This is a genomic window from Kitasatospora sp. NPDC048715, from assembly GCF_043198905.1.
Classification (GTDB): domain Bacteria; phylum Actinomycetota; class Actinomycetes; order Streptomycetales; family Streptomycetaceae; genus Kitasatospora; species Kitasatospora lactacystinica.
The window spans coordinates 169,432-227,102 of the sequence record NZ_JBICVH010000011.1 but is presented as its reverse complement, the minus strand read 5'-3'; the positions used below and the strand labels follow the sequence as shown (position 1 = coordinate 227,102).

Sequence of the window (57,671 nt, the reverse complement as noted above, 5' to 3'; positions counted from 1 at the left end):
GATCCTGCTGCTGTCGACGTCCGACACCGACCTGCTCAGCGCCCGCGCTTCCGAGGGCCCGGTGCGCTACCGGCTCGGCAACCCGGCCCGACTCACCCCCGAGGACCTGCCCGCGCTGCTGGAGGGCACCGAGCTCGTCGTGGTCCGCCTGCTCGGCGGGCGCCGCGCCTGGCAGGAGGGCCTGGACACGCTGCTGGCCGGCCCCCGCCCGGTCATCGTCCTGACGGGTGAGCAGGCCCCCGACGCCCAGCTGATGGAGCTGTCCACCGTCCCGGCCGGCATCGCCGCCGAGGCGCACGCCTACCTGGCCCACGGCGGCGCGGCCAACCTCGCCGAGCTGGGCGCCTTCCTCTCCGACACCGTGCTGCTGACCGGCCACGGCTTCGCCCCGCCCGCCTCCGCCCCGGCCTGGGGCCCGCTGGAGCGCGAAGCCCGTACGACCGAGGGCCCGACCGTCGCGGTGCTCTACTACCGCGCCCACCACATGAGCGGCAACACCGCCTTCGTGGAGACGCTCTGCCGGGCCGTCGAGGACCAGGGAGCCCGGGCCAAGGCCTACTACTGCGCCTCGCTGCGCGGCGCCGAGCCGGAGCTGCTGGCCGCGCTCGGCGAGGCCGACGCGATCGTCACCACCGTGCTCGCCGCCGGCGGCACCCGCCCGGCCGACGCCCAGGCCGGCGGGGACGAGGAGGCCTGGGACGCGGGCGCGCTGGCCGCCCTCGACCGCCCGATCCTCCAGGCGCTCTGCCTCACCTGGTCGCGCGCCCAGTGGGAGGCCAGCGACGACGGCCTGTCCCCGCTGGACACCGCCACCCAGATCGCCGTGCCGGAGTTCGACGGCCGCCTGATCAGCGTCCCGTTCTCCTTCAAGGAGCTGGACGAGGACGGCCTCACCGTCTACGCCGCCGACCCGGAGCGCGCCGCCCGGGTCGCCGGCACCGCCGTCAAGCACGCCCGGCTTCGGCACGTTCCGGCCGCCGAGCGCCGCCTCGCCCTGGTGCTGTCCGCGTACCCGACCAAGCACGCCCGGGTCGGCAACGCCGTCGGCCTGGACACCCCGGCCAGTGCGGTGCGGCTGCTGGAGCGGCTGCGCGCGGAGGGCATGGACCTCGGGAACGACCTCCCCTCGTTCGACGACGGCGAGGGCGGCCACGAGGGCGACGCGCTGATCCACGCCCTGATCGCGGCCGGCGGCTACGACCAGGACTGGCTCACCGAGGACCAGCTGGCCCGCAACCCGGTGCGCATCCCCGCGGCCGACTACCGCCGCTGGTACGCCACCCTCCCGCAGGGCCTGCGCGAGCAGGTCGAGGAGCACTGGGGCCCGGCCCCCGGCGAGCTGTACGTCGACCGCTCGCAGAACCCGGACGGCGACATCGTGCTGGCCGCGATCCGCTCCGGGAACCTGCTCGTGCTGATCCAGCCGCCGCGCGGCTTCGGCGAGAACCCGGTCGCCATCTACCACGACCCCGACCTGCCGCCGAGCCACCACTACCTGGCCGCCTACCGCTGGATCGAGGCCGCCCAGGAGGACGGCGGCTTCGGCGCCCACGCGGTGATCCACCTCGGCAAGCACGGCAACCTGGAGTGGCTGCCCGGCAAGACCGCCGCGCTGTCCGCCGAGTGCGGCCCGGACGCCGTCCTCGGCGACCTGCCGCTGGTCTACCCCTTCCTGGTCAACGACCCGGGCGAGGGCACCCAGGCCAAGCGCCGCGCCCACGCCACGCTCGTCGACCACCTCGTCCCGCCGATGGCCCGCGCCGACTCCTACGGCGACATCGCGCGCCTGGAGCAGCTGCTGGACGAGCACTCCAACATCGCCGCGATGGACCCGGCCAAGCTGCCGGCGATCCGCGCCCAGATCTGGACCCTGATCCAGGCCGCCAAGCTCGACCACGACCTCGGCCTGGACGAGCGCCCGGAGGACGACGGCTTCGACGACTTCCTGCTGCACGTCGACGGCTGGCTCTGCGAGGTCAAGGACGCCCAGATCCGCGACGGTCTGCACGTCCTCGGCCAGGCTCCGGCCGGCACCGACCGGGTCAACATCGTGCTCGCCATCCTGCGCGCCCGGCAGATCTGGGGCGGCGTCAGCGCCCTGCCCGGTCTGCGCGAGGCGCTCGGCCTGGACGAGGCGGCGCTCACCCTCGGTGCCACCGACGCGGCCGAGGCCAAGGCGCGCGCCCTGGTCGAGGCCATGGAGGCGGAGGACTGGGCGCCCGAGGCGGTCGAGAAGGTCACCGCCGAGCTGCCGGAGACCGTCCAGGAGGCCGTCCGCCAGGTGCTGGACTTCGCCGCCACCCAGGTGGTGCCGCGGCTGTCCGCCACCACCGACGAGCTGGACGCCGTGCTGCACGCGCTCCAGGGCGGCTTCGTCCCGGCCGGCCCGTCCGGCTCGCCGCTGCGCGGCCTGGTCAACGTGCTGCCGACCGGCCGCAACTTCTACTCCGTCGACCCGAAGGCCGTCCCCAGCAAGCTCGCCTGGGAGACCGGCCAGGCCCTCGCCACCTCGCTGGTCGAGCGGTACACCGCCGACAACGACGGCGCCTACCCGCCCTCGGTCGGGCTCTCGCTCTGGGGCACCAGCGCGATGCGCACGGCCGGCGACGACATCGCCGAGGCCTTCGCCCTGCTCGGCGTGCGCCCGGTCTGGGACGACGCCTCGCGCCGGGTCACCGGCCTGGAGCCGATCCCGCTGGAGGAGCTGGGCCGTCCGCGCATCGACGTCACGCTGCGCATCTCCGGCTTCTTCCGGGACGCCTTCCCGCACGTCGTCGCCCTGCTGGACGACGCGGTGCGCCTGGCCGCCGCCCAGGAGGAGTCCCCCGAGTCGAACTACGTGCGCGCCCACGTCCAGGCCGACCTCGCCGTCCACGGCGACGAGCGCAAGGCCACCGTCCGGGTCTTCGGCTCCCGCCCGGGCACGTACGGGGCGGGCCTGCTGCAGCTGATCGACAGCCGGGACTGGCGCACCGACGCCGACCTGGCCGAGGTGTACACGGTCTGGGGCGGCTACGCGTACGGCCGCGGGCTGGACGGGCGCCCGGCGCGCGAGGAGATGGAGACCGCGTACAAGCGGATCACCGTCGCCGCGAAGAACACCGACACCCGCGAGCACGACATCGCCGACTCGGACGACTACTTCCAGTACCACGGCGGCATGGTGGCCACCGTGCGCACCCTCACCGGCAAGGCGCCGACCGCCTACATCGGCGACTCGACCCGCCCGGAGACGGTCCGCACCCGCACCCTGACCGAGGAGGCCGCCCGCGTCTTCCGCGCCCGGGTGGTCAACCCGCGCTGGATCGAGGCGATGCGCCGCCACGGCTACAAGGGCGCCTTCGAGATGGCCGCGACGGTGGACTACCTGTTCGGCTACGACGCCACCACGGGCGTGGTCGCGGACTGGATGTACGAGAAGCTGACCCAGGAGTACGTCCTCGACCCGGTCAACCGGGAGTTCCTCGCGGGCGCCAACCCGTGGGCGCTGCACGGGATCAGCGAGCGGCTGCTGGAGGCGGCGAGCCGCGGGCTGTGGGAGCAGCCGGACCCGCAGCTGATCGAGCAGCTGCAGGCCGCGTTCCTGGAGACCGAGGGTGACCTGGAGGGCGGCGAGGACTGACGCCCCGCTGAGCGGAGGCCGCCGGTGTCAGGACCGGCGGCCTTCGCGTTCCCACCACTGCGCTTCGAGGCGGGCCCGCCAGCGGTCGGCCTCCTCGGCCCGGCCGGCCGCGATCAGGACGTCCAGGTAGGTGGCCTGGAAGGCGAGACCGACGTGGTCGTCGTCGACGCGTCGTTCCACCAGCTTCAGCGCGTCGTCGTACCTCTCGGCGGTCAGCAGAATCCGGACCAGGATCTGCGCGATGTACGCCCGGTCCGTCAACGGGCGCAGCTCCTGCTCCGCCTCGTCGAACTTCCCTTGGAGTGCCAGGGCCTGGGCAAGCCACTCCTTGACCTCGATGTCGTCGCTGCCCGACGACCGGGCGACCCGCTCGGCCTCGGCGAACCGGCCGGCCTTGACCAACGCCCTGGCACAGCCGGCCACGCAGAGGTTGTCGGTCGGGAATAGCTCGGCGCCCCGCCGGTAGTACGGCAGAGCCTCCTCGGGACGGTTCAGGTAGTCGAGATAGCCCGCCACGGACCAGGCGTACAGCCCGTTGCCGGGGTCGAGCCGAAGGGCGTTCAGCATGTGTCCGAGCGACGCCTCGACGTCCCCGAGGTGGTCCTCCAGGTAATCGGCGACCGCTTCGGCCGCGTCCGCCGACTCCATGTCCACGCCCCGGAGCGTCTTCAGAACAGCTGTGATCCCGCTGTCATTCGACTTGGCCAGAGCGCGCAGGTACAACACCGTCAACGGGCTCCGAGGGTTTCCTTCGAATTCCTTCTTCAGGAATTTCGCAGCTTCTTGAGGATTTTCGGAGTCGAGCATCCTCTCGGCGATGCGGTACGCAATGCGCTGCCTCCCCAGACCCGTTTCCGTCCCTTCCGACAGCCGATAGCGGCGACTGTCCGCGGGCATCGCCCGGTCGGCGGGTTCCTCCGGGCTGTCCTCCTGGAGCCGAGCGGACTTCCAGGCGGCGCGGAACTCCTCCGGATCTCCCCCGAGCGCCTCCACGATCAGCTCCAGCGCGCCCCACCTGGGCAGGCGCTTGCCGGTCAGCGCCTGGTGGACGGTGCTGTGGCTCACCGCGCCGGCGGTCCCGGCGGCGATCCGCCGGGTGCTGGGCTCGCCGGCGTTGAGGTGCAGCTCGCGAAGCCGCATGGTCAGGTCGGCGAGCGCTCCACCATTTTGCACGTATTGCCCCCTTTTTCCGTAATCCCTCGTAAAACGTTACACCACTCCCGTCCCGCCGGGTCCCGCCACGTATCACTCGGTAACGCTTTGCCCGGCCCCGTATTCGACACGTCCCGGTACACCAGATTTGAAGCATGACGACGAACACCGAAACCAGCACGGCCGGGAACGGGAAACTCCACGAGCGCATCAAAGTCGCGGTCAACCTCCTTTCCGTGGCCAATCTCCTCACCCAGGTGATTTCGGGGGTGATCCAGTTGTTCCGATGATTCGCCGACCCGCCGATCCGCGTCGGCCTCGCGTGCGGCCATCTGGCACCGAGGGCGGTCCGAGCGGACAATACGGGGCATGTCGCGCCGCACCGCTCCCACCGGCCCTGCTCCGACCACGACGACCACGACCCCCACCGAGGGGCGGGAGCCGCACGCGCCGCACCGGTACCGGGGGCGGGTCGGTGCGCTGGCGGCCGGAGCGGTTCCGGTGCTCGCCCTCCCCGAACCCGGGCAGGCGTGGCTGGCGTGGATCGCGCTGGTGCCCGGGCTGCTGCTGATGCAGCGGGCGCCGTCGGGCCGGGAGGCGGCGGTGCGCGGCTGGTGGTTCGGGGCGGGGTTCATCCTCGCCGCGATGTCCTGGCTGGTCCCGTCCATCGGGCCGGGGCTGCCGGTGCTCGCGGTGCTGCTCGGGGCGCTCCAGAGCGGCGTCGGGTACACCGTGCACCGGCTGCTGCACCCCCGGCTCTCCGCCCGGCGGGCGCTCCTGGCGCTCCTGGTCGTCCCGGCGGTCTGGGTGACCGCCGAGTACGCGCGGTCCTGGCCCGCGCTCGGCGGCCCGTGGGCGCTGCTCGGCGCCACCCAGTGGCGGCACCCGGCGATCCTCGCCCTGGCCTCGGCCGGCGGGATCTGGCTGGTCAGTGCGGCGGTGGCGGCGGTGAACACCGGGGTGCTGATCGCGCTGACCGCGGTGCACCGGCGACCGCGGGCCGTCGCCGCCGGCTCCGTCGTGCTGGTGCTGGCCTCCGGCCCGCTGCTGTTCGCCCTGCGCGAGGCGCCCGCCAGGGACGGGGCCGCGACCGTGGCACTGGTCCAGCCCGGCATCGTGGAGGACCCCAGGGCCCGGTTCGAGGCGAGCGCGCGGATCACGGCCGGACTCGTCGGACAGCCGGTGGACCTGGTCGTGTGGGGCGAGAGCAGCACCACCGCCGACCTGGACCGCGACCCGGCCGCACTGGACACGCTGCGCGGGCTCGCCGCGACCACCGGCGCCGAGGTCGTGGCCGGGGAGGACGCGCGCAAGGCGGACGGGCGGATCTCCAAGGACGCTGTACTGGTCTCCCCCGCCGGCGTGGTGGACCGCTACCGCAAGATCCGGCTGGTGCCGTTCGGCGAGTACATCCCGCTGCGGCCGGCGCTCGGCTGGATCGCCGGGGTCAGCCGGGCGGCGGGCGAGAACCGGGCGCCCGGCACGTCCTTCCACCTCCTGCCCGCCACCGACCGGGCCGGCGCGCCGCTGCCCGTCGGGGCACTGATCTGCTTCGAGTCGGCCTTCCCCGACATGGCCCGCACCGCCGCCCGGGACGGCGCCCGGGTGCTGGTCTACCAGTCCTCGACCTCGACCTTCCAGCGCACCTGGGCGCCCGAGCAGCACGTCTCACTGGCGGCGATCCGGGCCGCCGAGACCGGGCGGCCGGCCGTGCAGGGTTCGCTGACCGGGGTCTCGGCCGCCTTCGACGCCCAGGGCCGGGAGCTCGCCCGGCTCGGTACCGGCAGCACCGGCGCGCTGACCGTCCGACTGCCGCTCACCGCGCCCGGGACGCTGACCTGGTACGACCGGATCGGCGACGTGGTGCCGCTCGGGGCGCTGCTGGTCACGGCGGGGGCGGCGCTGGTGGCCGTGGCCGGGTGGCGGCGCTCGCGCGTCGCCCGGCGGGCCGGTCAGCCCTCGGCGCCGGCGGTGTAGACCCCGAACGCGGCGCCCTGGGGGTCGCGGAGCACGGCGATCCGTCGTCCCCCCGGCAGTCCGGTGGCGGGCATCAGGACGTCCCCGCCGAGCGCCGTCGCCCGACCGACGGTGTTGTCGACGTCGGCGACCGCGAAGTACGGCAGCCAGTGCGGCGGCACCTGGGGCGGGAAGCGGTCGTCCATCGTCAGCATGCCGCCGAAGTCCCGTCCGTCCAGGCCCCATTGGGGGTAGTGCTCGGACGGGGCGACGGACCAGCCGAAGACCTCCGGGTAGAAGGCGAGCGCGCCGGCCGGGTCACGGGTGAGCAGTTCCACCCAGCCGAGCGAGCCGGGCTCGTTGAACACCCCGGCGCCCCGGAAGGCGCGGGCCTGCCAGACGATGAGCACCGCGCCGGAGGGGTCGGCGGCCACCGAGAAGCGGCCGAAGTCGGAGACGTCGGTGGGGTCCTTCAGGACCCGGCCGCCGGACTCCTTGACCCTCGCGGCGGTGGCGTCGGCATCGGCGACCGCGATGCAGACCGTCCAGGCGATCGGCTGCTGCGGGGCGTAGCGCGGGGTGATGGCGGCGGCCGGGGCTCCCCCGACCAGCATCTGGGCGTAGTCGCCGTGCCCGGGGCGGGCCGTGTCGTCCACCTGCCAGCCGAAGAGCTCGGTGTAGAAGGCCAGGGCGGCGGGCGGGTCGGAGGTGCCCAGCTCCGTCCAGCAGGGGGCGTTGGTGGTCACGGAGGTCTGCTTCATGGCGTCTGTCCTCGCAGCTTGCTCGGGAACTCCCGGGTTTTTCGGCGCCTCGGCCCCCGCACCTCCCGCCCCAGCATGCGGGGCGGGGGCGGAGCTTGGCGGGCGATGGTGGGCCGAACGGGGTGGACGAACAGATGACAGCTGACAGATTTCGAAATCTGTCAGCTGTCATCTGTTATTCGTCATCGGTTATCTGTCGGCTGTTGTCCGGCGGCGGGCGTCCGGCGACAGGCGCCTGACGGCTGGTGCCCGCCGGCTGCCGCCCGCCATCCGTCAGCTGCGCACGGCCCGTGCCACCGGGATCCACAGCTCCGCCTCGGCGTCGCCCGTCCCCGGCACGGGGCGGACCCGGAGGATCTCCGGACCCGGCCGGGCCTCGTACGGGTTGGACGGGAACCACTGGCTCGCCACGTCCCCCCACATCTCCTGCAGGGCCTGCGGGAACGGCCCGGTGTTGGTGAACACCGCCCAGGTGCCGGCCGGGACGTCGAGCACGTCCAGATCCGCCGGGACGGCGACGCCCTCGCGCGCCACCACCGCGTGCCAGTAGTCGAGTTCGGACCCCTCCTCGCGGTTCGGCGCGAAGTCGTCGCTCACCGAAAGGATCCCGGCCGGGTCGTCCCCGGACAGGGCCGCGATCCGAGCGACCGTGTCCTTGTCGAGCCCCTTGACGAACTCGGCGATCCCCGGGTTGATCCCCACGTAGATCAGGGTGACCCGGGCCTTCTTGCCGACGATCCGGAAGTCCGGCTTCTCCACGATCCGGTATTCCATGCTGCTGCTCCCCTCCACGACGAGTCGGAAGGACATCCGGGGCTGGGAGACGAGCACCGCACCGTCGCGCCGGACCTCGCCCGGCCCGACTCCGTGCATGGCCCGGAACGCCCGGGCGAACGCCTCCCCCGAGGAGTACCCGTACCGGACCGCGATGTCGAGCAACGTCCGCTCGCCGTCGAGGACTTCGGCCCCGGCGACGGTGAGCCGCCGACGCCGGACGTACTCCGACAGCGGCATCCCGGCGAGCATCGAGAACAGCCGCCGGAAGTGGTACTCCGACGTCATCGCGATCCGCGCCAGCTCGGCCACGTCGACCTCGCGGTCCAGGTCTCGTTCGATCCGGTCCATCGCCCGGTTCAGGTGCTCCAGCACGCCAACCCCGTCCTTCCCTTGTGACACTCACCGTAGGAAGGACACACCCTGCCGCACCCGACAATCGGTGCCCGCTCCGGTCGGGTACCGATCACCGGGTACCGATCACCGGGTACCGATCATCGGGCGACGGCCGTCGGGTGACGGCCGTCGGCGGCTCGGATGCGGCGGTGCTGCCTCGGCGGCGCCGAGGCAGCTGCCTTGCGTCAGCGGGCCTCACGTCAGCGGCTCAGATCAGGCCCTGGGCCAGCATCGCGTCGGCGACCAGCTCGAAGCCGGCGATGTTCGCACCGACCACGTAGTTGCCCGGGTGGCCGTAGCGCTCGGCGGTGGTGAAGCAGGAGTCGTGGACGTGCTTCATGATCCCGGCCAGCCGCTCCTCGGTGTGCTCGAAGGTCCAGGAGTCGCGCGAGGCGTTCTGCTGCATCTCCAGGGCGCTGGTCGCGACGCCGCCGGCGTTCGCCGCCTTGCCCGGACCGAAGGCCACCCCGGCTTCCTGGAACACCCGCACCGCCTCCGGGGTGGTGGGCATGTTGGCGCCCTCGGCGACGGCCAGCACCCCGTTGCGCACCAGGGCCAGCGCGTCGGCCTCCGCCAGCTCGTTCTGGGTGGCGCAGGGCAGCGCGACGTCACAGGGAACGCTCCACACGCCCGGGCCCTCGACGAACCGGACGTGGCCACCGCGCAGTCGGGCGTAGTCGGAGACCCGGCCGCGCCGGACCTCCTTGACCTCCTTGAGCAGGTCGAGGTCGATGCCCTTCTCGTCCACCACGTAACCGGAGGAGTCGGAGCAGGTGAGCACGGTCGCGCCGAGCTGCTGGGCCTTCTCGATCGCGTAGACCGCGACGTTGCCGGCCCCGGAGACGACCACCCGGCGCCCGTCCAGGCTCTCGCCGCGGCTGTGCAGCATCTCGGAGGTGAACATGACGCAGCCGTAGCCGGTGGCTTCGGTACGGACCTGCGCGCCGCCCCAGCCCAGGCCCTTTCCGGTGAGCACGCCGCTCTCGTACCGGTTGGTGATCCGCTTGTACTGGCCGAAGAGGTAGCCGATCTCCCGGCCGCCGACGCCGATGTCCCCGGCCGGCACGTCGGTGTACTCGCCGAGGTGGCGGTAGAGCTCGGTCATGAAGGACTGGCAGAACCGCATGATCTCGGCATCCGACCGGCCCTTGGGGTCGAAGTCGGAGCCGCCCTTGCCCCCGCCGATGGGCAGACCGGTGAGCGCGTTCTTGAAGATCTGCTCGAAGCCCAGGAACTTGACGATCCCGAGGTTCACCGAGGGGTGGAAGCGCAGCCCGCCCTTGTACGGCCCGAGGGCGCTGCTGAACTCCACCCGGAAGCCGCGGTTGACGTGGATGTCACCGGAGTCGTCCGTCCACGGCACCCGGAACATCAGCTGCCGCTCGGGCTCGCAGATCCGCTCGATGATCCGGGCGTCGAGGAGCTCGGGGCGGTGGGCGAGCACCGGCGCGAGGGTCTCCAGCACCTCGTGGACGGCCTGGTGGAACTCGTCCTCGCCCCGGTTGCGGCGGACCACGTCCGCGTAGAGCGCCTCTATCGCGCGCCGCTCGGCGTCGAAGGAGGAGTCGAGGGAGGAGTGGGGGGTGGCGGGGGTCAGCGGCATCTGGTCAGGACCCTTCCGTGGTCGTCGATGGGCGTGCGCGGTGTCCCGGCGGGCCTGAGGGACGTGCCCAGGAAACGCGGCAAGTCTCGCAGTGTCCACACCGCGGGTCCCGCACCATCCACATGCTGGAAGGCCTGGTGGGAACAGTCGGGACCGGTGGGGTGGTGTGCGCCTCCGCGGTCGAGCCCCGTCCCATCGGCCCGCTAGTTGTTCAAATTGGAACTACCTAGTACGGTCGACCTCCGATCCACCGCGATCCGTCCGGACCGGTCGAACCCACCCGGTTCGTCCCGGTCCACCCCTGATTCGTCCCGGCCCATCCCCGATCCACGGAGGCCCACCCATGCCGCAGCCCGGCTCCGCCACGGTGCGCTCGCGTGTGCGCATCCCGCTGACCTTCCCCGACGGCTACCGCGCCGAGGCGGAGACCTTCACCTTCCACGGCCTCGCCGACGGCGCCGAGCACCTGGCGCTCGCGCTCGGCACGGTCCCCGAGGGCGGGACGCCGCTCGTGCGGCTGCACTCCGAGTGCCTGACCGGCGACGTCTTCGGCTCCGACCGCTGCGACTGCGGGCCGCAGCTGCGCGAGTCGGTGGAGCGGATCAGCGAGGCCGGCGGATACCTGCTCTACCTGCGGCAGGAGGGCCGCGGCATCGGGCTCTACAACAAGCTGGACGCGTACGCCCTCCAGGACTCCGGCCTGGACACGTACGACGCCAACACCGCCCTCGGCCTGCCCGAGGACGGCCGGGACTACACCGCGGCCGCCCAGATGCTCGCCGCGCTCGGCGCCACGGACATCGACCTGCTGAGCAACAACCCGGACAAGGCGGCGCAGCTGGCCGAGCTGGGGATCGTCGTGCGGCACCGGGTGCCGACGGGCGTGCACCTGTCGGCGAGCAACGTCCGCTACCTGCGGGCGAAGGTGGAGCGGACGGGACACTCGATCGAGCTCTCCCGACTGGTCGGCTGAGCGCCGGCAGAGAACGGGCCGCAGCGAACAGAGAACAGATGACGGATGACAGCTGACAGATTTCGAAATCTGTCAGCTGTCATCCGTCAGTCGTCATCCGTCCGCTGCCAGGTGCCAGCTGCCAGCTGCCAAGTGCCAGCTGTCACTCGTCGCCCCTCAGCCGCGCCCCGCCCGTCCCCGGACCGTCCGCAGCCCCCCGTACGCCGCCAGTGGCAGCATCACCAGCAGGGCGGCCCAGAAGGCCCCGTGCCCCCACAGCCCGGCGATCGACCTGAACGGCCCCTCGAACACCGGTATCCGCAGTGCCTCGACCGGTCCCAGCGGCCCGGGCCAGGCCCCCAGGAACAGGGTGGCCGGGACCCAGAGCGCGAACAGCCCCCGGGCGGTGGCCGGAGTCCCGAGGGCGCTCACCAGCGACACCACCGCCAGCAGCAGGACGAACCCGGCCTGGTAGGCCGCGCCGCTCTGTCCCGTCCCCCAGGAGCCGGGCGTCCGGTGCACCCCGGTGGCCGCGAGCCTGACCTCGACCGCCGCCCACAGCAGCAGCACCAGCACCGCCGTCGTCCCGAGCGCGAACCGCACCCGGTCGCGGGTCCCCGCGCCGCCCGTCCGCCACCGCCCGGACGGCGCGCTCCACACCCGTTCGCCGCCGGTGGCCCCGGGCGATTGCTCAGCGCTCCGCTCGTCCAGCCGCCGCCAGGCCGCCCGGACCTGGGTGCGCGCCTCCTGGGCGGGCTTCAGCAGCCGGTTGGAGGCCCGTTCCACCAGGACGAGCGAGACCACGATCGCCACCACCGCCGCGATGCCGGCCCAGCTCCCCATCCCGCCCTCGAACACGACCACCCGGTCGGCCACCGACTGCGGCGTGGCCGGCGCGGTCATCGGCGGCCCGAGCCGCAGGTAGCCGATGGCGAGGGCCCCGGCCCCGGTCAGCAGTGCCGTGCCGATGCCCACCCGGGCGGGGAAGAAGGCGATCACGGCGGCCGCCACGAGCCCCGCACCGAGCTGTCCGACCACTTGCCGGGCCGCGTGGTCGCCGGCGTTGCGCAGGTGTCCGCCGAAGGCGCCGGCGGGCGAGAGGTCGAGCTTGTCGCCCGCCTCGACCGGGTAGCGGAGCACCGCTCCCGCCCACAGCAGCAGTCCGAAGGCGAGGAGCAGCAGCAGGACCGCCCCGGCCCGGCGCGGCAGTGCGGTGCGGGCGTAGGGCCACCAGGCCGCCAGTCGGGCCCGCCGGTCCACCGGGGGCCGCCGGCGCCGGTTGTGCCACAGCCGGGCCACCCGCCCTTCCTGTCGTACCCCCGCCTCCGGCTCGGGCCGCTCGGGCTGCTCGGACCGTCCCCGGCCGCGCCGCCGCAGTGCCTCCGCCGCGATCAGGGCCGCCCGCCCGCCCGGCTGCGCCGGGTCGGCGCCCACCGCCCGGCGCCGCAGCGCGGACCAGCGGCGCCGCACCACGTCCCGGGCGGTGGCCGCCGCCGGGTCCGGCGCCGGCCTGCGGGCCGCCGCCCGTACGACGGTGCGGGCGCCCGCGTCCACCGCCAGCGCGCCGTCCACCACCGTGGCGGCCACCACGGCCGCGAGCTCGGACACCCGCTCGGGCAGCGGCAGCCGGTGCAGGGCGGCGGGCAGCGGCGAGAGCCGGCCGAGCAGCCGTGCGCGCTCCTCGGGCCGGATGCTCAGCCAGACCGCCTGCCGGTGCGCCTCCTCGCGTTCCTCGGGGCTGAGCCCGTCGCCGCCGCGCCGGCCGCCGCCGACGGTGCGTGCCAGCCGGTCCACCTCGGCCAGCGCCTCCGGCAGTCCGGCCAGCGCGAGCAGCCGCGAGCAGTGCTCGCCCGCGCACTCGGGGTGGAAGCAGTCGTAGCGGGCGACCACGGTCGGCGCCCCGCCCCGGACCAGTTCGTCGATGAACTCGGCGCCGTCCGGTTCGGTGACGACGCGTTCCAGGCCGGTGGTGTCGATCCGGCGGTCGCGGTAGTGCGGGACGGCGCCCGGGGCGAAGGCGGCGCCCAGGGCGAGCACCGCGACCGCCGCCACGGACTCGCGCCGGGAGCCGGGCGCCCGGGCCACGTCGGAGAGGTGGTGCAGGTCGAAGACGGTGTCCTCGACCTCGTCCCGCAGCCAGTCGCGCACCCGTTCCGCTCCCCCCGTGGAGAGCCAGCGGGCCGCCGCGCCGGAGTTCTTGAGCAGCGCCTCGGTGAGCCGGACCGGGTCGGTGAACGGGTTGCCGAGGAAGGTGACCGGCCGGTGCGCCCGGGCCTGCGCCTGCGGCCGGCGGCGGATCACCTCGGGGGTGCCGCCGGCCAGCCAGCCGCGGACCTGCGGCGCGGTCCAGCGGTCCTCCGGCTTCTTGGTGAACAGCCCTTGGAGGAGCAGCAGTTGGCGCGGGTCACGGACGGCTGCGAGGTCCACCTCCTCGCCCATGACCAGTTCCAGTTCCAGCTCCTGGTCGGCCGGGCGCTCGCCGTCCGCGCCGATGAAGCGCGGGCGGCCGACGAACAGCTCGTACAGCACGTTGCCGAGACCCCACCAGGGCCCGGCCTGGTGGTTCTTGCCGGCCAGCTGCTCGGGGGCCATGTAGGCGACGGTGACCATCATCGCGGAGGTGAACCGGCGGCTGTCGGTGAGCCGGTCGACGCCGCCGAAGTCGGCGATCACGAACTCCCCGGACCCGCTGCCGGGGCGCACCAGGATGTTGGCGGGCTTGAAGTCCAGCGGGTTGCGCTTGATCCGCTGCTGCCAGAAGTCGAGCAGGGCGACGAGCTCGTGGACGATCTGCTCGGTGGTCCGCCGGTCGCCGTGACCGCCCTCCCGCCACAGTCCGGCGACGTGCGCGGCGAGGGTGACCGGCAGGTACTCCATGGCCACCCAGTCCACCTGGGCGCCGTGGTGGCCGACCCGGCCGAAGTCGATCAGGTGCGGGACGTGCCGGCGGAAGCCGTCGTTGCGCAGGTGGGCGAGCAGGTCGTGGTCCATCGGGTGCCCGGCGACGGCCACCTTGACGGCCGCGTCACCGCCTCCGTCGGTGCGCCGGACGTACCAGACGGTGCCCTCGGAACCGGCCCCGGCCCGGCCCAGCGGGATGAAGCGGCCGCGCAGGGCGTCCGGGAAGGCGCCCTCGAACGGGCCGTCGGAGCCCGGGCGTCCGCCGGGGCCTCCGGCCGGAGCGGGACCGCCGGGCCCGATGCCGTCCTGCCAGGAGGGCGAGCCGCCTCCGCCTCCCGCCCCGGACCTGGGCCGGACGACCTCGGTGACCGCCTCCGGGTCGGCGCCGCCCGAACGTCCCGGGTGCGTCGGACGCCCCGGCCGGCCCGGACTCCCCGGCCTCCCCGGCCGGACCTCCGTCAGCGCGTCCTGGTCGGACCCCCGCCCGGCATCCGGCCTGCGGCGGGTGGCCGCCTCCGGGTCGAACCGCGGCTCGGCGCGGGACGTCCGACGCGTCGCCGCCTCCGGGTCGAAGCGCGGCGGGACGGCGGGCGCCCGACGGGTCGCGGCGCGCGGGTCCACCCGGGTCGGCGGATCCACCCCGGGCGGCACCGACCCTGAAGGCACCGACCCGGGCGGGACCGACCCGAGCCGGGAGGGCCGGTCGGAGGCGGCTTCGGAGCCGCGCCAACGCCCCCGCGACCACCGCTCCACCCTGCTCCCCGGCGGATTCCCCGGCTCGGCTCCGGCGGCCGACCGGGGCCTCGGCCCGCGCCGTTCGCCCTCGGCCGGAACCGCGTCCTCCGTCGTGCCCATGCGACGTTTCCCTCCCCCGCAGCCCGGACCGGCGCGGGGTCGTGACCGCGGGCGCACCGGTGCCGGGGTGGATTGTGACGCGTCATCATCCCGCACGGCGGGCGCGGGTGTCGGGCGCTTTTCCGGATCAGGACCGACCCGTCGCAGGACCGGTACGCAAGCGCCTCCCGCGGCGCGGAACCGGGCGCCGTCGGCCCTCAGTGCTCCCCGACCGGGCGCCCCGCCGGCTCCTCCACGATCCGCCGGGCGATCTCGTCGGGCCGCACCGGGCGCCCGAAGTGCCAGCCCTGCGCCCAGTCGCAGCCCATGGTCCGCAGCCGCTCCGCGTCCCGGTGGGTCTCCACGCCCTCGGCGGTGACGTTCAGCCCGAGCGCGTGCGCCATCGACACCAGTCCGCTGACGATCCGCCACCCGGTGGACTCGTCCTTCCCCGGTTCGTGCAGGTCGCCGACGAAGGAACCGGCGATCTTCAGCCCGGAGACCGGCAGGTCGCGCAGGTAGGCGAGGTTGGACCAGCCGGTGCCGAAGTCGTCCACGGCCAGCGACACCCCGAGGTCGACCAGCCCGTGCAGGGTGCGCAGCGCCTCGTCCTCGGGCCCGACCACGGTCGACTCGGTGATCTCCAGCTGCAGCCGGGCCGGGTCCAGTCCGGTGCCGTCGAGGATCCGGCCGAGGTCGGTGACCAGGGCGGCGCTGCGGGCCTGCCGGACCGCCAGGTTGACGTTCAGCTGCGGGGCGGCGTCGCCGTACCGCTTGATCCAGTCCGCGGCCTGGCCGCAGGCCTGCTCCAGCACCCAGCGGCCGAGCGGCATGATCAGCCCGGTCTCCTCGGCGGTGGTGACGAACTCGTCCGGGCCGAGCACGCCGAGCTGCGGGTGGCGCCAGCGCACCAGCGCCTCCACGGCGGCCAGCCGGCCGTCCGCGAGGCGGTAGAGCGGCTGATAGTCGATGAAGAACTCGCCGCGGTCGAGGGCCGCCGGCATCCGCACCGACACCGCGTAGCGGCTGACCGCGCGGGCGTTCTCCTTGGGGTCGAACAGCGTCCAGCGGCCGCGGCCGGCCTCCTTGGCGCGGTACAGCGTGAGGTCGGCGGCGCGGACGGCCGCGCCCGGGGTGGTGGTGGACACCCGCCGCTCCAGCACGCCGACGCTGGCACCGACGGCGAGCTTGTGGTCGCCGATCAGCACCGGCCCGGCGAGCGCCTTGAGCACGGTCTTCGCGGCGGCCACCGCCTCCTGCTCGCCGCGGCAGCGCTCCAGCAGGACGACGAACTCGTCGCCGCCGAGCCGGGCGACCAGGTGGCCCAGCGGGCTGAGGGCGGCCTTCAGCCGGGCGCCGACGGCGGCCAGCAGCTGGTCGCCCATGTCGTGGCCGAGGCTGTCGTTGACCACCTTGAAGCCGTCGAGGTCGACGTAGCAGAGGCCGAAGCGGGCACCCGGCTCGGGCTCCTCGAACAGCTTCTCCAGCCGCTCGAAGAAGGCCGCGCGGTTGGGCAGCCCGGTCAGCGGGTCGTGGGTGGCCTGGTGGCGCAGCCGCTCCTGGAGCCGGTAGCGGTCGGTGACGTCCTCCAGCATCGCGACCTGGTACTGCGGGATGCCGTCGTCGTCGCGGATCAGCGAGACGGTCAGGTGGGTCCAGATCACCTCGCCGTCCTGGCGGTAGTACGGCTTGTCGAACTGGAAGTAGTCCCGCTTGCCGCTGATCAGCTCCTCGTACGCCTCCCACACGCCCGGAGTGTCCTCGGGGTGCACGAGGTCGCCGACCCGGCGCCCGATCATGTCCTCCGGGCCCGCGCCGAACAGCTCCTGGAGGGCCTTGTTGACCGCCATGATGTTGCCGTCGGTGTCGCCGATGCCGATGCCGATCGCGGCGCTCTCGAACAGCGCCCGGAACCGGGCCTCGGACGCGCGCAGCGCCCGCTCGGCCTCCTTGCGGGCGGCGTCGGCGGCGGTGCGGATCGCCTCCTGCTCGATCAGCGTGCGCTCGCGCAGGGCGCCCGCCCAGCCGGCCGCGAAGGCGCCGGTCAGGGCCGGGCCGCGGTCGTCGTGGACGGGCTGCGCCTGGAGCAGCTCGACCGCCCGGGCCAGCAGCACCGGGTCGGTGAAGTGCGCGTCGACCAGTTCGGCGCCGGCCTGCGCGGCCAGCCGCGGCTCGAACGGGTCGTCCTCCTGGGCGCGGTGCAGCAGCGCGGCGGTGCGCGCGACCAGCCGGCCGAGCAGGCCGGGGTGGACGGCGATGCCGTGGTCGGCGGAGAGCAGTCGGGCCCAGTCCTCGTGGAACCGCTCCGCGTTGCCGCGCACCGGGGTGGTACTCATCTGCTGAACCTGGTTCCTCTGCTGTGCGCGCCGGTTGCGGCGGGCCCGGCGACGGCCGCTCGGCCGCTCCGGTTGCCCCGGGTCGTGCTGCCGCCCGGGCCCGGCACCGCGCTTCCGGCGGCCGCCGCGCGGGGCGCACGGCCGTCGGTGCCTCGTCCGTCGCGTCCGATCAAGGGCGGAACCCCACGCCCGCCACCCCGGTCATCCGCTCGGGGTGCTCACCGACCGTACCGGGCTGGTCCGGGCGCCACTGCGGCAGGTAGACCACGCCCGGCTCGACCAGCTCGAAACCGGAGAACATCGCGGTGATCTGCTCGTGGGTGCGCATGGTCAGCGGGGTCGGCGTCATCCGGTACAGCTTCTGGTGGTCCTCCGCCTGGTCCGGGCGGCCCTCCAGGGAGGCGTGCGAGAGCACCAGCGCGCTGCCGGGCGGGAGGGCGTCGCGGATCACGCCGATCAGCTTCCACGGGTCCTCCTCGTCGCTGACGAAGTGGGCGACGGCGACCAGCAGCACGGCCACCGGCTCGCCGGCCGCCAGCAGCTCGGCGACCTCGGGGCGGGCCAGCAGGTCGGCCACGTCGCGCAGGTCGGCCTGGACGACGGCGCTGTCCCGGTCGTCCTCCAGCAGCAGACGGCTGTGCGCGACGGCGACCGGGTCGCGGTCCACGTAGACGACCTTCGCCCCGGGGCGGATCTCGCGGGCGATCTCGTGCACCGCGCTGAAGGTCGGGATGCCGGAGCCGATGTCCAGGAAGCGGCTGACGCCCTGCTCGGCGAGGAAGGTCACGGCGCGGCGCAGGAAGGCGCGGTTGGAGCGCATGATCTGCGGCAGCTCCGGCCACAGGGCCATCGCCTTGCGGGCCATCTCCCGGTCGACCTCGAAGTTGTGGGAGCCCCCCAGGTAGTAGTCGTAGACCCGCGCGGCGTTCGGTTTGTCCAGGTCCGTACCCTCCGGTACCCAGCTCGGTCGCCGCATGCCTGTGACTCCTTCACTCCGGTTCTGGGGTGGCAGCACCCTGGGGATGCCGCTGTGACTGTTGAGACTACAAGCACACAAGATCCTCCCCCGCACCCCGAACGGGTGCAAGCGGAATGCGCCCTTCCCGAAGCGCGGACGCCTCCGGAGCGCCCGTCCTCCGGCGCGGGTCCGCACCGGGGACCAACTCGACAACGGTCCACCGTCGTTCGCCCCTCGGGCCGGCCTGGCCGCACTAGGGTGGGGCGGTGGACCCCAACCACTACCGATTCCGGGGCGTCTGGCGGCTCGCGGCTCCGGCGCCCGCCGTGTACGCGGCTCTGGAGGACGTACGGAGCTACCCGCTGTGGTGGCCGGAGATCCGCGAGGTCCGGCAGACCGGCGAGGACCGCGGGGACGTGGTGGTGCGCGCGCTGCTGCCGTACCGGCTGGTGATCGGCCTGGTGGCGAGTCGGCGCGACCCGGACGCCGGGGTACTGGAGGTGACCATGCGGGGCGACCTGACCGGGTGGACGCGGTTCACGGTGACGCCGGACGCCACCGGCGGCTCGGTCGGCGCGGGCAGCGCGGGCAGCGCGGGCAGCGCGGGCAGCGCGGGCAGCGCGGGCAGCGCGGGCAGCGCGGGCAGCGCGGGCAGCCGGGTGCTGTTCGAGGAGGACACCCGGCCCGGCAAGCCCTTGCTGCGCCGGCTCGCCCTGCCGCTGCACCCGCTGTTCCGGGCCAACCACGCGGTGATGATGCGCCGGGGGCGGCGGGGGCTCGCCGCCCACCTGGCGGGCGGCGGACGACGGACGACGAGCGGCGGGTGACGGCGAACAGATGACGGACGACAGCTTTCAGCGAACAGATGACAGATTTCGAAATCTGTCATCTGTTCGCGGCGCCCCCGCCTCCGGCCCCGATACCGACTCCGGCCCCGGTCCCGGCCCCGCACCCCACCCCGTCCCCGCCCCCGACTTCGGGTTCGACGCCCCCTTCGACCGGACCGGCACCGGCAGCAGCAAGTGGGCCCGCGCGGACGCCCCCGGGGTGATCCCGATGAGCCTCGCCGACATGGACCTGCCCGGCCCGCCCGCCGTCGCCGAGGCACTGGAGCGGCGCGCCCGTCACCGCGCGTACGGCTACACGGTGTGCGACCCGGCCGGCCGCACCCTGGTGGCCGACTGGTACCGCGCCCGGCACGGCGCCGCGGTGGACCCGGACTGGGTCCTGCTGCTGCCCTGCGGCCCGCGCACCGCGCTGCGCATCCTGCTGGAGACCGTACGGCCGCAGGCCCCCGTCCTCTTCCCCACCCCCGAGTGGGGCGGTTTCGCCCAGCTCTGCCGCGCGGCCGGCCTCCCCCACCACGCGCTGCCGCTGCACCTGGGCCCGGACGGCTACCGGCTCCCGCACGGCCCGCTCCCCCGCCCCGCCGGCGCCGTGCTGCTGAGCAACCCGCACAACCCCTCCGGCACCGTGTGGCCCCTCGACGCGGTGCGCGGTCTCGCCGCGCGGGCGGCCGAGAGCGGCGCGCTGCTGGTCTCGGACGAGGTGCACGGCGACCTCACCCACCCCGGCCGCGCCCACCCCGTCGCCGTCGCCACCGCGGACCCGGCGCACCTGCGCCACGTCGTCACCCTCAACTCCGTCGGCAAGACCTTCAACTGCTCCGGCATCCCCAGCGGCTTCGCCCTCGTCCCCGATGCCGGGCTGCGCGCCCGGTTCGCCGAGGCGCTGGCCGGCTACGGCCTCTGGGAGGGCGGCCTGCTGGAGCAGACCGTGCAGCAGGCGGCACTGCGCGAGGGCGGCCCCTGGCTGGACGCGCTGCTCGCCCACCTGGCCGCCGCCCGCACCCGGCTGACCGACCGGCTCGGACCGGCCGTCCGCTCCGCCCCGCACGCCTCCTACCTGCTCTGGCTGGACGCCGCCGCGCTCGGCCTGCCGCCCGCCGACGCCCGCCGGGCCCTGCTGGAGCGCTGCGGCCTGGAGGCCTCCGACGGAGCCGAGTTCGGCTCCGTCGGCCGGGGTTCGCTGCGCCTGAACTACGCCCTGCCGGGGCCGGTCCTGATGACCGTCCTGGAGCGGCTGGAGCGCCTGTGACCCCGGCACATGCCCCGGCCGGATCGGGCCCGGGCCGCGCCCGCCGGTCGGCCGGAAAATCCCGCCCTCACCCGTTCGCCACGTCCCTGACCTGCGAAAACGAACGTTCACGCGAATTTTGCAGGGCGCCCCCGCATGCTCCGTAGCAGACTGGGCAGGGTAGACCGGGCCGCAATCGTGATCCCGAGGATGGTGAGTCCGGTGATACCGGTATCCCGCACCACTCCGCCCGAACGGCAGAGCACGCCACTACCCCCGTCGGGGGTGACCCCGTTGACCGAATCGGGGGCGCGCAGCCACGTGTCGGGCGTCTGCTTCAAGATCGGACCGCCCCGCCTGGTGGGGGTGGAGGTCGAGTGGTTCGTCCATGACGATCAATGTCCCACCCGGCCCGTACGGCCGGAACTGCTCCACGCCGCACTGGATTCGCTGCCCCTCGGCGGCCCGGACGGCGACTCCCTCCCCTCCGGTTCGCGCCTCACGCTCGAACCCGGCGGACAGGTCGAGCTCAGCTCCCCGCCCGCCACCGGCCTCCTGGCCTGCGTCGAGGACACCCGACGTGATCTGACCGCCCTGCGGGCCGCCTTCGCGGCGCAGGGCCTTCGACTCACCGGCACCGGAACGGACCCGCTGCCCCGTCCCCGACCGATGGTGCTGGACCACCCCCGCTACCTCGCGATGGAGCGCTTCTTCGACTCCGCGGGGCCCTGGGGCCGGATCATGATGACCGGTACCGCGTCGGTGCAGGTGTGCCTGGACGCCGGCGACACGGACGGTCCGCACGCGGTGGAGCGCCGCTGGCGACTGGCCCATCTGCTGGGCCCGGTGCTGGTCGCCGCCTTCGCCAACTCGCCTATCCTGGACGGCAGTCCGACCGGTCACCGGTCCACCCGGCAGACCGTCTGGTCCCGGATGGACCCGACCCGCACGCTGGCCCCCGAGCCGGACCACGGCGATCCGCGCGAGGCGTGGGCGCAGTACGTGCTGGACGCCCGGGTGCTGTGCGTGCGACGGCCCGAGGGCCTGCCCTGGACGGCCCCGGCCGGTCTGACGTTCCGCGACTGGATCCGCGGCGCGGGCGAACGCCCGCCCACCCTCGACGACTTGGACTACCACCGCACCACCCTCTTCCCGCCGGTGCGCCCGCGCGGCCACCTGGAGCTGCGGATGATCGACGCCCAGCCCGGGGACGGCTGGGTGGTGGTCACCGCGCTGGTCACCGCACTGCTGGAGGACGCGCTGGCCGCCGACGCCGCACTGGCCGCGCTGGAGCCGCTGGACGCCATCGACCGGCGGGAGGGGGCGGACGGTCCGCGACCGCCGCGCAGCGGGGTCTGGCGCCGCGCCGCCACCCTGGCGACGGCCGACCCCGAGCTGCGCCGCGCCGCCCTCGCCTGCTTCGCCGCCGCCGACGCCGCACTGGGCCGCCTGCCCGGTGCCGGGCGGCTGCGCACCACCGTCGCCGAGTTCGCCGAGCGCTACCCCGCGCGCGGCCGCTGCCCGGCCGACGACCAGCTGGACGCCCTGCGCTCCGGCACCCGACGCACTCCCCCGGAGGAGGCCGCATCATGACCGACGTCCGACCCCACGGGGATGCCGGGGCAGGCAGCACGGACCGCACCGACGCCACGGGTGGAACCGGCCCCACCGGCGGTCTCGACGGCCTCGGCACCGCCGGCACCGCCGGCACCGCCGGCACCGAGGCACTGCGCGAGAGCATCGCCACCGAGCTGCTGGCAGCCCGCGCCCGCACCGCCGCCCTGACCGACTGCGTCGAGGACGGCGATCTCACCGCCCAGCACTCCCCGCTGATGTCCCCGCTGGTCTGGGACCTCGCGCACATCGGCAACCAGGAGGAGCTCTGGCTGCTGCGCAACGTCGGCGGCCGCGACCCGATGCACCCGGAGATCGATCCGCTCTACGACGCCTTCCAGCACCCCCGCGCCGAGCGCCCCGCCCTGCCGTTGCTGCCGCCGGCCGAGGCCCGCGCCTACGCCCACGAGGTGCGCGGCCGGGTGCTGGACCTGCTGGCCGCCAGCCCGCTGGAGGGCGCGCCGCTGCTGGAGGCCGGGTTCGCGTTCGGGATGATCGCCCAGCACGAGCAGCAGCACGACGAGACCATGCTGATCACCCACCAGCTGCGCACCGGCGAGCCGGCCCTGGCCGCTCCCCCACCGCCGCCCGCGCCCGCCGACGCGGCCACCCTGCCCGCCGAAGTCCTCATCCCCGCAGGGCCGTTCACCATGGGAACGGACACCGAGCCGTGGGCGCTGGACAACGAGCGCCCGGCGCACACCGTCGACCTGCCGGCCTTCCTGCTGGACACCGCCCCGGTCACCAACGCGGCCTACCAGCGGTTCATCGCGGACGGCGGCTACGACGACCCGCGCTGGTGGACGCCGGAGGGCTGGGAGCACCGCCGGCGCGCCGACCTGACCGCCCCGCTCTTCTGGCGTCACCTGGACGGCCAGTGGCTGCGCCGGCGCTTCGGCACGGTCGCGCCGGTCGAGCCGGACGAGCCGGTCCTGCACGTCAGTTGGTACGAGGCGGACGCGTACGCCCGGTGGGCCGGACGACGGCTGCCGACCGAGGCCGAGTGGGAGAAGGCGGCCCGGCACGATCCGGCCACCGGCCGCTCCCGCCGCTACCCCTGGGGCGACGGGCCGCCCGGCCCCGAGCACGCCAACCTCGGCCAGCGCCATCTGCGCCCGGCCGGTGCGGGCAGCTACCCGAAGGGGCAGTCACCGTACGGGGTACGCCAGTTGATCGGCGACGTGTGGGAGTGGACGGCCAGCGACTTCCGCTCCTACCCGGGGTTCCGGGCCTGGCCGTACCAGGAGTACTCGGAGGTGTTCTTCGGCCCCGAGTACAAGGTGCTACGCGGCGGCTGCTTCGCGGTGGCGCCGGTGGCCTGCCGGGGCACCTTCCGCAACTGGGACTACCCGATCCGGCGGCAGATCTTCGCCGGGTTCCGCACCGCGCGCGACCTGGAGTCGGCCTGATGTGCCGTCACATCGCCTACCTGGGCGAGCCGTTGACCCCCAGGGAACTTCTGGTGCACCCGCCGTACGGCCTGTACCGGCAGTCCTGGGCCCCCCGGGTCCAGCAGTACGGCACGGTCAACGCGGACGGCTTCGGCCTCGGCTGGTACGCGGACGGCGACGAAGTACCCGCCCGCTACCGCCGGACCGGTCCGATCTGGGCGGACGAGACCTTCGCCGACCTCGCCCGGGTGGTCCGCACCCGGGCGCTGCTGGCCGCCGTCCGCTCCGCCACCGAGGGCTGCGCGCCGGGCGAGGGCGCGGCCGCGCCGTTCGCCGCCGAGCGCTGGCTGTTCAGCCACAACGGCGCGGTGGCCGGCTGGCCCGGCAAGCTGGACGCCCTGGCCGCCCTGCTGCCCCCGGCCGAGCTGCTGGACCTGCAGGCGCGCACCGACTCGGCACTGTTGTGGGCACTCGCCCTGCACCGGCTGCGGGCCGGCGCGGGGCTCGGCGAGGCGCTGGCGGGCACCGTGGCGGACGTCGCCGCGCACACCACCGGCCGGCTCAACCTGCTGCTCACCGACGGCACCGCGATCGCCGCGACCACCTGGGGCGACACCCTGTACCACCGCACGCTGCCGGGCCTCGGCACGGTGGTGGCCTCCGAGCCGTACGACGACGCGCCCGGCTGGACGCCCGTCCCGGACGGTTCGCTGCTGCTGGTGGACGCGCGCGGCATCGCCGTGAACCGCCTCCCCGGCCGCGACTGATCCCCACTCTCCCTTCATCTTCTGAACAGAGGAACCACCCTGTCATGGACACCTTCGATCTCGTCCGACTGCTGCCCTCCGACCACTTCAGCACCGCGCTGCGCCATGACGTGCGGCACGGGCTGACCTCGCAGCCCAAGTGGCTGCCGCCGAAGTGGTTCTACGACGCGCGGGGCAGCGAGCTGTTCGAGGAGATCACCCGACTGCCCGAGTACTACCCGACCCGCGCGGAGCGGGCCATCCTGACCGCCCGGGCCGGCGAGATCGCGACCGCCACCGGGGCCCGCACCCTGGTCGAACTGGGCTCCGGCTCCTCCGAGAAGACCCGGCTGCTGCTGGACGCCCTGCGCGCGCTCGGCACGCTGGAGACGTACGTCCCGGTGGACGTCAGCGAGAGCGCCCTGACCGCGGCCGGCGCCGCGCTCGCCGCCGAGTACCCCGGACTCGCGGTGCACGGCGTGCTCGCCGACTTCACCACCCGGCTCGGACTGCCGCCGGAGGGCGGCCCGCGCCTGGTCGCCTTCCTCGGCGGCACCCTCGGCAACCTGCTGCCCCAGGAGCGCGCCGCCTTCCTGCGCGGCCTGCGCGCCGCCCTCGACCCGGGCGACTTCCTGCTGCTCGGCACCGACCTGGTCAAGGACCCGGCGGTGCTGGTCGCCGCCTACGACGACGCCGCCGGGGTGACGGCCGAGTTCAACCGGAACGTGCTGAACGTGCTCAACCGCGAGCTGGGCGCCGACTTCGACCCGGAGGCCTTCGAGCACGTCGCGCTCTGGGACGCCGAGCAGGAGTGGATCGAGATGCGGCTGCGCTCGCTGCGCTCGCAGACCGTGAAGATCCCGACCCTGGACCTGCCGGTGCACTTCGCCCGGGGCGAGGAGCTGCGCACCGAGGTCTCGGCCAAGTTCCGCCGGGAACGGGTGGCCCGGGAGCTGTCGGCGGCCGGGCTGCGACTGAGCCACTGGTGGACCGACCCCCGGGGCCGGTTCGGGCTCTCCCTCGCGTCGCCGGTCTGACCGGCGCACCCGGGCGGCCCAATTTGCTTGTTCACCTTACGAATTCTCAGAGCGAAACTTGAGGGTCCAGGTGTACAAGACTTAAACGAATAGGGGTTACGATCTCGGCTACCGAGCTCAGCGTTGAGTACCAGGAGTCAGATCGTGAGCGTCACCCAGAAGCCCTCCGGGGCGGTCGAGGCCCCCGCGCCCGGCCGCCTCGGCTTCGTCGTCTTCATCACCGCGGCAGCGGCCCTCGGCGGCTTCCTCTTCGGCTACGACAGCTCCGTGATCAACGGCGCCGTCTCCGGGATCCAGGAGAAGTTCGGCGTCGGCAGCGGCGTGACCGGCCTGATCGTCTCCTCCGCGCTGCTGGGCTCGGCGGTCGGCGCCGCGTTCGCCGGACGGTTCGCCGACCGGTACGGCCGCATCAAGGTCATGAAGGCGGGCGCGCTGCTCTTCGCGATCAGCGCGGTCGGCTCGATGCTGCCGTTCTCCGCCTGGGACCTCGCCCTCTGGCGCGTCCTCGGCGGCGCGGCCATCGGCATCGCCTCGGTGATCGCCCCGACCTACATCGCCGAGGTCGCGCCGACCAAGTACCGGGGCCGGCTGGCCTCCTTCCAGCAGGCCGCCATCGTGCTCGGCATCGCGATATCCCAGCTGGTCAACTGGGTGCTGGCGCAGGCGGCCGGCGGCGACACCCGCGGCCAGCTGCTCGGGCTGGAGGCCTGGCAGTGGATGCTCGGCATCTGCGTCGTCCCGGCCGCGGTCTACTTCGTGCTCTCCTCGGTCATCCCCGAGTCCCCGCGCTACCTGATCCAGGCCGAGCGCCTGGACGACGCCCGCAAGGTGCTCGCCGAGGTCGAGGGCGAGGGAACGGACACCGACGCCCGGATCGCCGAGATCCAGTCGCTGATCGCCTCCGACCACCGCCCGCGCTTCCGCGACCTGCTCGGCGGCCGGTTCGGCCTGCTCCCCGTCGTCTGGGTCGGCATCGGCCTGTCGGTCTTCCAGCAGCTGGTCGGCATCAACGTGATCTTCTACTACTCGTCGATCCTGTGGCAGTCGGTCGGCATCGACCAGAGCAACTCGCTGCTGATCAGCTTCGTCGGCTCGGTGATCAACATCCTCGGCACCGTGATCGCGATCGTGCTGGTCGACCGGATCGGCCGCAAGCCGCTCGCCCTGATCGGCTCGGTCGGCATGGCGGTCGCGCTCGGCACCGCCGGCTGGGCCTTCTCCTCGGCCACCGGCAGCGGGGACAACCTCACCCTGCCCGACCTCCAGGGCACCGTCGCGCTGGTCGCCGCCAACGCCTTCGTGCTGTTCTTCGCGATGTCCTGGGGCGTGGTCGTCTGGGTGATGCTCGGCGAGATGTTCCCGAACCGGATCCGCGCCGCCGCCCTCTCCGTCGCCGCCTCCGCGCAGTGGATCGCGAACTGGGTGATCACCGTCTCGTTCCCGTCCATGTCGCGCTGGAACCTGTCGGCGACCTACCTGGTCTACGCCGCCTTCGCGGCGCTGTCCGTCCTCTTCGTGGCGAAGTTCATGAAGGAGACCAAGGGTGTCCGGCTGGAGGACATGGGCTGATCCGCCGCCCCTCGGCCTCCCGGCCCCCGCACCCCGCGCGATCGGCGCGGAGGTGCGGGGGCCGCGTCGTTTCCGCGGGGCCGGGCCCGCACGGCGCAGCGGGCCGGCACGGCGAAGGGGGAAGTCCGGCAGGGCGTCGCGCGGCGGGGCGTCCCGACGGGTCAGGGCCGCTCGGCGAGCCTGGCGTAGCGCAGGGCGAGCCCGTCGAGCAGCGCCTCCAGCCCGGTCTCGAAGGCGCCCTCGTCCACCGTCCCGCGGTGCCCGGCCAGCCGGTGCGCCTCACCGAGGTGCGGGTAGTCGGCCGCGTCGTAGACCTCGGCGTCCGCAGGGAAGCCGGCCGCGAAGGAGGCGAGCGCCGAGCCCGTGACGAAGTAGCGCATCAGCGCGCCGATCCTGGTCGCCTGTCCGCGGGGCCACCCGGACTCGACCAGGTGGCCGAAGACCGCGTCGGCCAGCCGCAGCGCGTTCGGCCGGCGCCCGGGGCCCTGGGCCAGGACCGGGACGATGTTGGGGTGGGCGGCCAGCGCGGCGCGGTAGGAGCGCGCCCAGTCGCGCAGCGCCTGCGGCCAGGCGCTCCCGGTGCTCCCGGCACTCCCAGCAACTCCCGCGGCTCCCGCGGCCCCGGCGGCGGTCCCGAACATCGACAGGTCGACCTCGCCGATGACGCTGTCCACCACCGCGTCCAGCAGGTCGTCCTTGGTGGCGAAGTGGTTGTAGAGCGAGGGCCCGCTGACGGACAGCTCGGTGGCGAGTCGGCGGGTGGAGAGGGCGTCCAGCCCCTCGTCGTCGATCAGCCGCAGTGCGGCGGCGACGATGCGCTCGCGGCTGAGCAGCGGGGTGCGTGGACGGGCCATCGCGGCGGGTTCCTCCGGTTCCTCCGGTCGGGTGTGTCGGGGACCGATTCTGGCAGGCGCCCCTTCCCAGCGCGGGCCGGGCGGGGCTACAGTCGCCCTCATAAAACTTGCAGCGCTAGTTTAATCGGCCCGGACCCCGTACCGGGCCCGGGACACCGGATTCGGGAGCCGCCGTGAACCTGGAGCTGTCCGAGGAGCAGAGCGCCGTCCGTGACCTCGCCGCCTCCTTCACCGACCGCGAGATCGTCCCGTACGCCGCCGAGTGGGACCGCGCCGAGTCCGTCGACCGGGCGATCGTCGGCAAGCTGGCGAAGGTCGGCTTCCTCGGACTGACCATCCCGGAGGAGTACGGCGGCAGCGGCGGCGACCACCTCGCGTACTGCCTCGTACTGGAGGAGCTCGGGCGCGGCGACTCGGCCGTGCGCGGGATCGTCTCGGTCTCGCTCGGCCTGGTCGGCAAGTCCGTCAACACCTTCGGCACCGAGGAGCAGAAGCGGCACTGGCTGCCCCGGCTCACCTCCGGCGAGTCCCTCGCCTGCTTCGCGCTCACCGAGCCGGGCACCGGATCGGACGCCGCCAACCTCACCACCCGGGCCGTCCGGGACGGCGACCACTGGCTGATCAGCGGCGCCAAGACCTTCATCACCAACGGCACCTGGGCCGACGTCGCGCTGGTCTTCGCCCGCACCGGCGGCGACGGACCGCAGGAGCGCGGCCACCGGGGCATCACCGCCTTCCTGGTCCCCACCGACCTGCCCGGCTTCACCCGCACCGAGATCCACGGCAAGCTCGGCCTGCGCGGCCAGGCCACCGCCGGGCTCTCCTTCGAGGACGTCCGGGTGCCGGACACCGCCCGGCTCGGCGAGGTCGGCAAGGGCTTCACGGTGGCGATGGCCGCCCTGGCCAAGGGCCGGATGTCGGTGGCGGCCGGCTGCGTCGGCATCGCCCGGGCCTGCCTGGAGGCCGCCGTCCGCTACGCGGGCGAGCGCGAGCAGTTCGGCAAGCCGATCGCCGCGCACCAGCTCGTCCAGGAACTGCTGGCCGGCATCGCCGTGGACGTCGAGGCGGCCCGGCTGCTCACCTGGAAGGTCGCCGACCACATCGAGCGCGGCCTGCCGTTCGCCACCGAGTCCTCCGTCGCCAAGCTGTACGCCAGTGAGGCAGCCGTGCGGGCCGCCAACAACGCGCTCCAGGTCTTCGGCGGCTACGGCTTCATCGACGAGTACCCGGTCGGCAAGTACCTGCGCGACGCGCGGGTGATGACGCTCTACGAGGGCACCAGCCAGATCCACCAGTTGCTCATCGGACGCGCCCTGACCGGCGTCAACGCCTTCTGAACCCGCCACGGACACCCCCGCCCCGCCACCCGACAAGGAGCCCGACGACGTGCGTCCCGTCTACTTCGCCGCCGCCCGCCGCACACCCATCGGCCGGCTGCGCGGCGCGCTCGCCACGGTCCGCCCGGACGACCTCTCGGCCACCGTGCTGCGCGCCCTGCTCGCCGACGTCCCCGCGCTCGACCCCGCCCGGATCGACGACGTCTACTGGGGCGCCGCCAACCAGGCCGGCGAGGACAACCGCAACGCCGCCCGGATGGCCGTCCTGCTGGCCGGCCTGCCGGAGACCGTCCCCGGAGCCACCGTCAACCGGCTCTGCGCCTCCGGCCTGGAGGCCGTCACCCTCGCCGCCCGGGCCATCGGCTCCGGCGAGGCGGACGTGGTGCTGGCCGGCGGCTGCGAGTCGATGACCCGCGCCCCCTTCGTCCTGCCCCGCCCGGACGAGGCGCTGCCGCACCGGATGGAGACCTTCGACACCCGGCTCGGCTGGCGGCTCACCAACCCGCGGATGGCCGAACTGCACGGCGTGCTCGGCATGGGCGAGACCGCCGAGGAGGTGGCCGCCCGGTACGGCATCGGCCGGGAGCGCCAGGACGCCTTCGCGCTGCGCAGCCACCAGCGGGCCGGCGCCGCCCGCAAGGACGGGCACTTCGACGCCGAACTGGTCCCGGTCGAGCGGCCGGACGGGGTGACGGTGAGCCGGGACGAGGGCATCCGCGAGGACACCAGCCTGGCGAAGCTCGCCGGCCTCAAGCCGGTGTTCCGCGCCGGGGGCACGGTCACCGCCGGGAACGCCTCGCCGATGAACGACGGCGCGGCCGGGCTCGTCCTGGTCGGCGAGGAGGCGCTGCGCGACCTCGGGCTCCAGCCGCTCGGCCGGTACGTGGCCGGCGCCTCGGCCGGGGTGCACCCGGACGTCATGGGCATCGGTCCGGTGCCGGCCACGGCGAAGGTGCTCGCGCGGGCCGGCTGGTCGCTCGCCGATCTGGACACCGCCGAACTGAACGAGGCCTTCGCCGCCCAGGCGCTGGCTTCCGCCGACGCCATCGGTTTCGGACCGGAGCAGGCCGAGGAGGTGGTCAACCCCAGCGGCGGGGCGATCGCGCTCGGCCACCCGCTGGGCGGCTCCGGCGCCCGCATCCTCACCACCCTGCTGCACCGGATGCGCCGTACCGGTGCCCGGCGCGGCCTGGCCACCATGTGCGTGGGCGTGGGGCAGGGAACGGCCGTGCTGGTCGAGAACGTCTGACCATCCGTGGTCCACCGCTCGTCGACCGTCAACTCGTCGACCGTCAACTTGTCGACTGTCGATCCCAACCACCGAGGAGTTCACATGACGCGGTTCGCGGACAAGGTCGCCGTGGTGACCGGCGCGGCGCAGGGCATCGGGGCGGCCACCGCCCGCCGGCTGGCGGAGGAGGGCGCGGCGGTCGCCGTCGTCGACCTCACCGCCGAGCGGGCGGCCGGGACGGTCGCCGAGATCACCGCCAAGGGCGGCACCGCACGGGCGTACGGCTGCGACGTGGCCGACTACGACGCCGTGGAGGCGGTGTTCGCCCAGGTCGCGGCGGACCTCGGCGGGCTGCACATCCTGGTCAACAACGCCGGGATCACCCGGGACAACCTGTTCTTCCGGATGCCCAAGGCCGACTGGGACGCGGTGCTGACGGTCAACCTGACCAGCGCGTACAACTGCAGCCACGTGGCACAGAAGTACATGGTGGCGCAGAAGTACGGGAAGATCGTCTCGCTCAGCTCGCGCTCCGCCCTCGGCAACCGGGGCCAGGCCAACTACGCGGCCGCCAAGGCCGGCATCCAGGGCCTCACCGCGACCCTGGCGATCGAGCTGGGCCCGTTCAACATCAACGTCAACGCCGTCGCGCCCGGGTACATCGCCACCGCGATGACCGCGGCCACCGCCGAACGGGTCGGCAGCAGCGCCGAGGACCACCAGGGCGAGGTCGCCGCCCGGACGCCGCTGCGCCGGGTCGGGCAGCCGGAGGAGATCGCCTCGGTCGTCGCCTTCCTGGCCAGCGAGGAGGCCTCCTACGTCAGCGGGCAGACGCTGTACGTCAACGGCGGGGCGCGCTAGCCGCCCTCCTGACGCGTCGTCATCGGGTCGTCCCAGGTGGGGAGTTACTTTCCCCTGGGACGGCCTTTACCTTTTCGTGTGGCCGAGCATGACCATGCCCTTGATCATACGACCCCACCAATTGACTATGGCATGATCATGCGGCTCTCGATGGGATGGCCGGACCGACCCGACCGAACCAGGTCAGGCCCTGCGCCCCAAGGAGCCCCATGGGCAGCCCCGCCACCCTCCGCCGCGCCCTGGCCCTTCTCGCCGTGGGGGCCACCGCCCTCACGGCCGGCACCGTCGCCGTACCGGCCGCCGGTACCGCGATCGCCTCCCCCGCCCACGACCTCACGGGCGTCCACGTCCGCCCCGCCTCCTTCGGGCAGCACAGCGCCCAGGGCCGCCCCGCCCCGCTGAGCACCACCCAGTGCGTCAGCCAGGTCGGCATCCACTGCTACTCGCCGCTGCAGTACCGGGCCGCCTACAACCTGAACCCGCTGTACCAGGAGGGCATCACCGGCAAGGGCCGCACGATCGTCATCGTCGACTCCTTCGGCTCGCCGACCATCCAGCACGACCTGGAGGTCTTCGACAAGCAGTGGGGCATCCCGGACACCAACGTCGAGGTGGTCAAGTGGGGCAACGTCCCCACCTGGGACCCGAAGAACCCCGACCACACCGGCTGGGCCGGCGAGACCACCCTGGACGTCGAGTACGCCCACGCGATCGCCCCCGACGCCCACATCATCCTGGTCGAGACCGGCGTCGCCGAGACCGAGGGCACCACCGGCCTGCCCGAGATGATGGACGCCGAGAAGGCCCTCATCAAGGCCGGCCGCGCCGACGTCATCTCGCAGAGCTTCGGCGCCACCGAGAACACCTTCCCGGGCTACGACAAGGGCGACTTCAAGTCGCTCACCGATCTGCGGTACGCCTTCCAGGCCGCCGCCGACCACAACGTGACCGTGCTCGCCGCCTCCGGCGACAACGGCGCCACCGACGCCCAGGAGAACGGCAGCGACCTGTACCCGTACAAGGTCAACTCCTGGCCGTCCTCGGACCCGCTGGTCACCTCCATCGGCGGCACCCAGCTCACCCTGGACGACTCCGGCAACCGCACCGCGCCCGACAAGGTGTGGCACGACAAGTCCGGCGCCGGCGGCGGTGGCGTCTCGGGCATCTTCGAGCGCCCGTGGTACCAGGCCGGCGTCGCCAACGTCACCGGCAACCACCGCGGCACCCCGGACATCAGCATGAGCGCGGCCGTGGACGGCGCCGCCTGGACCTACGAGTCCTACGACCCGACCTCGGTCGGCTGGCACCTCACCGGCGGCACCAGCGAGGCCACCCCGCTGTTCTCGGGCGTCGTCGCGCTCGCCGACCAGCTCGCCGGCCACCGCCTCGGCCAGCTCAACTGGCGCCTGTACGGCATGAACCTGCTGCCGAGCAAGTGGAGCGGCATCGTGGACGTCAAGCAGGGCGACAACGGCTGGAACGGCGTCACCGGTTACAACGCCGCCGAGGGCTACGACCTCGCCAGCGGCCTGGGCACCATCGACGGCGCGAAGTTCGTGCACGCGATCGCCGGTCGATGAGCCGACCGGTCGCCGGGTCGCGAGTGGCAGGTGACCGGTAACAGATGACTGGTAACAGATGACAGCGAACAGCTGACAGATTTCGAAATCTGTCAGCTGTTCGCTGTTTTCCGTCTGCTGTCGTCCGTCCGCCGTCCGCCGTTCCCCGCCGGTGGGCCTTCGGCGGGGAACGGCGGACGCCGGCTGTCAGCCAGTGGCGGCAGCGGCCAGCTGGGCGAGGTAGCGCTCGGCGGCACGGAGCTTGCGGCCGTCGGGGCCCGGGAGGTGGGCACGCAGTTCGATGATCTCCGGGGCGATCCGGATGGCCTCCGCGCGGTCCGTGATCGCACGCCAGCAGGCCTCGGCGTTGGTGGCCGCCCGCTGGGTCTCCGGATGGTCCGGCCCCTGGGAACGGAGCAGCGTCAGGGCCACCTCGCGGTAGATCTCCGCGGCCTCGGCCGACCGGCCCGCGAGCCGGCAGACGTGCGCCCGGACCTGCCGGACCTGCAGCACCGGCTCGGAGACGGCACCGTGCTCGGCGATCGCCTCCAGTTCGAGGGCGAAGGCCAGGTCGGTGGCGGCGGCGTGGTCCCCGGCGTCGGCGCTGCGGACGATCCGTCCGATGACCTCGCGGTAGTCCGCCCGGGGCGGCCTGGCCGCAGCGGCCTCGTCGGCCGACGCTTCGGCAGCGGTGCCGGCCGGGCTGTCGGTCGGACTGTCGGTCGGGGCGTCGGCCCGGGCGGGCGGCGCGTCGGCGGGAGCTTCGCCGGCCGGCCCCTCGACGCCCGGTCCATCGACGCCCGGTCCCTCATCTGCCGGGCCGTCGTCGGCCGGTCCATCGCCCTGCGGCACGGCGTCGACCGGTGCCTCGTCAGCGGGCCGCTCGTCGGCCGGAACGGCGTCAGCAGGCTCCTCCGCCGTCGGCGCCTCGTCGGCCGGAACGGCGTCGGCTGGAGCCTCCTCGGCGGGCGCCTCCTCCGCCCCCGCGGGAGCCTCCGGGACGGCGTCCCCGGGCTGCTCCGTGACCGCGGGGGCCTCTTCGGCCCCGGGCCCCTCCGCAGCCTCGGACTCCTCCGCGACGGCCTCCCCGGTCGCGTCCCCGCCGGCCGCTCCGGCCGTCTCCGCCGTCGTCTCCCCCGTCGTCTCCCCCGTCGTCTCCGCAGCCGTCCCCTCGACCGCCTCCGCCGCGGTCTCGGAGGCCACCACGGCTTCCTCCTGCGGGAGTTCGGGCTCGGCGACCGCGACGTCCGCGGGCTCCGGCCGGGGCTTGAGGAGCGTGACGCCCGCCGGGGGCGTGCCGTCCTCGGGCACGGCGTCGGCCGGGGCGGGCTTGCGCAGGGTCACGCCCGGCGCCTCGGCCGTTCCGCCCGCCTTCAGCAGGCTCACCGGGCGGGCCGGCCGCGGCGGAGTGGGCGGGACGCCCGGCTTGACCAGGCTGACCGGACCACCCGCGGTCGCCGGGGAGCCGACGGCCGCGGTCGACGGCTCGGACAGCGCGGCCGGTACCGGCGACGGCCACCCCGGGACGGCGTCCCGCGGTTCCGTCGGACGCGGCAGCGGCGGTGCCAGGGGCGGCGGCAGGTCGGAGAGCGCCACGCCGGCGGCCGGCACCGGCGGCACGTCGGCCGGCAGGCCCTCGCCGCGACGGGCGGTGTTGCGGAAGAACGGCCGGTCCGGGGCGTGGGTGGCCAGGACGATCACGTCCGGCCGCAGCACCGAGTACACCTGCTGCCGCAGCTGCTCGGGCGCGAGCACCTCGCCCGCGCCGGGCCGTCCGCCGTGCAGCGCCTCGATCAGCGCGCGGGTGAAGGTGCCGATCTGCTCCGGGTCCGGGCTGACCACCGCCCACAGCGGAATGCCCTCGCTGAGCGGCGAGACGGTGCCCTGGAGGTACGGCCAGGCGTTCTGGTCGGCACTCAGGTCCGCGATGACGAGGGTCTGCCACTCCGCCGGACGGTGGCTCAGCTCGGCGGCGACGGACTGCCAGGGGAGGCCGTCCTGCTTGGCGTCGCGCAGGGTCAGCTGGAGCTGCCCGCCGCGCTTGTCGGCGACGATGTGGCCGCCCAGGTGGACCAGCAGCGGTCCCGGGTGGCGGGAGGCGGCGCGCAGGTGGGCGAGGACGGTGTGCGGGTCACCGGCGCCGGGGAGGTGGACGGCGTCCACCGCGTCCGCCGCGAGCAGCACCTGCGGCGAGACGGCGGCGAGCATCGCCGAGAGCACCGGCGCCTGGGCCGGTCCGCCACGGCCCCAGGTGCGGCGGCCGGAGTTGCCGTACCCGCCCTCGATCACCAGGATCCGCCCGCGCGGCGCGGCACCGAGGCCACCCGCACCGATGCCGCCCGCGCCGAGCCCGCCCGCACCGCCGACGGTGGCCGGCGTCGCGCTCTGGACCGGGAACGGCGGCGGGGTCGCCGAGGAGGCGAACCCGGCGGTGGGCAGGCCGGTGAGGGTCCACCCGGTGGGCGGAACGGGTGGTGCGGCCGGGGGCGCGGGCGGCGGCATGGGCGCCTGTCCGACTGGCTGCACGCCCCCCTGCACGCCTCCCTGCGTGCCCGCCCCGGAAGCAGGTGCGGCCCCCGGAGGAACACCCGGTACGGAAGCGGCGACCGGAACGGGGGCAGGGGCGGCCGGGGGCGGCGGCGGCTCGTACAGCGCTGCGGGGCCGGGCGGGTGCTCCTCGGCCGGGAGGCGCGGGGGCGGCGGTACGGCGTCCCAGGGCCCCGAGCCGCCGGCCGGGTCGGGACCTCCGGAAACCGCTGTCGTCTCCGCCATCTCCTGGTCACCGCCCCGCCCCGCCGCTCCCGCGGCGTCTGATGCCCTCGCCTGCATGGTGCCTGCCACCACACTCCGTGCGCGCCACCCTACGAGATCCCGGCTCACCCGTTCCAGGCCGGGTGGCCGATCGGCGCACCACACCACCCGCGCCGCCCCGCTAAGGTGCCGTCATGGTCGATGCCGATCGCCCCTTGCTCTTCCTCGACGTGGACGGCCCGCTGATCCCCTTCGGCGACCCTCCCCCCGGTGGCTACCCCACCTACCGCAGCCCGTACGTCCCGCCCGGCACGGCGATGGGCGGGAATCCGCTGATCGCCCGCGTGAACCCGGAGTTGGGGCCGCGGCTGCTGAGCCTGCCGGGCGAACCGGTGTGGGCCACCACCTGGCTGGAGGACGCCAACGAGTGCCTCGCGCCCTGGCTCGGCCTGCCCCGACTCCCCGTCGTGGACTGGCCGGTGGACGACACGGGTGCCATGGACGCCCCGGACGCCCCGGACACCTTGGACGCCCCTGCGACGACGGACCGGCCGGACATCACGAACTGGCCGGACGGGCCCGACGGCCTGCACTGGAAGACCCGTGCGCTGGTCGCATGGGCGGACGGGCGGCCGTTCGCCTGGGTGGACGACGAGATCACCGAGCCCGACCGCCGCTGGGTCGCCGCCCACTCCCCCGCCCGCGCCCTGCTCCACCGGGTGGATCCCCGACGCGGACTCACCGAGGCGGACTTCACCGCCCTGGACGCCTGGCTGCGGGCGGTCTGACCGGCCACCGGCCCGCCGATCCCCCGGTCCTCCGGGCCGCCGATCCACCGATCGGCCCACCGGTCGGCCCACCGATCGATCCGCCGGCCGCATCCGTACCGAATGTCCACACGACCGCCACATCCGCCGTCGGCCCGTCAACACGACTGCCCGGCCACCCCCGTGGGAGTGGCCGGGCAGTCGGCGATCCACCTCAGGAACCCGCGAGCAGGTCCCGCAGCAGGGCGACGGTGTCGGCGTCCAGGTCCCGGCCGGTCCGGCGGCTGAGCGCGTCCAACCGGTTGACGGCGCGCAGGAGTTGGTCGCGGGCGCCGGCCGAGGCGTAGGCGTAGAAGAGGTCCCGGTGCAGCAGTTCGACGTCCGGGGCGACGGCGAGGCCGCGGAAGACGGCGGCCTCGGCGCTGCGGTGGTCGCCGTACTGCAGACGCCGGGCGGCCAGTTCGTGGGCCGTGTCGACGATCGCCGCGATCATGTCCTGCCGCTCGGCCTCGGCCCAGCCGTACGAGGCCGGCGGGGCCTCGGCGAACGGCGCCCCGCGGACCAGGGCCAGGGCGTGGGCGAGGGCCGCGTCGGCGGTGGCACTGGTGCTGCGCATGCCGCGCCGGTAGAGGCCGCGGAACTCGTCCCAGTCGCAGGTGACCGCCGGGGCGAAGGAGTACCCCTCGGTGCCCTCGGTGGGCAGGAAGGCGCGGCCCTCCGGGGAGGTGCCGAACCAGGCTGCCAGGTCGCCGAGTTTGGCCACCACCGGACTCTTGGCGTCGGCCGCGGTGGGGTGCGGGTCGAGGTGCGCCGCGCCGGGGTGCAGATCGTGGTCGAGCGCGTGGCGGTCCGACCCCGGACGCAGCGCCAGGTAGACGGCCAGCTCGGTGAGCCGGGGCAGCGCACCGGGGACGGCGGTGCCGAGGACCCCCGCGACGTCCACCGGGCCGAGCAGCCGGATCCGGGGGGCGTTGCGGGCGGCGTGCGCCTCCGGGGAGCGGAGGATGGCGAGCAGGTCGTCGCTGTCGCTGCGCCCGGGGGTGGTCCGGGCGACCGGGGCGACGGCGGCGGGGCCCGGTTCGACGGCGGGCTCGAACTCCCCCGTACCGGCGGGGTCCGCGGTCCCGACCGTCTCGGTGGTCCCGACCGTCCCGGCGGTCCCGGCCGGACCGGTCCCGGCGGCGACGGCGGGCACCGCGGCGGACGCGGCCGACGGCGCCGACTCCTCGGCCCGCTCCGGCGCGGTCGGCTCCGCCGTCCCCGGCTCCGCCACCACGGGAGGCGACACCACGGACTGCGGAACGACGGACTGCGGGACGACGGGCTTCGGGACGACCGGCTGGACGGCGAGCACGACCGTCGCCGTGGACTCCGAGGAGGTGTCCCCCGACTCGTCCGCCCCCTCGCCCTCCGGCAGGCCCGGGCGCCGCAGGTCCCGGGTGGTCTCGTCGGTGGCCGCCTGCCTCCCCTGCCCGTTGACGACGAACCGCGCCGGACCGGCCGGAACCGGCGCTGGGGCCGGAGCCGGGACCGCGGCCGAAGCCGCGGGCGGCAGGGCGGCGGGCCCCGGAGCGGGCGTCACCGGATCGGTGCCCGCGAACGGGCTGGCCCCGGTGCCGATGACCCGGGCGAGCAGCCGCGGACCGGCGGCCGCGTCCGCGCCCTCCTCCGCCCCGACGGCCGAGGCACCACCGGCCGAGGCCCCGCCGACCGACAACCCACCGACGGAAGCCCCGCCGGCCGAAGCCCCGACGGCGGCCAGCACCGGTACGGCGGCCGGCAGTTCGGCGGTGTCGGGGTCGTCCTCCGGCCCGTCCAGGGTCCAGGCCGGGGCCGGGTGCTGGGTGGAGTCGTCGGCGGCCCGGAGCAGCTCGGCGACCTGGTCGTACTGGTGGCCGCTGAGCCGCTGGAGCTCGACCGTGAGGTGCAGGCCCGGGATCGCGGCCTGCCCGGAGGTCGGCAGGGTCCAGCGGGCGACCGGGCCGGTGCCGCGCTCGGGGGCGCGGGTGATGACGGCGACGCAGGTGCGCGGGCGGGCGTCGAGCAGGCGTCCGAGCTCGGCCGGGACGTCCCCGCCGGGCTGGTGGGCGCAGAGCACGATCTCGGGCGTCCAGGACTCGTCGGCCTGGCCCCGGCTGCGGGCCTCGCGCGGGCTGGTCGCCTCGGCGGCGACCAGGGTGGCGCGGGCCTTGGCGGTGCGCGGGCCGAGGGCGGCGAGCGCGGCCTCCAGGGTGGGGTGGCGGTGCACCCGTTCGGCGGCCGGTCCGCTGATCGGCAGTTCCTCGGCGAGGTCCACCAGGTGCAGGTGGAGCCGGTCGGCCAGCGGGCTGTGGGCCAGTTCGACGGCGAGGGTGCGCAGCACGTCCCGGGCGTCGTCCGGGTGGCCGGACAGGTGGAGCAGCCGGACGGCCTCCAGGTCGGCGAGGACCACCGAGCCGTCCGGCGAGGTGCCGAGGGTGACCAGCGCGGGGTACGGCGCGGCGGTCCGCCGGGCCTGGCCGGGGCTGAGCAGGTCGCCCGAGTCGGCGCTGCACCACCACACGTTGGCGGCGTGCGCGGCGCGGAACGGCGCGATCGGGGTGGCCGGGCCGGACAGGTGCAGCTCGATGGTCTGGCCCTGGGTGATCCGGGCGGCGACGATGGCGGGCAGCCGCTTGCCGCCGCGCACGGTGTTGCGGGCCATGGTGCGCAGGGCGCGGTCCAGCAGTTCCAGTCCGGCCTGGTCCTGCCGGGCCATCAGCTCGTTCTCGAAGGCGGCGGCCTCGGCGTCGGGCATCGCGATGCGGTGCCGGGGGCGGCGGGCGCGCTGCTGGCCGCCGCGCTTGTGGGCGACGGCGCCGACCATGATGGCGGCGAGCAGGACGCCGACGGTGGAGGCCGAGAGCGCGACGGTGTAGTCGTCGCTGGGGGCCGGGTCGGCGTGCGCGGCGGGGGCGGGCGCGTGGGCCGGTGCGTGCGTGGGCGCGGGCGCGGGGGCCGACTGCGGCGTGCCCTGCGAGGGTGCGCCCTGCGAGGGAGCGCCCTGCGCCGGAGCGGGTGCCGGGGCCTGGTCGGCAGGAGCCGGTGCGGGCGCCGGCGCCGGCGCGGCACCGCCGGCCCCCGGCACCGTGAGCACCATCCCCGGCACGACCACGTCCGGGTTCGTCAGCTGCTCCCCGTCCGGGGCCTGCGCCCCCTTGTTCGCCTCGAACAGCTTCGGCCACTGCTCCCCGTCCCCCAGCTCCCGCTGGGCGATGGCCGACAGGCTGTCCCCGGCCTGGACGGTGACGGTCCGCTGCCCACCGGATCCGCCCGCACCACCGGCGCCACCGGGCCCCCCGGACTCCGTCCCGGACTGCGGGACGTTCTGCGGGGCACCCTGCGCCGGGGCCTGGTCGGCGGGAGCCGGCGCGGGGGCCGGAGCCGGTGTCCTCGCCTCGTCCGGCTTGGCGTCCGCCGGCATCAGCAGTTCCCAGCCGGGCTGGATCGGCCGTTCGGCGTCGAAGCGGACGCCCGAATCGCCCATCGCCCGGCCCTCGTTGAGCTTGGCGATCTCCATCCACCGCTCGCCCGAGCCCAGTTGGCGCTCGGCGATGGACCACAGGCTGTCGGCCGGGCGGGCGTCGCGCACCGTGTAGGTGCTCTGCTGCTCGGCGGCCGGGGTCGGGGCCGGTGCGGCCTGCGCGGCGGGCAGTGCGGCGCGCTGCACGCCCGGCGTCAACTGCGCCTGGACGACCGGGCCGTGGGCGGCGTCGGGGACGGCCGCGAAGGCCGAGCCGGCCACCGGCAGCAGGGCGAGCACCGAGCCGACCAGTCCGGCCGCGATCCGCTGGCTCCAGCCGAAGGCCGGGATGCGGCGGGCGATCCGGCCGCGCAACTGGGCGGGGATCTCCAGCAGGACGGAGAGCGCGAAGCAGGCCCAGGCGAGCCAGCCGACCACCACCAGCGCCCACAGGAACAGGCTTCCGTCGTCCGGGCTGGTGAGCGCCTCGCCCACCCCGCCGGAGGCGACCTCGCCCATCCCGGCGACCGCCTGGGTGCCGTACAGCAGCAGTGCGGGGACGCCCAACAGCAGGGCGAGCAGGGTGACCAGCGCGCCGAGCGCGGTGATCACGGCACGGCCGCGCCCGCGGGGTGGTCGGGGCGCCGGGGCGGCGGGCCTTCGGGCGCCGCCGGCGCGATGGGACGTCCCGGCCCGGCCGTTGCGGGCCTGGGCGGTACGGGCCTGGTCCTTGGCACGTGGCGCGGCCATCAGTCGGTCTCCGCTTTCTCGACTCCGTGGACGAGGGTCGCACTGCCCTTGCCCGTTACCTTCCGTTGCCCGAGGGCGCCCAGCAGGACCGGGCGGTAGTCGGCCTGCACGGTGACGGTGACGACCTTGCCGTCACCGGAGAACTCGATGTCGCCCGCGTGCAGGCCGTACAGGCGCAGATAGGCGTCAGCGGCGTCCCGGACGTAATTCTCCTGGACCTTGAAGCCCTTGCCCTGCAGGACGGCCGCCCGGTCGAGCTGCTGGCCGCCGACCCGCGCGGCCTCCAGGGCGTAGGCGTCGGTCCGCTCGGCGACCCGCAGCCGGCCGCCGGCGTCGATCACCAGGGCGATGACGAGCACGACGTAGGCCGCGCAGATCGCCACGAAGAGGGCCACCGCGCCCCGGTCGGACCGGCGCGCCGACAGCCGTCGCCGCAGACGGCTCACCACTCCCGTCCCCTCCCCCCACTTCGCACGCTGTTCTCCCCACCGGCCCCCACCGGGCGCCACTCGGTACCGCTGTGTCATCCCCCGGGCGCTCTCCGCTTGCGTCTCCCCCGCACGGGCCGTCTCCAATCCCCCGTCTTCCCGGCGACGGCGCCGCGCGCCGTCATGTGCCCCGGTAACGGTCCACCACCGAGGTGAACTCGCCGACGAGGTGCTTCGTCACGGGTACCCCGGACGGTCCGCCGAGCAGGTCGGCCAGTTCCACGTCGCAGATCACCGTGACGGTGACGGTCGTGGCCGGTCCGCCCGGCAGGTTCAACTCCCCCTTGCCGACCCGCACGTCCCCGTTGCGGCAGGACACGCCCTGCTGGCGCAGGGTCGCGAGGGCGGACTCCCTGGCCGGCTGGTCCATCCCGTCCACGCTGCGCTGCAGGGACGCGGTCCGGGCCCCGGCCCGGGCGGCGGCCTCCACGGTGCCGGCCGTGGTCTGCACCCGACCGGCGGCGATGGCCACCAGGACCAGCCCGACGACCCCCGGCACGACGATCGCCGCCTCGATCGCGATCCCGCCGCGGTCCCGCCTGCGCGGCCGCGACCAGAACCGCCGCCGCGGCGGCCGCCGCCACCCGCCGGGTGCCCGCGGTTCACTCCTCACGGCTTCACCGCCGGCGCCACGAAGCGCTCGCGCGGCGCCTCGGCGAACTGGGTGACGGTGGGCGCCCTGAGCCCGGGTATCAGCAGCGGCGGGGTCAGCTCCACGGTGACCCGGACGGTCTGGGCCGTGCTGCCGTCGGTCCGCACCACGTACCCGCGCACGCCCTGCCGGTCGAGGAAGTCGCGGGCCTGCCGCTGGGCCGCCTCGTTCTTCTCGCCGTCCGTCGCGCTGCTCTGCACCCGTCCGGCGTCCACACCCTCGCGGGCCGCGGTGAGCGCGACCTGCCGGTCGTACCAGAGCAACGCGGCCTGGACGACGAGCAGCAGGAGCAGCAGGACGACCGGGAAGACGATGGCGAGGCTCACGCTCATCGACCCCCGGTCGCCCCTGCGGCGGAGAGCAGGACGCATCACTGGGTGGCGCCGCCCGCGCCCGCGCCGCCCGGCATGTTCGGGTCCTGCTCGACCTTCTTGACGACCTTGTCCTTCAGCAGGTAGAGCGCCGTCGCCACGGCACCGGCGACGAAGACCAACGCGATGATGGCGAGGGCGAGTTCGATGCTGATCGCACCGCGGTCGCCGCGCGCCCGGGCGGCCCGCAGCCGGCCTAGCCGCAGGGTGAACAGCATCAGTGCGAACTGGACCGGTAGCAGGGCGGGTCGCAGCACCCGGTCTGCCAGGTGGGCGAGTCGTGCGGTCATCGGGTTCTCCCGGGGATGTGGCGGTGTGGTGTGGTGGTGCCGGCTGCTCTGAACTGGCGGGTCGGGCTTGCGAGGTCCGGTCGGGGACGTTACCCGGCCGTGGAGCACGGTCAGTTGAGCATCTGGTGCAGGGCGGGGAAGACGATCAGGACGGTCATCAGCAGGGTCAGCGCGGCCCCGGGCGCGACCATCCGTTCGCTGTCGGCGTTCGCCCGGGCGAGGTCCTCGGCGAGCAGTTCCCCGCGCAGGCCCTTGGCGCGGGCCCGCAGGGTGTCGTAGACGGCGGCGCCGTCGGTGCCGGACAGCCGCATGATGTCGGCCACGTCCTGGAGCGGGCTGAGCCCCAGTTCCTCGGCCAGCGCGTCGAGTCCGGCCCACGGCGGGAGCCGGTCGGTGGCCGCGCGCTCCAGGGCGTCGCGGATCCGCCGGAACACCGTGCCCTGCCCGACCGCGGCGGCCCGGCGCAGCGCCTCGGCGGGGCCGCAGTCGGCGGCCCGCTCCATCGCGACGAGTTCCAGGTAGGCGGCGATGCCGTGCAGGTACTCGGTGCGCGCCTCCTTGGCCTCGCCGCGCACCACGGCGTCCGGGACGAACCAGAGCAGCCCGGCCAGCAGCGGCCCGGCGACCAGCGGCAGCGCGAACGGCAGGCCGGTGTCCATCAGCACGGCCATCGCCCCCAGGTAGGCGGGCAGCAGCAGGCCGAGCGCGGCGAACAGCAGCTTGTGCACCATGAACCGGGCCGGGGTGCGGCCGATCAGGGCGAGTTCACGGCGCGGTACGGAGACCCCGCGCAGGTGGACGGACCGCTCGCCGATCCGGTCGTACCAGCGGGGCCGCTCGTCCGGGTCCTGCTCGCGGTCGGCGGGGGTGGCGTGCAGCCGGTCCAGCGCCTGGCGCAGGTCCGGTGGCGCCGGCCGCAGTTCGGCGACCAGGAGGGCGAGGCCGCCGGCCGCGAAGGCGCCGGCCAGCACGGACCAGGGCGAGATCACCGGACCTCCCCGAGCTGCTCGGCCGGCTCCGGCGCGGCCGCCGGTGCGGCGGACCGGCGCCCGCTCCTGCTGCGCCGGTCCGGCGTCAGCAGCCGGGGCACCGGCGGGTGGGAGGCCAGCGCCCGCATCCAGGCGATGATCGCCACGAACAGGGCGGCGACCACGGCGAGCACCACCTGACCGAGGAAGGTCCCGTACGGCCGGGTGTACTCGGTGTTGAAGGAGCCGACCGTGACGACCAGCACGATGATGCCGACCAGCCAGCGGATGGTGGTCCGGTGCTTGGCCCGGTCCGCCTCGATGGCGCGGCGCTGGCGGACCTCCTCGCGCACCGAGTCGGCCATGTCGGAGAGCGTGCGGGCCAGGCCGGGGCCGCTGTCCCCGGCCCGCAGCACGAGCGCGGCGAGCACCTTGTCGGCGGTGGCGTCGGCGAGGCTGTCGGCGAAGGCGCGCAGCGCCTCCTCGGGCCGCCAGCGGGCCTGCAGCCGGGCGGCCAGCTCCCCGATCTCGTCCTCCAGGGCGGCCGGGGCGGTGCGGCGGCTGGTGACGATGGCCTGGTTGAGGCCGACGCCGAGCAGCAGCACGTCGGCGATCCGCTGGGTCCACTCGGAGAGCGCCTCCAGCCGCTCGATCCGGTGGGTGTCCGGACGGGTGGTGTCGAACAGCCAGGGCAGGCCGAAGACGGCCAGCGGCACCAGCAGCGCGGTCAGCGGGATGCCGGTGAACAGCCAGGCCAGCGGCGCGCCGGCGAGCGCGAGCGGCAGCTGGACGCGGCGCAGCCGCACCATCCGGTGCGCGGCCGTCCCGGGGGCGCCGTACCAGAACACGTGGATCCGGCCGGCCAGCGGGTTGGGCTCCCGCTCGGCCCCGTCCTCGGCGCCGGGCTCGCTGCCGCGGGCCCAGGCCACCAGGGCGACCAGGCCGCCCGCGACCGCCAGCCCGCAGAGGGCGAAGAGCAGCATCACCGCGCGCCACCGCCGATCCGCAGCTGGAGCGGGGTGGCCCAGCTCCCGTACCGGGAGCCGAGCAGCGAGGCGTCGAAGCCGGCCCGGCGCAGGTCGTCCAGGCACTGCGGCGGGGTGTGCGGGACGGCCCGCGGCTCGCCGAGGTCCGGCCGGGGGCCGAAGACGGTGTTCAGTGCGGGCCGGCCGCTCTCCCCGAGGCCGGTGACCTCCAGGACGTGGGAGACGAAGCGGTGCCGGCGGCCGCCGACGGCGGTCTCGTCGACCATGGTGACGTGCACGATGAGGTCCAGGGCGTTGGCGGTGAGCCGGTAGGCGAGCGAGTCGGTCATGTGCGAGCCGTACTCCAGGCAGAGTTCGGCGATGCGGTCGACGACCATGTGCGGGCCGCGGGCGTGCAGGGTGCACATCGAGCCGCCCTCGCCGTTGGTCATCACCCGCAGCATCGGGACGACCTCGCCGGAGCGGACCTCCCCGACGATGATCCGGGAGAGCGTCATGCGCAGCGCGGCCGGAATGAGGTCGCCGATGGTCAACTCCCCGGCCAGGCGCCCCTCGACGCGCTCGCCGTTGCCCTCGCGGGCCTCCATCGGGACGACCTGGCGCAGGTGGCCGAGGGTGTGCAGCCAGAGTTCGAACTCCGACTCCAGGGTGCCGATCCGCTCGTCCGGCGGGATTTCGGCGGCCATCGCGCGCAGCAGGCTGGTCTTGCCGACGCCCTGGGTACCGGTGATCATCACGTTCTTCCGGGCCCGGATCGCGGAGGCCAGGAAGGCGGCCAGGGTGGCGTCCAGGGTACCGAGTTCGACCATCTCGGGCAGCGTCGCCGAGGCCACCCGGTGGCGCCGGATCGCGATGTACGGGCGGGGCGTCACCTCGGTGAGCGCCTGGAGGCGCATGCCGCCCTCCAGGCGCAGCGCGAGGGTCGGGCTGGCGGTGGAGAGGCTGCGCTCGCCGCCGCCGTGCTGGCGGGCCAGGTCCTGGAGCAGTTCGATGAGTTCGGCGTCGTTCTCGGCCACCGGCGGTACCTGGCGCAGGGGTTGGTGCACCTTGGAGACCCAGACGTCGTCGCAGCCGTTGATCAGGATGTTCTCGATCTCCGGGTCGTCCAGGTAGGGCTGGAGCCGGCCGGCCCGGAACAGCAGGTCGAAGACGGCCTCGGCGAGGGCCCGGTCCTGCTCGCGGGTGGGCGGGATGCCGTGGGTCTGCGCATAGGCGTCGGACCACCGGGCGACGGCCTCCTCGATCAGCGCCCGGCCGCGCTGGCGGCGGGTGGCGCGGTCCGGATCGGAGCCGGAGGCGGCGGTCAACCGGGTGATCTGCTGGTGCAGTTCGGCCGCGACCTGGCGCTTGAGCTCCCGGGCGACCTGCGGGTCGACGGCGGGCCGGGTGGCGGAGCCGCGCAGGTCCAGCGAGGGCAGCTGGGAGGGCACGGCGGCGGGCCCGGCCGCGCCGGGCGGAACGGGCTGGGGCGCGACGGGCTGCGCCGGGGCGGGCTGGGGCGCGACCGGTCCCGGCCGGTACCCGTGCGGCGGGACGACCGGTCCGGGCGGCGGCGCGGCCCAGGGCAGCGCGGCCGGATCGGAGGCGGGACGCTGGTGCAGGGGGCTACCGCGCACGGAGCACCTCCCCGGGGTTGTTCGGGTACGGCCCGCCCGTGTCGTCCTGACGGTTCGTCACCGCAGGCTGCTGGAGCGGGTACTGGTCTTCCGGTTCGCCGTACGGGGCGGACTGGACGTGCGCCGGGAAAGGTGCCGGCGCGGCCGGCTGCGGCGCCAGCCCGGCCAGCGGCGCCACCGGGCCGGTGGTGATCACCGGCGGGACGGGCTGCGGCGGGGCGTACGAGGGCTGCTCGCCCTCCGCCGTCCCATAGCCGGACCGGCCGTGCACGGACCGGCCGTGGGCCGCCGTGCCGTACCCTCCCGGCGGGTACGGCGACGGGCCGTGGCCGCCCGTCCCGTATCCCGGCTGGGCGTACCCCGGCTGGACGTACCCCGGCTGCCCGTGGTCGGACTGGCCGCCCGTCCCGTACGCCGGCTGCCCGTACGGGCCCGGCGCGGACGCGGGCGGAGGAACCGGCCCCGCCCCGGACAACGGCACGGGCCCGGACGACGGCACGGGCCCGGCCCCGGGAACGGGCACGGACACCGACGGCTGCGGCGCCATCGGCACGGGCGGGGTCGGTATCGGCGGGGCCGGCACCGGAGCCGTCGGGACCGGCGGCATCGGCACCGCCGCCGCGACCGGGGCCGCCGCCGGGCCACCCGCCGTCAGCCGGGCCGGCGCCGCGTCCTGCGCCGCGCCCGGCGCGAGCCGCTGGCGCCGACGGCGGATCAGCAGCTGCACCTCGTCCGCCGCCGACCGCGCCGTGCGCATCAGCTCCGAGCGGATGAACCGCCGGTCGCCGGTGTCCCCGCCGTCGGAGAGCACCTTCGCCGTCCGGGTGGCGTGCGGCAGCACCCCGAGCACCGGCAGCCCGAGCTCGCGGGTCACCTCCGCCCTCGTGTACGGCCCCTCGGCGACCAGCAGCAGCCCGAGCGCGTCCGCGCCGGTGCCTGCGGTGGCCAGGTCCTCGGTCAGGGCGGCGAGCCGGGGCCGGACCGAGCTCAGCCCGCGCAGCGTGGTGCGCACCGTCGCCACCACCGCGTCGGCGCGGCGGGCGAGCACCGCGCTGTGGCCGGTGGCCCCGGAGCGGCCGAGGTCCACGATGACGTCGTAGCCCTGCCGTTCCACGCCGTGCAGCAGTTCGGCGAGCGGTTCCCAGGTGTAGGCGAGGCCGGGCGCCTGGGTGGGGTCGGTCAGCCCGGGCAGCAGCAGCCGTTCGGCGTTGCCCTCGGGCGAGAGGTCGATCAGCTGCTCCCAGATGGTCTGCGTGAGCAGTCCGCGCCGGTCGGCGACGGCCAGGTTGCGCAGCCCGTACACCGCCTCGACCCGGCCCTCCAGGGCGCCGGCGAGCACCGCGCCGCCGTCCGGGTCGGCCTCGACCAGCAGGATCCGCCGGCCGGGCGACAGCGGCCACGACAGCAGCAGCGCCAGGGCGGTGGTGGTCGCTCCCGGTGCGCCCGGGCCGCCGACCACCGCGATCACGGCCATCAGGCGCCGCCCGTCGCGGCCGGGGCCCCGGAGGCGGCGCCTCCGGGGCCCGGCGTGGTGGCCCCGGGCGCCGCGCCCCCGGGTGCGGTGGCGGCGGCCGAGGGCGCACCGCTCGGCGCCGGGACCGGCGCGGCGCCGCCGCCGGGGGCACCCGCCGCACCGCGCGGCGCGAGCAGCACCTGGATCCGCCCGCTCGCCACCCACTGCGCCAGCCGGGGCCCGTCCGCGGTACCGACCGCCACGTCGATCACCTGACTGCCGTCGGTGTCCACCCTGCCGACGGTGATCACCGTGGCCGGCAGCGAGTCGGCCCGGCCGTTGTCGGGGGTGAAGACGACGACCAGTTGCACACCGGGCTGGAGCCGGCTGGCGGGCAGCTGGGTGCGCTTGGCCGACACCCCGACCACGATCTGCCCGGGCTGCACCGACAGGCCCTGCGCGAGGTCGGAGCCGGTGAGCATCGCACCGCGCTTGAGGTCGGTCGCGGCCCGCATGCCGACCGCCTTCGCGCGGTCCTGGGCCGACACCGGGCGCAGCGCCGGGTCCCCCGCGATCCGGGCGACCACCAGGTCGTCCTCGGTGATCACCTGCCCCCACGGCACGTCCCGGGCCAGCGCCAGCACCGCGACCCGCTGGCCGGTGCTGTTGTAGAGCACGGCCCCGCCCAGCCCGCCGGCCGCGATCAGCGCGACCGCCATCGCCAGCACCGCCGGGCGCCGCCGGCGCGCCCCCATGGTCCGCCCGGGCGCGTGCGGCGCCGCCCGGCCCCGGCCCTTGCCCGGACCTGTCTGCTCCGGCTGCTCCGGGAGCGCCACGGACGCCGCCGCGCCCGCGGAGGTGCCGGATCCCGGCGTCGCGAACGTACGGTTCTCCACCGGGTTCCGCCCTTCCCTCGTTCGTCTCTGGCTCGTCCGGCTGGTCGTTGTGCGAATCGCCGTACCGGCACGGTCACTTGTGTGCGGTCACTTGCGGGCGATCACCTGCGGGTGATCACCGGAGCTCGGTCACCGGACCGCGCTCAGTTGAGCACCTGCATCTCGGCGACCCTGAGCTCGAAGGGCTTGCTGCTCTGGTTGATGCCCGGGATCGTGAACTTCCGCGGGTTCGGCCCTCCGGTGACCACCACGGCGGCCTCCCAGTGCATCGTCACCGTGGCGCTGAAAACGCTGTTCTTCTCACCGGCCGAGCTGGTCCTGAACTCGTAGCCGCAGTCCGGGGACTTCGCGTCGCCGTACTTGGGGTCGTACGGCGTTCCGGTCGTGGTGCAGGAGGTCTGGAGGTGCGCGCCGAAGCTCCAGTCCGCCTTCAGCAGCCGGGGCGTGACGGTGACCGAGATGCCCCCGACCGACGCGCTGCCCGGTGCGGGCAGCGCGGCGTCGTCCGCCCAGAGCCAGACCGGGGCGTTGACCACCGCCGTGGTCTGCGGAGCGGCCCGGCCCACCGGCGGCCGGAAGCGGACCTGGTCGTAGGCCCGCTGGATGGCCATGGCCTCCGCGTTGACGTTCTGCCCGCCCGGCGCGGTGGCCTCGAAGACGATCTCGGCGCCGCCCTGGCCGCCGTCGGTCTGCGGACAGACCTTGGTGTAGAGGGAGCCGTCCTTCGGGTCGTGGCCGTCCCACGCCGGGTCGCCCGCGGGCGGCGGGTTGTCCAGGGCGCGGAAGTAGCACCCCTTGTCGCTGTTGAACCAGCCCAGCTGGGGGTCGTGGCAGGCCCACGCGACCTCGTGGTAGCTGCACAGCTGCGGGCCGGTGTCCGAACCGCCGCCACCGCCGGGCTTCGGTCCGCCGGGCGACGTGGTCGATCCGCCGGAATTGACGTCTATGCAGATGACGTTCGGGTAGCACTGCTCGGCGCCGCCGCTCGGCGGTTCGTCCGCGGTCGCGTTGACGGCCGAGGTCAGCAGCAACCCGGCCGACATCGACGCGGCGATCGCGATTCGCCGGGCCGGTTTCCGCGCGTTCAGCATGTCCGGTCCACCTCCCGTTTGAAGTCGTAGATCAACCAATGTGCCTGGAACCAGCGCAGGGAAGCGGTTCCGACGTACCGGTTCAGACGTGCTCCGGGATCCTTGGCGGCCCCGGTGACGGCGTCGACGCGGTGCCAGCCGGACAGGTCGACGCAGTCCTCGATCACGGCGGTCTGCGGATCGGCTTTCAGATCAATGACCTTGACCACCGCGGAATTGCGCGGCGTCCCGGTCATCACCACTTTGGCGTCGCGCAGTTGCCGGAGGCCGACCAGGCTGTCGGACAGGGCGCGCCCGGAAGAGTACTGCTCAAGTGCGTAACCGTCCGAATCCGAACGTCCGAAGACCTGGGCCTGGGCCTGCCACCAGTCCTGATAGGTCTTCAGGGCCAGCCGTCCCATGGCCCCTTCCGGACCGCTGGTCGGCGCGATCGAGCCGTTTACCGAACCACCCGAAGGAGTTAGCGGGTCCACTCCCGCGACAGTGGGCGCGGCCGACCCGATGCGATCGACGGAACCGCCCGCACCACCGCTCGCACAAGCACCGAGCAGCAACACCAGAACCGCCCCACCGACTCCAACCGCCCCAGGGCGCAACACATTTCCGCGCTGCCGCATGGCCCCACCTCGTTGCGACCGACCTGATCCGTGATCCACGGCCGCCAGGAGAATTCCGCCGTCCCACCGGTGTTTCCGCTGGGGATCGATTCTTCGCCAACCCACCCCATCACGGCAACACCTCAGGCCCCCTGACCTTACGCGGAAGGAGGTTCCGTCGGGGCGCTTTCCCGCCACAGAACGGCCAACAGTTCCTCGGAAAGCGACAATCCGGCCAATGCGCCCCGAACCGCGGCCCGATTGCGCATCAGGAGCCGCCCGGCGTGCGGCGGAACGAGCAGGCGCGCGCCAGGCGCACCCGAACTACCGGACACTTCCCCACCGTCCGTCAGCGCGGCCACGGCCGGCTGGAGATCGAGCGGGGCGACGGCCGCGGGGGCACCCGGGACGCCCTGGCGCAGGACAGCGGTCAGGGCCCGGCTGAACGAGCCCTCCCCGCCCGGCAGGACGGCGTCCCGGCCGCGTCTGCCCGGGGCGTAGCGGCTGCCCGGGGAGTGGCGGCCGATCCGGCCCCACAGCGGAACCCTTGAGTAGCTCAGCAGTTCGCCCGCGCCGTCCTCGCCGCGCTCCAGCGCCGCCCAGGCGTCGCGGTCGACCACCGCGTCGACCAGCAGCAGCGCCTCCTCCTGGTCCCCGTGCACCATCGCGCTGACCACCCAGTCCCAGGCCAGGCCCCGGCGGTAGGCGTTGTCGGCGGTGCTGCCGGCGGTGACCAGGGCCAGCCGGCGCCCGCGCGGATCGACCACCAGCTGGCCGACCAGGCAGACCAGCAGCCAGCGGCCGGGGTGCTGGGCGGCGTCCCGGACGGCGGTGAGCATCGCGTTGGCGTCCGCGTCCGGCGGCACCGTGGTGACCCGGCAGCCGGCCGCGCCGGTGTCGAAGCACATCCCGGGCAGCACGTCGGCGAGCAGCCGGGCGCCGTCCGCCGCGAGCGCCGCACCCCCGAAGGCCCGGTCGGGCCCGCCGTCCGCCCCGATCACCACCAGATCGACCCCGCCCGCCATCCGGCCGTCCCCCTCCTGCACCATTTCTCCACCCGCCGGGCAGGCTACCGCCCCGAACGGTCGCCGACGGGGCTCCCGGCCCGTCCGCTCAGGGACCATGGGCCCTATCCGTGCGCGCACCGACCGAGGACGATCGGACGCATGGAGCGTGAGGACCGTGTGGAGACCCTGAGCGAGGCCGAGTGCCTGCGGCTGCTCAGCACCGTGCCCGTCGGGCGCGTGGTGTACACCGAGCACGCGCTGCCGGCCGTCCTGCCGGTCTCCTTCGAGGTCCTGGACGGGCGGCTGGTGCTCGCCGTACGCCGGGGAAGTGCCACCGCGCGCGGGCTTGACGGCACGGTGGTGGCCTTCCAGGCGGATCTGCTGGACCCGGTCACCCGCACCGGGTGGAGCGTGCTGGTGCACGGGCGGGCCGACGTGGTGAGCGACCCCGAGCAGGTCAGACGGGTGCTGCGGTCCGGTCTGCGGCCGTGGGTGGGCGATCCGGAGCCGCTGTTCGTCGCGCTGGTCCCGGAGCTGGTCAGCGGCCGCCGGCTGTTCCCGACCGGGCCGGGCGTCCCGGGCCGCCGGACGCGCCGGCAGCCGAGCACCGGGCCGGTGGGCGCCGGGCCCGTGAACACCGGTTTTCCGTTCGGCTCCTGACAGATACCGGTGGGTAGGCATACGCTTCCGGCGTCCTGACCCCTCCCCGGGCCCGTCCCCACCAGGAGCGCACCGTGACGACCTTCGCCTCCCTCGCCGAGCTGACCGCCGCCGTCGGCACCGAGCTGGGCACCAGTCAGTGGCACACCATCGAGCAGCGGCGGATCGACCTGTTCGCCGAGGCGACCGGTGACCACCAGTGGATCCACGTGGACCCGGAGCGGGCCAAGGAGAGCCAGTTCGGCTCGACCATCGCGCACGGCTACCTGACCCAGTCGATGATCCCGGTGCTGGCGAAGGAGTGCTACGCCGTCGAGGGCGTGCGGATGGCACTGAACTACGGCTCCGACAAGGTGCGGTTCCCGGCGCCGGTGCCGGTGGGCACGGCGATCCGGGCCACCGCCGAGCTGCTCTCGGCCACCGAGGTGCCGGGCGGGATCCAGGCGGTGGTGCGGTTCACCGTGACCAGCGAGCGGAGCGCCAAGCCGCACTGCGTCGCGGAGACGATCACCCGCTTCTACGCCTGACCCGGGCCGGGGCCCGTGCCGGGGCCGCCGGGTCGGGGCCGGGGCCGGGGCCGGGGAAGTCCCCCCGGGGGAGGGAGCGGGGCGGCGCCCGGGCACCGGCCCGCGCCGCCCCGCCGGGTACGCCGATTGGACCGCGCCGGGCTCTCCACCAGGTCCGGACGGCCCATGGCGAGTAATCTCCGACGAGATGGTTGTCGTATCGCAGCAGCCCACCCGCCACTGCGCTGCGCGCCCCGGCCCGCCCGGTAGCCGTGACCGTCCCTGGAGGAGCCGTGCCCCGCCCCGCCCCGTGGTTCTCCCGCCTCGCCGGTCTGTCCGCGCTGTTCGCCCCGCCCTCCGCCGACCCCGCCGCCGAGCGCGCCGTACCCGGGCTGGCCGGACTGCCCCGGGCCGCCTGGCACCGGATCCGGACCGACGCCTTCGGCGCCGAGCCCCGGGGCGAGCGGCTGGCCCGCATCCGCCGCTCCCCGCAGTTCGCCGACGGCGCCTTCCGCAACCCGGTGCCCACCCGCCGCCTGGTGTACGAGCGCAGCCCGCTGGAGATCACCCGCGCCCAGCTGGCCGGGGACAAGACCCGCCGCGCGCCGACCGCCGCCGTGCCGGTGCACCGGCTGCTCCCGGGCGACCTCGCCGCGCCGCCGGAGTCCGGGCTGCGGCTGACCTGGCTGGGGCACGCCACGGTCCTGGCCGAGATCGGCGGACGGAGGGTCCTGCTCGACCCGGTCTGGGGCGAGCGCTGCTCCCCCTTCTCCTGGACCGGCCCCAAGCGGCTGCACCCGGTTCCGCTGCCGCTGTCCGAACTCGGGCCGGTGGACGTGGTGGTGGTCTCCCACGACCACTACGACCACCTCGACATGGGCACCGTCCGGGCGCTGATCGGCACGGGCGCGGTGTTCGCCGTCCCGCTCGGGGTCGGGGCGCACCTGGAGCACTGGGGCGTACCGGCCGCGCGGATCGTCGAACTGGACTGGTGGGAGTCGGCCGAGGTCGCCGGGCTGACGCTGACCGCCACGCCGGCCCGGCACTACTGCAGCCGGGGACCGCGCACCAGCACGCTGTTCCTGTGGGCGTCCTGGGTGGTCGCCGGTGGCGGGCGGCGGATCTTCCACAGCGGGGACACCGGCTACTTCCCCGGCTTCGCCGAGATCGGCCGCCGGTTCGGCCCGTTCGACGCGACGATGATGCAGGTCGGCGCGTACAGCGAGTTCTGGCCCGAGGTGCACATGACCCCCGAGGAGGGCGTGCGGGCGCACCTGGACGTGGGCGGCGAACTGCTGCTGCCGATCCACTGGTGCACCTTCAACCTCGCGCTGCACCCCTGGGACGAGCCGGCCGAGCGGGTGGTCACCGCGGCCCAGGCGCTCGGCGCCCGGCTCGCGGTGCCCCGTCCCGGCAAGCCCTTCGAGCCCGCCGCCCCGCCCGCCCTGCGCCTGTGGTGGCGCGCCGTCGCCGCCCCGCGCGGCATCCCGCCCCTGGCCGGCGAACGGCCGCAGGAGGAGGCGGCCGCGGGGGCGGCCGAGGCGCGCGAACAGACGACAACTTTCAGCGAACAGATTTCAAAATCTGTTCGCTGAAAGTTGTCAGCCGACATCTGCCCGCCATCAGCCGACACCAGCCCGCCGTCAACCGACACCGGCCCGCCGCCGGCCGGCGTCCACCCCCTCAGCCCGCGAGCACGTCCCGCAGCGCCCGGGCCTCCTTGACCACCCGGCCCGATCCCCCGCGCTCGGCCGCCGCCGTCACCTCGGCGACCGGCCCGCGGGCCCCGGTGCGCCGGGCGCAGTCGGTGGCCAGCGCGATCAGGTCGCCCAGCCCGCGCGTCGACGGGTCGGCCTCCCCCAGCAGGCCCGGCAGGGCCGCCGCGAGCACCGACCAGACCGGCGCCCGGGCGCCGGTCTCCGCCGCCGTGGTGAGCGCCGCCCCGAGCCTGCCGGCCATCACCGTGCCGCAGGCCACCAGGGCACCCAGCTCACGGCCGAGCAGCGCGCCGTCCAGGTCGCCGCGCGCGGCGAGCACCAGCAGGGCGTCCACCGCCGCCGTCCGGTCCTCGGCGTGCCGGGCGCCCAGGCCGTACGCCAGCGCGAGGTGCAGCGCGAGCCCGGCCGGGCCGCCGGCCTCGGCGAGCAGCGGGAGGTAGCGGGCGGCGCCGCGCTCGTCCCGGTCGGCGCCCTCGGCGAAGGGGTCGAGCCAGCGCGCGGCCAGCTCCTCCCGGTGCCAGGGGAGCATCGCGAACCAGTGCGCGACGGGCCGCCAGGTCCAGCCGTACACCTTGCGGGCCCGGGCGACGCTGGGCTCGGTGCCGTCCAGCAGGGCCCGCGGCTCGGCCGTGAGCCGCTCGCCGCCCGGCCCCTTCGGTCCGGCGCCGATGCCCGGCTGGGCGACGGCGATCCGCTCGACGTCCTCCCACCAGCGGTCCCCGTACGCGTTGGTGCGCCGCACCCCCTTGCCGGGCGCGAACAGGACCCGCTCGGACGGCTGCCCGGGCAGGCCGCCGGTGCGCAGCCAGTGCGCCAGCCACCGCCCGGCCGGGGAGGTGAGCGCCTCGGCGGCCTTCAGCACCGCCTCCTCCACCCGCACGTCGACCCGCAGCAGGGCCTGGCACAGGTCGGCCCTTCCCGGCGTGACGCCCGCCGCCTCGTACCCGGCGATCCGCTCGACCAGCACGGCCGCGTCCATCGCGCCGGTGGCGTCGGTCGGCGTCGCGAGCAGGTACGGCAGCCGGGCCTGGTCGACCTGCCAGGCGGCCTCCTCCAAGCGGGCGGCGAGGACGGCCCCGTGCACGGTGGTGTGCGCTCCGCGCAGCACGGAGCGGCCCTTGCGGCCGAGGTAGTCCCAGACCTTCCACGGCGGCGTCTCTCCGGCCACCGCGGCCACCACGTAGAGGATCTCCCGGGGCATGCAGTCGCCCCCACTGTTGGTGCCGTTCCACGGGTGCGCCCGGCGGACCGGCTCCACCGCCTCGGCCAGCGCCTTCCGGTCCAGGTGGGTGAGCCGGACCAGCCCGTCCAGCACCCGTTCGAAGTCCGCCACGCCGGGCTCGCGCGCGGCAAGCAGGGCGGACAGCTCCTCCGCGAGTTCCACCGCCGAGCCGATCGGCGCGCCGAGCGGGCGCGGTTCGGGCGCGGGCGGGAGGAAGGCGTTCCACCCGGCGTCCGGGTCGTCCTCGTCACCCCCGACCGGCGCGCCGAGCAGGTCGCCCGCGCGCCGGTGGTGGGCCGGGTTCAGGGCCTCGGCGGCGGTCCGCAGCTCCGCCACCACCGCCTCCCCCGCCGCCTTCAGGTGCCGGGCCACCACGTTCAGCGCCCGTTCCTGGAGGGCCGCGTCGGGGTGCCCGAAGGCCTCGGCCGCGGCCAGCACCACCGGGCCGGAGCGGTCGGGCGCGCGCCGGGCCGCCTTGTCCAGCCAGGCCAGCTGGGCGCGGACCAGCTTCTTCTCGGTCCGGAAGAGCACCACCGCCGAGGCCTCGGGGAGCACCTCGGGCTCTATCAGGCCGGCCTCGTCCAGCCCGGCGAGCACCTCCTGGGCGTGCCCGGCGAGTACCGACTGGCCGTCCAGCAGCGCCACCAGGTCGCGCACCCGGGCCGCGTACTCGGCAGGCGTCGGGTCGAGCGCCCGCAGCACCTCCAGGAAGGCCCGCTGGTCGCCCGGTTTGCCGCCGCGCAGCAGCCGGGCCAGGCAGCGGTCGAGCAGTTCGGTCCGGTCGACCGCGCCGGCCGCGGCCAGTTCGCCGATCGCCTCGGTCCAGACGTCGCCGGGGCGCGGGCTGTGCCGGAACGTCAGCGGCCAGCTGATGTCGGCGAGTTCGAGCAGCTCGGGCAGCAGCACCGGGGTGAGGGCGTCCTGGCGCAGCTTCTCGGCCAGCGTCGGGCGCGCGCCGCCGCTGCCGAAGTCGTTCACGCGGTCCATCCAGCCCCGGACGAAGGTCTCGCCGCGCGGCACCTCGCAGCCGGTGCGCCGGACCACGGCCTCCATCACCGGGTACATCGACCAGCCCTGGTTGCGCGCCGGCCGGGCGGCGAGCCGGGTGACCACCTCGACCTGCCACTCCGCCGGCTGCGCCTCGATGACCTGGTGCAGCACGGAGTTGCGGGCCCACGGGCGGTCGGCGAAGTCGCTGCCGGCCAGCCAGACGGCGGCGCCGGCCGGGCCGGCGTGGCAGCCGACCCCGGCCACCAGCAGTCGTCCCCTGGTCTCGGCCGCCTCCCGCGACCAGTCCTGCCGCAACTCCTTGCGCAGCTCCTTGAGGGCGGCCAGGCCGGTCCGCCGCTGGGCCGGGTCCAGGGCGGCCAGCAGCTCCGGTATCCGCGCGAGCCGTCCGGACCGGACGGCCGTCAGCAGTTCGTCGACCGGCCCCTGCCGGTCGGTACCCGTCGTCGTGCTCACGCTCCGGCCCCCTTCGCCCCCGCGGCCGACTCCCGCACCATCCCGACCGCCAGTGCGTGCTTGCACGGCCCGCGTCCGCCCCGGTACTTGCCCCACCACAGGCAGGTGCAGCTCAGCCGTCCCGACGCGTCCGTCCGCACCCGCTGGATGTGGTCGTCCACCGTGACGACGGCCGTCGCCCCGCCCTCCTCCAGCCGGACCGCGCCCGCCTCGACCAGGGCCCGGGCGGCCCGCAGCCGGGGGTTGGCCGCCTCGGCCCGCCCGGCGGCGTACGGCAGCTGCCGGTGGAAGTAGGCGGCCTCGGCGGTGTCGTAGCCGATCTGCCCGGCGGTGCCCAGCCGGGTGAGCGCGGCGCGGACCCGCTCGGTGCTCAGCCCGGACTGGGCGGCGAGGTCCCCGACCTCGATCCGGGGCTCCCAGGCGAGCAGCACCGCGATCAGTTCGGCGTCCCGCTCGGCCGTCCCGGTGGCGAGCGAGTCGAGCACCCCGCCCTCGCCGGAGAAGCCCCGGGAGGGGTCGGGCGAGAGCGTCAGGGTCAGCCGCATGCCGGGCAGCACCGCCTCCCAGGCGGAGGCGGTCGGCTCTCCGGCCGCGACCGGCCCGTACACCCGCAGGGCGAGCGCGTGCCGCAGCACCCGCTGGAGCGCCACCAGCCGCTCGGGCCCGGGCAGGCAGACCGCGCCGGGCACCGGCCGAGTGGTCGGCCGCAGCGTCGTCCCGGCCGGGACGACCCAGCCGGCGCCGGCCCGCCCGCCGCGCCCGGCGCGCGGCAGCGAGCGCAGGAACCGGACCGCCTCGGCGGCGGGCAGTTCGGCGCGCGGCTCGAAGCCGGCGGCGACGACCTGGGTCTCGGCGAAGCCGCGCAGCCAGCGCTCCGGCAGCGGGACCTTCTTCTCGACCAGCGGCCCGTCGAAGCTGGTGACCTCCAGCGCGTCCGGCCCGACCGCGAGGTGCAGCGGGTCGGCGGGGCCGATCCTGGTCAGCGCCTCCCGCAGCGGGTTGTTGACGTCCACGTTGGTGGTGCCGTGGCCGATCTCGTCCCCGTCGAGCCCGGCCCGGAGCACGTCGAGCCGGGCGTAGACGCCGCAGCAGCCCGAGAAGGACTCGAAGCGCAGCCGGTCCCCGTTGGCGGTGACCACCGGGTCGAGCGAGGCGCGCAGCTGCGGCTGGTAGTAGCGCGCGGCGGCGACGTCCGCGACCGCGAGCAGCGCGGCGGCGGCCGGCGCCGGGTCGGCCAGGAAGCCCGCGAAGAAGCGCGGGTTGGCGGCGGATCCGAGCGGGGTGGCGCCGCCGGAGGTGGCCAGGTCGAGGCTGCGTCCGTCGGCGCCGTCCAGGACGGCCGAAGGACGCAGATAGGCGTACGCGTGTGCGGATTGCGTCATGCCGAGCACGCTAGGTGAGGGCACTGACAGATCCGT

General features: G+C 74.9%; 44 protein-coding genes (2 of these 44 only partly in view). 20 read left to right on the top strand and 24 right to left on the bottom strand.

Going from position 1 to position 57,671, the window contains the following annotated elements:
• Positions 1-2 carry a 2-nt sliver of a hypothetical protein gene (locus ACGFSC_RS22140; protein ID WP_359901684.1) on the top strand. It extends 175 nt beyond the left edge of the window, so just 2 of its 177 coding nucleotides fall inside the window; its start codon lies off the left edge, out of view; only part of the stop codon is in view: it crosses the left edge, with 2 bases visible at positions 1-2.
• On the top strand, positions 1-3,622 hold the 3' portion of the coding sequence (cobN, locus tag ACGFSC_RS22135; RefSeq protein WP_359901687.1) for a cobaltochelatase subunit CobN. The gene continues 2 nt to the left of window position 1, outside the view; 3,622 of the gene's 3,624 nt are visible here — the last part of the coding sequence; the start codon is cut by the window's left edge — 1 of its three bases falls inside, at position 1; it ends in the stop codon at positions 3,620-3,622. Before ACGFSC_RS22140 ends, cobN begins: the two co-directional genes overlap by 4 nt.
• Before the next feature lie 27 nt (positions 3,623-3,649).
• On the opposite strand, the gene ACGFSC_RS22130 is transcribed toward cobN, so the two are convergent.
• Positions 3,650-4,795, bottom strand: coding sequence for a hypothetical protein (locus tag ACGFSC_RS22130; protein WP_359901688.1), 1,146 nt, complete (start codon positions 4,793-4,795; stop codon positions 3,650-3,652).
• Between the two features lie 134 nt (positions 4,796-4,929).
• On the opposite strand from ACGFSC_RS22130, the gene ACGFSC_RS22125 reads away from it, so the two are divergent.
• Together ACGFSC_RS22125 and lnt are read left to right on the top strand one after the other, a co-directional pair.
• On the top strand, positions 4,930-5,064 hold the full coding sequence (locus tag ACGFSC_RS22125; RefSeq protein WP_359901691.1) for a hypothetical protein: 135 nt from the start codon (positions 4,930-4,932) through the stop codon (positions 5,062-5,064).
• Positions 5,065-5,143: 79 nt separating this feature from the next.
• Positions 5,144-6,751 (top strand): apolipoprotein N-acyltransferase, encoded by a 1,608-nt coding sequence (gene lnt, locus ACGFSC_RS22120; RefSeq protein ID WP_359901694.1) that lies wholly within the window; start codon positions 5,144-5,146, stop codon positions 6,749-6,751.
• Here the strand turns inward: lnt and ACGFSC_RS22115 are convergent.
• The 3 genes from ACGFSC_RS22115 to gdhA all read right to left on the bottom strand — a co-directional run bounded on the left by ACGFSC_RS22115 (position 6,727) and on the right by gdhA (position 10,264).
• Positions 6,727-7,491 carry a VOC family protein gene (locus ACGFSC_RS22115; protein ID WP_359901697.1) on the bottom strand — a complete coding sequence of 255 codons (765 nt, stop codon included), beginning with the start codon at positions 7,489-7,491 and terminating at the stop codon, positions 6,727-6,729. The genes lnt and ACGFSC_RS22115 overlap by 25 nt on opposite strands.
• Positions 7,492-7,764: 273 nt before the next feature.
• A complete protein-coding gene (locus ACGFSC_RS22110; protein ID WP_359901700.1) occupies positions 7,765-8,640 on the bottom strand; it encodes an AraC family transcriptional regulator in 876 nt (291 codons plus the stop codon).
• Positions 8,641-8,869: 229 nt separating this feature from the next.
• Positions 8,870-10,264, bottom strand: a complete 1,395-nt coding sequence (gdhA, locus tag ACGFSC_RS22105) for an NADP-specific glutamate dehydrogenase (protein ID WP_359901703.1) — start codon at positions 10,262-10,264, stop codon at positions 8,870-8,872.
• Between the two features lie 343 nt (positions 10,265-10,607).
• Between gdhA and ribA the strand changes: the two genes are divergently transcribed.
• Complete coding sequence (gene ribA, locus ACGFSC_RS22100) at positions 10,608-11,237, top strand: GTP cyclohydrolase II (protein ID WP_359901706.1); 630 nt, start codon at positions 10,608-10,610, stop codon at positions 11,235-11,237.
• Positions 11,238-11,393: 156 nt separating this feature from the next.
• Here the strand turns inward: ribA and ACGFSC_RS22095 are convergent, their stop codons facing one another.
• From ACGFSC_RS22095 to ACGFSC_RS22085, 3 genes are all read right to left on the bottom strand, one after another.
• Positions 11,394-14,756, bottom strand: coding sequence for a hypothetical protein (locus tag ACGFSC_RS22095; RefSeq protein WP_359901709.1), 3,363 nt, complete (start codon positions 14,754-14,756; stop codon positions 11,394-11,396).
• Between the two features lie 413 nt (positions 14,757-15,169).
• Positions 15,170-17,287 carry an EAL domain-containing protein gene (locus tag ACGFSC_RS22090; protein WP_359901712.1) on the bottom strand — a complete coding sequence of 706 codons (2,118 nt, stop codon included), beginning with the start codon at positions 17,285-17,287 and terminating at the stop codon, positions 15,170-15,172.
• A 169-nt stretch (positions 17,288-17,456) separates the two neighbouring features.
• Complete coding sequence (locus ACGFSC_RS22085) at positions 17,457-18,263, bottom strand: SAM-dependent methyltransferase (protein ID WP_359901715.1); 807 nt, start codon at positions 18,261-18,263, stop codon at positions 17,457-17,459.
• Positions 18,264-18,511: 248 nt separating this feature from the next.
• Here ACGFSC_RS22085 and ACGFSC_RS22080 point away from each other — a divergent pair, with 248 nt between their 5' ends.
• The 7 genes from ACGFSC_RS22080 (at position 18,512) to ACGFSC_RS22050 (ending at position 26,678) form a co-directional block, all read left to right on the top strand.
• Entirely contained in the window at positions 18,512-19,072 is a 561-nt protein-coding gene (locus ACGFSC_RS22080; RefSeq protein WP_359901718.1) for an SRPBCC family protein, read from the top strand.
• 229 nt (positions 19,073-19,301) lie between these two features.
• Positions 19,302-20,342: an aminotransferase class I/II-fold pyridoxal phosphate-dependent enzyme gene (locus ACGFSC_RS22075; RefSeq protein ID WP_359901721.1), complete on the top strand. Its 1,041-nt coding sequence runs from the start codon at positions 19,302-19,304 to the stop codon at positions 20,340-20,342.
• Positions 20,343-20,531: 189 nt separating this feature from the next.
• Positions 20,532-21,914: an ergothioneine biosynthesis glutamate--cysteine ligase EgtA gene (gene egtA, locus ACGFSC_RS22070; protein WP_392863775.1), complete on the top strand. Its 1,383-nt coding sequence runs from the start codon at positions 20,532-20,534 to the stop codon at positions 21,912-21,914.
• A complete protein-coding gene (gene egtB / locus ACGFSC_RS22065; protein WP_359901727.1) occupies positions 21,911-23,344 on the top strand; it encodes an ergothioneine biosynthesis protein EgtB in 1,434 nt (477 codons plus the stop codon). Before egtA ends, egtB begins: the two co-directional genes overlap by 4 nt.
• Positions 23,344-24,093 carry an ergothioneine biosynthesis protein EgtC gene (gene egtC, locus ACGFSC_RS22060; protein WP_359901730.1) on the top strand — a complete coding sequence of 250 codons (750 nt, stop codon included), beginning with the start codon at positions 23,344-23,346 and terminating at the stop codon, positions 24,091-24,093. Before egtB ends, egtC begins: the two co-directional genes overlap by 1 nt.
• Positions 24,094-24,137: 44 nt before the next feature.
• Positions 24,138-25,109, top strand: coding sequence for an L-histidine N(alpha)-methyltransferase (gene egtD / locus ACGFSC_RS22055; protein ID WP_359901733.1), 972 nt, complete (start codon positions 24,138-24,140; stop codon positions 25,107-25,109).
• Between the two features lie 144 nt (positions 25,110-25,253).
• Positions 25,254-26,678 (top strand): sugar porter family MFS transporter, encoded by a 1,425-nt coding sequence (locus tag ACGFSC_RS22050; protein ID WP_359901736.1) that lies wholly within the window; start codon positions 25,254-25,256, stop codon positions 26,676-26,678.
• 161 nt (positions 26,679-26,839) lie between these two features.
• Here the strand turns inward: ACGFSC_RS22050 and ACGFSC_RS22045 are convergent, their stop codons facing one another.
• On the bottom strand, positions 26,840-27,532 hold the full coding sequence (locus tag ACGFSC_RS22045; RefSeq protein ID WP_359913759.1) for a TetR/AcrR family transcriptional regulator: 693 nt from the start codon (positions 27,530-27,532) through the stop codon (positions 26,840-26,842).
• A gap of 173 nt (positions 27,533-27,705) precedes the next feature.
• Between ACGFSC_RS22045 and ACGFSC_RS22040 the strand changes: the two genes are divergently transcribed.
• From ACGFSC_RS22040 to ACGFSC_RS22025, 4 genes are all read left to right on the top strand, one after another.
• Positions 27,706-28,869, top strand: coding sequence for an acyl-CoA dehydrogenase family protein (locus ACGFSC_RS22040; RefSeq protein WP_359913762.1), 1,164 nt, complete (start codon positions 27,706-27,708; stop codon positions 28,867-28,869).
• A gap of 49 nt (positions 28,870-28,918) precedes the next feature.
• Positions 28,919-30,118 (top strand): acetyl-CoA C-acyltransferase, encoded by a 1,200-nt coding sequence (locus ACGFSC_RS22035; protein ID WP_359913765.1) that lies wholly within the window; start codon positions 28,919-28,921, stop codon positions 30,116-30,118.
• Positions 30,119-30,202: 84 nt separating this feature from the next.
• Positions 30,203-30,961 carry a 3-oxoacyl-ACP reductase FabG gene (gene fabG / locus ACGFSC_RS22030; RefSeq protein ID WP_359913768.1) on the top strand — a complete coding sequence of 253 codons (759 nt, stop codon included), beginning with the start codon at positions 30,203-30,205 and terminating at the stop codon, positions 30,959-30,961.
• A 209-nt stretch (positions 30,962-31,170) separates the two neighbouring features.
• Positions 31,171-32,541, top strand: coding sequence for a S53 family peptidase (locus ACGFSC_RS22025; protein WP_359913771.1), 1,371 nt, complete (start codon positions 31,171-31,173; stop codon positions 32,539-32,541).
• A gap of 186 nt (positions 32,542-32,727) precedes the next feature.
• Here the strand turns inward: ACGFSC_RS22025 and ACGFSC_RS22020 are convergent, their stop codons facing one another.
• A complete protein-coding gene (locus tag ACGFSC_RS22020) occupies positions 32,728-35,046 on the bottom strand; it encodes a hypothetical protein (RefSeq protein WP_359913774.1) in 2,319 nt (772 codons plus the stop codon).
• Positions 35,047-35,465: 419 nt separating this feature from the next.
• On the opposite strand from ACGFSC_RS22020, the gene ACGFSC_RS22015 reads away from it, so the two are divergent.
• On the top strand, positions 35,466-36,059 hold the full coding sequence (locus tag ACGFSC_RS22015) for a hypothetical protein (protein WP_359913776.1): 594 nt from the start codon (positions 35,466-35,468) through the stop codon (positions 36,057-36,059).
• 193 nt (positions 36,060-36,252) lie between these two features.
• Here ACGFSC_RS22015 and ACGFSC_RS22010 read toward each other — a convergent pair whose 3' ends face one another.
• The 13 genes from ACGFSC_RS22010 to ACGFSC_RS21950 form a co-directional block, all read right to left on the bottom strand.
• Positions 36,253-40,269: a LysM peptidoglycan-binding domain-containing protein gene (locus ACGFSC_RS22010; RefSeq protein ID WP_359913779.1), complete on the bottom strand. Its 4,017-nt coding sequence runs from the start codon at positions 40,267-40,269 to the stop codon at positions 36,253-36,255.
• Entirely contained in the window at positions 40,269-40,718 is a 450-nt protein-coding gene (locus ACGFSC_RS22005; protein WP_359913782.1) for a hypothetical protein, read from the bottom strand. The genes ACGFSC_RS22010 and ACGFSC_RS22005 overlap by 1 nt, the downstream gene beginning before the upstream one ends.
• Positions 40,719-40,878: 160 nt before the next feature.
• Entirely contained in the window at positions 40,879-41,370 is a 492-nt protein-coding gene (locus ACGFSC_RS22000; RefSeq protein ID WP_359913784.1) for a TadE/TadG family type IV pilus assembly protein, read from the bottom strand.
• Positions 41,367-41,741, bottom strand: a complete 375-nt coding sequence (locus ACGFSC_RS21995) for a TadE/TadG family type IV pilus assembly protein (RefSeq protein WP_359913787.1) — start codon at positions 41,739-41,741, stop codon at positions 41,367-41,369. Before ACGFSC_RS21995 ends, ACGFSC_RS22000 begins: the two co-directional genes overlap by 4 nt.
• 38 nt (positions 41,742-41,779) lie before the next feature.
• A complete protein-coding gene (locus tag ACGFSC_RS21990) occupies positions 41,780-42,070 on the bottom strand; it encodes a hypothetical protein (RefSeq protein ID WP_359913790.1) in 291 nt (96 codons plus the stop codon).
• 110 nt (positions 42,071-42,180) lie between these two features.
• Entirely contained in the window at positions 42,181-43,059 is an 879-nt protein-coding gene (locus ACGFSC_RS21985; protein WP_359913793.1) for a hypothetical protein, read from the bottom strand.
• Positions 43,056-44,021 carry a type II secretion system F family protein gene (locus ACGFSC_RS21980; protein WP_359913795.1) on the bottom strand — a complete coding sequence of 322 codons (966 nt, stop codon included), beginning with the start codon at positions 44,019-44,021 and terminating at the stop codon, positions 43,056-43,058. Before ACGFSC_RS21980 ends, ACGFSC_RS21985 begins: the two co-directional genes overlap by 4 nt.
• Entirely contained in the window at positions 44,021-45,640 is a 1,620-nt protein-coding gene (locus tag ACGFSC_RS21975; protein WP_359913798.1) for an ATPase, T2SS/T4P/T4SS family, read from the bottom strand. Before ACGFSC_RS21975 ends, ACGFSC_RS21980 begins: the two co-directional genes overlap by 1 nt.
• Complete coding sequence (locus ACGFSC_RS21970) at positions 45,630-47,114, bottom strand: hypothetical protein (RefSeq protein WP_392863768.1); 1,485 nt, start codon at positions 47,112-47,114, stop codon at positions 45,630-45,632. The genes ACGFSC_RS21975 and ACGFSC_RS21970 overlap by 11 nt, the downstream gene beginning before the upstream one ends.
• Positions 47,114-47,989, bottom strand: coding sequence for an SAF domain-containing protein (locus ACGFSC_RS21965; RefSeq protein ID WP_392863767.1), 876 nt, complete (start codon positions 47,987-47,989; stop codon positions 47,114-47,116). Before ACGFSC_RS21965 ends, ACGFSC_RS21970 begins: the two co-directional genes overlap by 1 nt.
• A gap of 143 nt (positions 47,990-48,132) precedes the next feature.
• A complete protein-coding gene (locus tag ACGFSC_RS21960) occupies positions 48,133-49,080 on the bottom strand; it encodes a hypothetical protein (RefSeq protein WP_359913269.1) in 948 nt (315 codons plus the stop codon).
• On the bottom strand, positions 49,074-49,697 hold the full coding sequence (locus tag ACGFSC_RS21955; RefSeq protein WP_359913272.1) for a hypothetical protein: 624 nt from the start codon (positions 49,695-49,697) through the stop codon (positions 49,074-49,076). The genes ACGFSC_RS21960 and ACGFSC_RS21955 overlap by 7 nt, the downstream gene beginning before the upstream one ends.
• A 137-nt stretch (positions 49,698-49,834) precedes the next feature.
• Positions 49,835-50,725: a hypothetical protein gene (locus ACGFSC_RS21950; RefSeq protein WP_359913273.1), complete on the bottom strand. Its 891-nt coding sequence runs from the start codon at positions 50,723-50,725 to the stop codon at positions 49,835-49,837.
• Between the two features lie 117 nt (positions 50,726-50,842).
• On the opposite strand from ACGFSC_RS21950, the gene ACGFSC_RS21945 reads away from it, so the two are divergent.
• The 3 genes from ACGFSC_RS21945 (at position 50,843) to ACGFSC_RS21935 (ending at position 53,444) form a co-directional block, all read left to right on the top strand.
• Positions 50,843-51,343 carry a pyridoxamine 5'-phosphate oxidase family protein gene (locus ACGFSC_RS21945; RefSeq protein ID WP_359913276.1) on the top strand — a complete coding sequence of 167 codons (501 nt, stop codon included), beginning with the start codon at positions 50,843-50,845 and terminating at the stop codon, positions 51,341-51,343.
• A 74-nt stretch (positions 51,344-51,417) separates the two neighbouring features.
• Entirely contained in the window at positions 51,418-51,870 is a 453-nt protein-coding gene (locus ACGFSC_RS21940) for a MaoC family dehydratase (RefSeq protein WP_359913279.1), read from the top strand.
• A 371-nt stretch (positions 51,871-52,241) separates the two neighbouring features.
• The gene (locus tag ACGFSC_RS21935) at positions 52,242-53,444 is read left to right on the top strand and encodes an MBL fold metallo-hydrolase (protein ID WP_359913311.1); all 1,203 of its coding nucleotides are present in this window, start codon (positions 52,242-52,244) and stop codon (positions 53,442-53,444) included.
• An 88-nt stretch (positions 53,445-53,532) separates the two neighbouring features.
• Here ACGFSC_RS21935 and ACGFSC_RS21930 read toward each other — a convergent pair whose 3' ends face one another.
• Both ACGFSC_RS21930 and ACGFSC_RS21925 read right to left on the bottom strand, forming a co-directional pair.
• The gene (locus ACGFSC_RS21930; protein ID WP_359913281.1) at positions 53,533-56,253 is read right to left on the bottom strand and encodes a DUF6493 family protein; all 2,721 of its coding nucleotides are present in this window, start codon (positions 56,251-56,253) and stop codon (positions 53,533-53,535) included.
• Positions 56,250-57,635, bottom strand: a complete 1,386-nt coding sequence (locus ACGFSC_RS21925) for an SWIM zinc finger family protein (RefSeq protein WP_359913284.1) — start codon at positions 57,633-57,635, stop codon at positions 56,250-56,252. Before ACGFSC_RS21925 ends, ACGFSC_RS21930 begins: the two co-directional genes overlap by 4 nt.
• Positions 57,636-57,671 lie beyond the last annotated feature (36 nt).

Bases quoted from the DNA above. Each gene is read 5' to 3' on its own strand.
- ACGFSC_RS22125 (WP_359901691.1), top strand. From the start codon at position 4,930: ATGACGACGAACACCGAAACCAGCACGGCCGGGAACGGGAAACTCCAC.
- lnt (WP_359901694.1), top strand. From the start codon at position 5,144: ATGTCGCGCCGCACCGCTCCCACCGGCCCTGCTCCGACCACGACGACC.
- ACGFSC_RS22115 (WP_359901697.1), bottom strand. From the start codon at position 7,491: ATGAAGCAGACCTCCGTGACCACCAACGCCCCCTGCTGGACGGAGCTG.
- gdhA (WP_359901703.1), bottom strand. From the start codon at position 10,264: ATGCCGCTGACCCCCGCCACCCCCCACTCCTCCCTCGACTCCTCCTTC.
- ribA (WP_359901706.1), top strand. From the start codon at position 10,608: ATGCCGCAGCCCGGCTCCGCCACGGTGCGCTCGCGTGTGCGCATCCCG.
- ACGFSC_RS22090 (WP_359901712.1), bottom strand. From the start codon at position 17,287: ATGAGTACCACCCCGGTGCGCGGCAACGCGGAGCGGTTCCACGAGGAC.
- ACGFSC_RS22085 (WP_359901715.1), bottom strand. From the start codon at position 18,263: ATGCGGCGACCGAGCTGGGTACCGGAGGGTACGGACCTGGACAAACCG.
- ACGFSC_RS22075 (WP_359901721.1), top strand. From the start codon at position 19,302: ATGAGCCTCGCCGACATGGACCTGCCCGGCCCGCCCGCCGTCGCCGAG.
- egtA (WP_392863775.1), top strand. From the start codon at position 20,532: ATGGTGAGTCCGGTGATACCGGTATCCCGCACCACTCCGCCCGAACGG.
- egtB (WP_359901727.1), top strand. From the start codon at position 21,911: ATGACCGACGTCCGACCCCACGGGGATGCCGGGGCAGGCAGCACGGAC.
- egtC (WP_359901730.1), top strand. From the start codon at position 23,344: ATGTGCCGTCACATCGCCTACCTGGGCGAGCCGTTGACCCCCAGGGAA.
- egtD (WP_359901733.1), top strand. From the start codon at position 24,138: ATGGACACCTTCGATCTCGTCCGACTGCTGCCCTCCGACCACTTCAGC.
- ACGFSC_RS22045 (WP_359913759.1), bottom strand. From the start codon at position 27,532: ATGGCCCGTCCACGCACCCCGCTGCTCAGCCGCGAGCGCATCGTCGCC.
- fabG (WP_359913768.1), top strand. From the start codon at position 30,203: ATGACGCGGTTCGCGGACAAGGTCGCCGTGGTGACCGGCGCGGCGCAG.
- ACGFSC_RS22025 (WP_359913771.1), top strand. From the start codon at position 31,171: ATGGGCAGCCCCGCCACCCTCCGCCGCGCCCTGGCCCTTCTCGCCGTG.
- ACGFSC_RS22015 (WP_359913776.1), top strand. From the start codon at position 35,466: ATGGTCGATGCCGATCGCCCCTTGCTCTTCCTCGACGTGGACGGCCCG.
- ACGFSC_RS22010 (WP_359913779.1), bottom strand. From the start codon at position 40,269: ATGGCCGCGCCACGTGCCAAGGACCAGGCCCGTACCGCCCAGGCCCGC.
- ACGFSC_RS21995 (WP_359913787.1), bottom strand. From the start codon at position 41,741: ATGAGCGTGAGCCTCGCCATCGTCTTCCCGGTCGTCCTGCTGCTCCTG.
- ACGFSC_RS21990 (WP_359913790.1), bottom strand. From the start codon at position 42,070: ATGACCGCACGACTCGCCCACCTGGCAGACCGGGTGCTGCGACCCGCC.
- ACGFSC_RS21980 (WP_359913795.1), bottom strand. From the start codon at position 44,021: ATGCTGCTCTTCGCCCTCTGCGGGCTGGCGGTCGCGGGCGGCCTGGTC.
- ACGFSC_RS21970 (WP_392863768.1), bottom strand. From the start codon at position 47,114: ATGGCCGTGATCGCGGTGGTCGGCGGCCCGGGCGCACCGGGAGCGACC.
- ACGFSC_RS21960 (WP_359913269.1), bottom strand. From the start codon at position 49,080: ATGCTGAACGCGCGGAAACCGGCCCGGCGAATCGCGATCGCCGCGTCG.
- ACGFSC_RS21955 (WP_359913272.1), bottom strand. From the start codon at position 49,697: ATGCGGCAGCGCGGAAATGTGTTGCGCCCTGGGGCGGTTGGAGTCGGT.
- ACGFSC_RS21950 (WP_359913273.1), bottom strand. From the start codon at position 50,725: ATGGTGCAGGAGGGGGACGGCCGGATGGCGGGCGGGGTCGATCTGGTG.
- ACGFSC_RS21945 (WP_359913276.1), top strand. From the start codon at position 50,843: ATGGAGCGTGAGGACCGTGTGGAGACCCTGAGCGAGGCCGAGTGCCTG.
- ACGFSC_RS21925 (WP_359913284.1), bottom strand. From the start codon at position 57,635: ATGACGCAATCCGCACACGCGTACGCCTATCTGCGTCCTTCGGCCGTC.